The following is a 56,149-nucleotide window of genomic DNA, read 5'->3' as shown; positions in this document are numbered from 1 at the left end:
AACCTCGCCGCGGCGCTGGCCCAAGACGGCCTTGCGAGCGAGGTGGTCCTGGTGGGCAGGCAGGTCTCCGGGTCATTGCGCTCGCGTGCGTCCCGGGCGGGCATCGACCGGGTCATCGACCTGGACGAGCTTGGCACGTCGTCTGGCCGTCCCGGGGGCTCATCAACGTCCAGCGCGAGGGGTCGCGCGGCGGGGTCCCTGGGGCGGCAGGCAGAGGGAGGCCATCCGCTCGGCGCTGGGGATGCGTGCACGTGCGACAACCGTCCTGCGCATGGAGACGCAACGGGCCTTGGCGGGCCCATGGGAGGCTCCGTCCCCGAGTCGGGGCGCGCCGGCGGCGTGCCGTCGGGACGCTCGCCCGCGCATCGGGAGGGGGTCGGCGCAGCTGGCGGCCGGGGGCAGGGCGAGACGGGCCTGCCTGCCCGTGGCGTGCCCGCGGAGGGAGGCGTTGGGCTACCGGCCGGGGAGCGCGCGCCGGTCCTCGCCTTCGCCTCGGGCAGGGGTGGCGTGGGGAAGACCTCGCTCGTCGCCTCCGCCGCGGCGGTCATGTCGTCCTGGGGGCTGCGTGTCGCCCTGGTCGACCTCGACCTCGGCTGCGGTGACCTGCACACGCGCTTCGGCGTGGGACATCCCGTGGACCTCGTCCGGTTGGCGGGGGAGGTCCCGCCCACGCCCGAGCAGATGGGCCGCGGCTGCGCCCGCTGCATGGACGAGGTGTACCTCTGGGGCCCCTGCGAGCGCCCCGAGACGGCGGAGCTCGTGTCGCCTCTGGTGAGGCCCCTGATCTCGTACCTGAGCTCACGCTTCGACGTGGTGCTGGTGGATGGCCCCGCGGGCTTGAGCGACGCTGCGGCCCAGGCGGCGCAGCTTGCCGACCGCCTGGTCTTGGTGCACGACGACCGGCAGGGCGGCCTTGCGGCACTGGGCAGGACGAGCGCCTTGGCCGTGAGGCTGGGCGTCGCCCGCACCCGCATCGTGCGCGTCAGGAACATGGACGACCTGCGAGGGGACGAGGAGGTCGACTTCGCGCGGATCGAGCCCGGGCTCGAGGGCGCACGGCTCTTCAGGGTGCCTGACGGCGGGGAGGAGGCCGAGGAGCTCTTTGCCGCCGGGGAGACCGAGAGGCTCCTCTCGTCCCGCTCGGAGTTCTCTGAGGCGGTCTCGTACCTCATGGCCCAGCTGCTGGCCGAGCTGGGGGCGCTTCCCGACGGGGAGGAGACCAGGCATGCCCTGGAGCTCAAGCCGGGAAGGAGGCGTCGCGGCCTCTTCGGGCTCAGGAGGGAGGTGGGCTGATGTCCGTCCTGCAGATGGTGCGCGAGCAGGAGGCCGCACTCGTCTCGCCCGCCTCCGTACGGGAGGAGCCGCCGCAAGGGGGACTTCGTGGCACTCGCGAGCTCATGGACCTGAAGGAGCGCCTCAAGCGGGAGCTGGTCCGCAGGCTGGGACTCGAGGTGGTGGCGTCCATGGCATCGTCCGCGGACTCCACGCGTGCCAGGGGCGAGCTTTCCGTGGCGTGCCAGGCGATCCTGCGCTCGGGCGACTTCTCCACCCTGGGTCCCCACGAGCGGGGCGAGCTCGAGGGCTGGGTCCTGGACGACATATGCGGGCTGGGTCCCCTCCAGCCGCTCCTCGACGATGACAGCGTGACGGAGGTGATGGTGAACGGCAGGGAGGGCCTCTTCTTCGAGCGGGAGGGGAGGATCCATCCCGCGCGTGCCGTGTTCGACTCGGACGAGCAGATTCTCATGGTGGTGGACCGCATACTGGCTCCCCTGGGCAGACGCTTCGACCGCAACTGTCCCATCGTGAACGCGCGACTCGCCAACGGGGACCGCGTGAACGCCGTGTCGCCCCCCATCGCGATCGACGGGCCCATGGTGACCATCAGGAAGTTCTCCAACCGGATCAGCACGCTTGGGCGCCTCGTCGAGCTGGGGTCGCTGCCCGACTGGTATGCCCAGCTCCTCAGCTGGGCGGTGAGGTTGCGCCAGGACGTCGCCGTGGCGGGAGGAACCGGATCGGGCAAGACGACCCTCCTCAACGCCCTCTCGTGCGAGATACCGCCATCCGAGAGGATCGTGACCATCGAGGACTCCGCAGAGCTCAAGTTCGACTCCCATCCCAACGTGGTCAGGCTCGAGGCGCGCACCGCATCCATCGAGGGCTCGGGCGAGATAAGCATCCGCGACCTGGTGAAGAACGCCCTGCGCATGAGGCCCGACCGCATCGTGGTGGGCGAGGTGCGCGGCGAGGAGGCCATCGACATGCTCCAGGCCATGAACACGGGGCACGACGGGTCTCTGACGACCCTGCATGCGGGCACGGCGCAGGAGGCGGTGTTGCGCCTGGTGCTCATGGCGCGCTTCGGGATGGACCTGCCCACCGACATCATCGAGGAGCAGATAGCGACTGCCCTTGACTTCCTGGTCATGTCGCAGAGGCTGCCGGACGGCAGGCGCGTCATCGCCTCGCTCAACGCGGTCACGCGGGAGGGGTCCGGCGGCGTGTGCCTGGAGGAGGCGGTCCGCTTCGACGAGGCGTCGCGCTGCTGGAGCCTTGGCTTCGAGCCTGCGTTCGTGGGCCGGGGCCTGGAGGAGGGGGTCTTGGACGAGGGGGAGGTGGCGCTTTGGAGGCGGCGTATGTCCTTGGCCTAGGTGGCTGCGCGTGGCTTGGGAGCTTCGCTCTCGTGGGAGGCGGGCTGCCTCGTGCGCGTGCGGAGGGCTGGAGGACCCGACGGCTCAGGCGCCTTGCCGGAGTCGCGGCCGAGCGCCTGGCCACCCTCCCCCTGGTCCACCTCCTGGCCGGGAGGGATGACTGGGGCCTTGCCGCAGACGAGTTTGGCGGCCTCGTGGCCCAAGTCGGTCTTGCGACCTCTCGCGAGGGGTCCTGCGCGCTGCTTCTCGCGGGCGGCTTCCTGGCAGGCGTCGTCCTCGCCCTCCTCTTTGGCACCTGGCTGGCGCTGCCCCTGGCTGCGCTCTTGCTTGCCGTGGGCGTCCCCCTCTTGGCGCAGTCGACGCGGAGGAGGAGGGAGAGGGAGCTCGCGCAGGCCATGCCGGGGGTGTTCCGCACCCTCGCCATGGCCCTGGCTTCGGGCGAGACGCTCTCCCAGGCCATTGACTACCTGGGGTCGAACAGCCCCGACGTCGTGGCACCGGCCTTCGCTCGCGTCTCGCTGAGGCTGCGCTGCGGCATCTCGGTCGAGGGGTCGATGAACGCGCTCCGCGAGGAGCTCGAGGCTCCCGGCGTGGGCCTTCTCGCCACGGCCCTCACCATCTCGCAACGCACGGGCAGCCCGCTGAGGGAGCTCTTCGAGCATGCGGCGCAGATGGTCGAGCGCCAAGGGGAGTTCCAGAGGCTGCTCGCGGTCAAGACCGCCCAGGTAAGGCTCTCCGCCCGCGTGGTGTGCGCGTTGCCGGCGATTCTCATCGGGGTGCTCTCGCTCGTGTCTCCCGACTTCCGGTCGGGGCTCGCCACGCTCTTCGGGGCAGGCTGCGTGCTGGTCGCCGCAGGGATGGACGCCCTCGCGCTGCTCATCATCCGACGCCTGATGAGAGGGGTGCTCTGATGGCTGGGATCGCCCTGCACGGCGCGGTGGCACTCCTCGCCTTCGTGGCCTGCCTTCTGCTCCTGGGGCCACCGCATGCCGGTCGCAGGGGGAGGGGGGCGGCCCGTGCACCCTCTGCCCGCGGGCTGGCGCTCGTTGCGGGCCGGCTGCTGGAAGTTGTGGAGGGCTATGGACCCGTGGCGAGGGCGAGGGTACAGGTGGGCAGCTCGAGGGTGCGGATGGGCTGCCTCCGCGAGATGCCCTCGATGCTCGATGTGGTGACCCTGGGACTGCTCTCCGGACTCTCGTTCGATGCGTCGCTCGAGCTCTACTGCCAACGTTACGAGGGCCGGCTTGCGGGCGCGCTCTCGTCCGCCCTCACCTCCTGGCGCATGGGCGTCAGCTCGCGCGAGGCGGCCCTGAGGGCGATGGCAGACGAGCTGGGGGTCGATGCTCTGGGGAGCTTTGCCCAGACGGTCGCCCAGGCCCTCGCCTTCGGCTCGCCTTTGGCCGACGCCCTCGAGGGGCAGGCTCAGGCGATCAGGGACGAGCAGCGCTCGCAGGTGGAGGAGGAGATCGAGCGGGTCCCGGTGAAGATGCTCGTCCCCTTGGGGACCCTCATCGTCCCGGCGATGCTCCTGGCGATACTGGGGCCGCTCCTCGGCTCCTCGCTCGTGTTGGGTCATTAGCTGCGCCCCAGTCGGGGGCAGGGAAGAAAGGTGGAAGAGATGCAGGGACTTGGCGTGTGGGTTGCTGGCTTGGCGGTTCGGGCCCGCGAGCTCGTCGCAAGCGAGGATGGGCAGGGGACGACCGAATACGCGATCCTCGTCGGCGTCCTGGTGGTCATAGCCATTGTGGCCATCGTCGCTTTTCGCGGGAAGGTACAGGAGCTCTGGACGGCCATCTCGGACGGCATCAACTCGCTGTGACGAGGAAGTCCCACCTGCGCCGCACGGGCAGGACGGTCCTGGTGGCGTCCTGCCTCCTCGCGGCAGCCGTCATCGTGGGGGTCCCACGGCTCTTGGAAAGGGGAGGTGTCCCGGGCGACGCCGTCCTGCGACAGGTGGGAGGGCACGGTGAGGGTGATGCCGAGGGCACTCGTCGTGGCGGTGACGGGTCGCCCGCGCCTCCGGGTGGCATGTGGCCGGATGGCAAGGCCGAACCAGGTATGTCCGTCGGGAGCGGGGGCGGCGACGGGGGCCAAGTGGGCCAGGGGAATGCCGACGTCCCTCGGGAGGGAGGGAGCCATGTCCTGGTCCATGGCTCCCGTGACGTGCCCGACTTGGCCGGGGAGCTGCTCGGGAGGTATCGCGAAGGGGGTGGTTGCGTGCTCGTCAGCGCGGGTTATGCCGACCTTTTGGGAAGGGTCTGGGTTTGCGTCGTGCAGGGCGATGGTTGGGTGGACGTGTGCGAGGTCTCTGCGGCGCCTGGCGGTGGGTGCAGGGAGGCGGTCACACGGCTGAGGGCGGACGAGTGGGGGGAGGGGGTCGATGCGTTGTGAGGCTCGGCTTTTCGGGGGCCGTGTTCGTTCTGCCCGGTCCGCCCGCTCGACGTTCAGGGGGACGGGGGCTTGCGCCAAGGCTCTTCTGTTGGGCACGTGTGGCCAGTCGACGGTGGAATACCTGCTCGTCACCCTGGCGTTCCTTGTCCCCACGCTCGTCCTCGCGGCCGTCTGGAGACAAGCGAGCGGCGGCGGGCTCATGCGCGGAGCCCTCGACGCGGCCTCCCACGGCTTCGGCGCGGGAGGGCTCGTCGCGGCACTCCAGGACGTCCTCCTCTATTGAGGAGCCGGGAGGGAGGGGCGCCTTGGATGGTGTCACGGCCGGCTTCGTCCCCGTCGTCCCGTACTCGGCCTCTGGGCAGGCGACCGTCGAGGCGGCGGTCCTGCTGCCCTCCCTGATGCTCATCCTGGCCATCCTGCTGGAGCCCGCCTGCCTTGGCTACTCGCTGGTGGTCATGCGGTCGGCGGCCGCGGAGACGGCCCGCGTGGCGCTCACCAACCATGGGTCCGACCTCGACGGGTGCAAGGCCTTCGCGCTGCGCAGGCTCGCCGCGGTGCCCGACGTTCCCCTCTTTCACGTGGGAGGGGAGGAGGGCTGGGAGGTTAGCGTGTCGAGCTCCGGCGGCCGGGTCGAGGTGGGCCTGCGCGGCCATGCGAGGCCGCTCCCCCTCCTCGGGGCGGCGATGGCGCTTGCGGGCAGGAGCGACGGACGGGGAGTGGTGCTCGAGGCAAGGGCAAGCGAGGGGCTGAGGCCATCGTGGTTGGGAGGGAGCTATGCGAGTTGGCAGACCATCTGGGACTAGGGGAGAGGAGCTGCCGAGCCCTCTCGCCATCTTCGTGCGGGACGACGGCGGCTATACCACGGTGGCGGTGGCCGTTGCGCTCCTCGTGAGCCTCTCCCTCGTGTTCTCCCTCGCCACCCTCGAGTGGGCCTCCTCCCGCTCTGCCGACGTGCAGGCGGTGGCCGACGCCTCGGCGCTCGCCGGGTCAAACGTGGTGGCGGCGTATTCGACCGTCGCCCAGGTGGTGGACGCCTGCGTCCTGAGCATGGGGCTCCTGGGCTCCGTCATCTGCGCCTCCGCGCTCGTCATAGCCGCCATACCTCCGCTCCAGGCGATGTCGACGGGGGTGTTTGCTGCGGGAAGGAAGGTGCTCGACGCGAGGCGCGGCTTTGCGCGCAGCGCCTCGGAGGGCCTCTCTCGCCTGGAGGCGGCCCTCCCCGCCCTGGTCATGGCGAACTCCGCGTCCTGCGTGTCCGCCAACTCCAAGGGTGACGTGCGCTACGTGGGGCTCGCCGTCCCCTTTCCCCAAAAGAGCGAATCCGACTTCTCCGGGCTCGACGATGGGCTGGACGCCGAGGAGATGGAGGAGGATGCCAGGAGGCTCGCCGAGGCGTCCGCTCGGAAACAGGCCGCTCACGAGCGTGCCGAGGCGGCAAAGGAGAGGGCCTGGCGGGCGGACAACGTGGACGATCCCTATTGCCTGAGAAGTCGGGCCGAGCGGCTTGCGGGCCTGTCCGGAGGGCAGAACCCGTCCTATCCGGAGCCCTCGTCATGGCGCTTCGACTTCGCGCGGCTCCGCAGCGCTAACTACTACTTGACCCGTTGGTCGGCAGAGGGCGAGACGGGCTCGGACGCGGACGAGCTCCAGAGGTCCTGTGCGCGCAAGGCCTTCTTTCGCTACGCCTACGAGCGGACATCGGAGGCGCATTGTGACGAGTCGGAGGAGGGCTGCTCGATCGACCTGCCCGAACTCCCCCATACCACGGCGGGGGTCAGGGAGACGACCCTGTACACCGACGTCGTCTGGCCGTGCACCATCGAGGATGGCGTGAGGACGCTGCACTGCTCGCTCGACTGCCCCGGTGCCCGGGGTCCCTATGCGGGCCTTGCGAGCCTCGCGGACATCGACGCGGGGTCTGTCGCCGTCTGCCCCGACTGTCGCATGGACGCGGTGGCCATGGGCAACGTGGCGGACGCGTCCACCAACATATCGAACGGCTACGAGCACTACTGGAGGATCGTCGTGGAGGCCTCGCGCGAGTACCAGGTGGCAAGGGACGAGGAGATCCAGGCAGAACGGGAGATGCAAGAGATTGCGGAGCGTGCGGACGGCGCGTTCGAGCGCGCCATGAAGCTGCTCTCGGTGGGGAGGCCAAGGCTCTGCCCTCCCGGCGCCTACGGATGCATGGCCGTGGTGTCTCGCCCGGACCTCACCCCCGTGCCGGCGGGGATCTCGCACTTCTCCTCCGAGGGAGAGCTCCCCCGTGGCGCCGCCGTCTCTGCCGCCACCCTTGCCCCGGACGAGGGGACCGACGGGCACAACGTCCTCTCGAGCGTGTTCGAGGGCGTCACCCGTTCGGACGGGGGCCTGGTGCTCGACCTCGTGGGTGGCATCACGGGTATCTGGGGAAGGCTGCTCGTCTCGTATGGCTCGTCCTACGAGAGCGTCTCGGGGGTCACGGATGACGTGCTGGACGGCATAGGGGGCGTGTTCGGCGAGAGGGTCGCGTCGTGGCTGCGCAAGAAGATCTCTGCGACGGTGACGTCTGCGGGCTTCGAGCCAGCGGACATGAGGCTGCGAAAGCCCGTCTTGGTGAACAGCCAGCAGGTCTTGGACCGGGCAGGGCTCGAGAGGGTCGGCAAGGTGAGGGAGCTGGTGCAGGCCCTGCCGATGGAACCCAGGGAGCTCTTGGGCCGCTGTGCGCAGATGGTCTCCGACGAGCTTGGGGACAAGACCTTCACGGTTGCCGAACTGCCCGTTCCCGGCATGGAGGGCACCACCATCCCCCTGACCATAGACCTGGCCACGATTTTGGGGGCGCTGACATGAGGGTGGCATGGACATGGGCCGGGGCGAGCGACGCCGGAGTGTCGCGAGGCGAGGCGGGGCAGATGGTCGTCGAGCTCGCGGTGCTGCTTCCCATCGTGATCGCGGTGGCCCTCGTCGCATTCAACATGGTCCGCTTCCTGCAAGCCTGTGCGGCCTTCGACAGGGTCGCGCCCGACTGCGTCATCGCGCACGGGGTGAGTCCCGCGGGGGAGCAGGACGTAGCGTCTGCCTGCGCGCAGGTGAGGGCGGCGATCGAGGACGGGCTCCCGGTATCTGGCTGTGAGGTGGCGGTCAGCTCGGGGGACCTAGGTCCTGCGCCAAGGGGGAAGGGGGTGTCGTTTCCCGTCTCGCCCCTCCTCACCACGTTCACCTGCACCCTCTCGTACCGTCCCTGGCCGAGCTCCTTCTCGATGGCCGGGATCGACCTGAGGGTCCCTGCGTTCCTGCGGCACGAACGCTCCATCACCGTCGACCGCTTCAGGCCTGGGGTGGTGGTGTAGGTGAGGGGGATGGTAGGGCGCATGGTAGGGGCACGACTCGCGGATGGGACGACACTGGGCCGATTCGAGCTCAGGGAGCGCTTCTGTGAACGGGCACGGGGGCTCTTGGGAACGGGGCCTGACGCCATGCCCATCGTGATCATGCCCTGCCACTCGATCCACTGCGTGGGCATGCGCTACGCGATAGACGTCGCGTTCTTGGACGGGGGAGGGAGGGTCCTCCTCGTCCGGAGGGCCCTGCGCGTTGGGATGATTCTGGGCTGCCACGGTGCGGCGGCCGTGCTGGAGAGGCCTGCGGGCTCGGGGCCATGGCCTCGCGAGGGCAGTCATGTCGAGCTGTTGGATCCGTCGGGAGGGGGAATCCCGACCCAAGAGGAAGGTGTCTGAGCATGGATGAGTACGGAACCGCTTCCCTGACGCCGAATCAACCTGTCCCACTCGAGGACCAGGGCGCGACGATCAAGCGCTGTCCCCGCTGTGGCATGGAGCTCTTCTCGGACATGAGCGTCTGCTACGGTTGCCTCTTCGACTTCTCCCGTGCGGGCTCGCCAGGTCCGGGCTTGCCTCCACAGGACGACCTGGACGAGCCTCGGGGCTGGGACGAGGGGATACCGCCCTTCGAGCTCGAGGAGGATGGCAGGACGCTCGAGCTGTCCGGCATGCCCCTGGGCGCCAGGACCAGCGGGGTCCCGTCGGTGTGGGTCAGGGGCAGCGAGCTCGAGGTCGTGGTGCCCATCCCCAAGGATGGCCTCAACGTGGGGCGCTTGCCCTCGAACGACGTGGTGCTGCATTCTGCCGCGGCCTCGCGTCGCCATCTGCGGGTGTCCCTCGTGTCGGGGGGCGCCGTGGTCGAGGACCAGGGTTCGACGAACCCCGCCATGTTGCGGGGGCGCGCGGTGGACGACCTCGCCCGCATGCAGGTTGGCGACACCTTGGACGTGTGTGGGACGCTCTTCACGCTCGTTGGACCCGTCCCCTCATGAGCGGCGGCGGAAGATGGCGCATTCCTCTTTGGTATCCTCTTACGGAGAGGGCTTCCAGGGCCCTCTCCCGAGACGGATCGGAGGGAACCATGTCTCTTCCCCGCAGCCATGTCCGCAAAATGCGGGCCCATGTCGTATTGCTTGCCGCGATTGCCCTGGTCGTTGCCGCGGCATTCCTGCCCCTGCGCGCATTGGCAAAGGACTACGCCATCACGAGCGTGGACATAGACGCCACCGTGGCGACGGACGGCAGCCTCTCGGTCACCGAGGACCGCATCTACGACTTCGATGGCTCGTTCCATGGGGTGTACTGGAAGATTCCCAAAGGGGAGTACGAGGGCAGGGAAGTGCAGGTGACCATCGGCGAGGTGGGCCTCGTGACCGACGGCTCCTTCGAGTCCTTCACCATGTCGAGCTCGGGCGACGACGGCACCTACACGGTGACCGACTACGGCAGCTACCTCCAGGTGAAGCTCTATTCGGCGCACGAGGACGAGTCGGCCACCTTCCGCATCAACTATGTCGACTCCCAGCTCGCACGTCGCTACGCCGACACCTCCGAGCTCTACTGGAAGTTCGTCTCGGATGGCTGGGATGTCGAGTCCCAGAACGTTCGCTGCGTGGTGCACCTACCCGTGCCTTCTGGCCAGACGGTGAGCGCGGGCGATAACGTGAGGGTCTGGGGGCACGGCCCCCTCGATGCCAGCGTGTACGTCGTGGACGGCAACGTCGTCTACAGCGTGCCAGGCGTGGGAAGCTCCGAGTACGCCGAGGCGCGCGTCGCCTTCCCGTCCGAATGGCTCTCTGACGCGACTGCCTCGAGCGAGGCGAGGCTCGACTACATCACCTCGCAGGAGCAGGGCTGGGCAGACGAGGCCAACGCTAAGCGTGCGAAGGCCCGGGCGATCTCGTATGGGCTTTCGGGCTTCGGGGGCCTTGCCGCCATCGCGTCCTGCGCCTATGCGATATCCAGGCGCCTGAGGTACAAGGAGACGCACAAGCCCCAGTTCGACGACAAGTACTTCCGCGACGTCCCCTCCGCAGACCACCCCGCGGTTCTGGGGGCCCTCATCAAGGGCGGCACTCCGCAGCAGGAGGACCTCACTGCGTCACTCATGCGTCTCACTGACCTTGGGATGGCAAAGCTCAGCATGGTGAAGACGAGCCGCAAGGGCCTCTTTGGCCGGATCTACCAGGACAGCGAGTACCGGCTCGAGCTCACTCCCAACAACGTGGGCCGTTCCATCGCCCGTACCAAGGGGCCAGGCGAGGCACAGGCGCGACGCATCGACGAGGACACCATAAAGTTCCTCTTCCGCAAGATTGCCCCAAAGGGCACGCGCAGCGACTCGACTACCCTCTACTTCTCCGAGATTGGTGACGTTGCAAAGTCAGATGCCGAGACATACAGGGACGCATACGAGGACTGGGAGACGACCGTGGAGGCCTGCCTCACGGAGCGCCGCTTCTCCGAGGACGAGCATTCGAACGGTCGTGTGGGCCTGGCGCTCTTTGGCGGCATTGACGTCATCCTTGCCGTGGGCCTGGCGTTTCTCATGCTGATCGGAGAGGTCGCGGGGACGTGGGGGCTGCCCGCGGCCGTCCTCCTTGCCGTCGCAGGAGTCTTCTCGATCTGGAGCGCCCGCGGCATGGAGAGCCTCTCTTCCGAGGCGATCGAGCTCAAGGCGAAGCTGGAGGCACTCAGGCGCTGGCTCCTCGACTTCACCCGCCTTGAGGAGGCCATTCCCCAGGACGTGGTCCTCTGGAACCAGCTCCTGGTCCTGGCTGTCGTCCTCGGTGTCTCCGAGGAGGTCATCAAGCAGCTCAAGATCGCCGCACCACAGATTCTCGAGGATCCCCAGATCATGCCTGTGTACGGTTGGTATCACACCGAGCCCGGCCTGGGCAGGCCCGTCGCGGACTTTGGCGAGAGTCTCTCTCGGGCACACCAGGTCAGCACCGCCGAGCTCGCCAGCTCGTCCTTCAGCGACGGCGGTGGAGGTGGTGGCGGGTTCTCCGGTGGTGGCGGAGGCGGCTTCGGCGGAGGCGGCGGAGGCGGCGCCTTCTAGTCGGGAACCTTCACGAGAAGGAGATTCGAGAAATCCGTTGACGGCTTGGGATTCTTTGCTATATTAAACAGGCTTGCAAGCGCAAGCGCTTCGGCTGGGTAGCTCAGTTGGTAGAGCAGGGGACTGAAAATCCCCGTGTCAGGGGTTCGATTCCCTTCCCCGCCACCATAAAAAAGGCCCGTCTACCTGCGTGAAGGTAGGCGGGCTTTCCTGTTGGGTGGGTATCTGTTCCTTGCGGTGTCCCATGCAAGCGCGTACACCTTCGCGCGCCTCCCGCATGCCAAATCGCGCGGGGTGCGCTAAGGCGACGTGACCGAATGGTTTCCCGACTGTGACTTTGCCAAGGCGCGCTTCTCGAGGGTGCTAGCCTTTGCCCGCGGGAGCGGTTTGTCGGTGATGCGCAAGGGGGCGCAATGGCTTCAAAAGAGGGGGGCAATGGCACCGTGGGTCGACGGCTTGCGCACGTGTTTCCCCATGCGCTGCCCGTCGTTCTCGCCTACCTGGTCATTGGGATCCCTTGCGGCGTGCTCGAGGCGCAGATTGGCTTCGGTCCCCTCCTCGCCCTCGCCTTCTCGTCCACCTTCTATACCGGCGCAGGCCAGTTCGTGCTGCCCCAGATGGTCCTTGCTGGGATGCCGCTTCCCACGACCATTGCGAGCATCGTGCTGGTGAGCTCGCGACAGCTTCTCTACTCGGCGGGGCTCGCCCCCTACCTGGGCAAGGGTTCGCGCCTTGACGCGTTTGCGCTTGCCGCCACCGTCACGGACGAGTCCTTCGGCGTCAACCTCGACCGCTTTGCGGGAGATGCCGGCTGGGACGTTCGCGACGGCCTCCTCCTCAACCTCCTCTGTATGTTCTCGTGGGCGCTTGCCAATGCCGCAGGCGTGCTCGTAGGTGGTATGGTGAGCCTCCCTACCGCGCTCATGTCCTTTGGCATGACCTCGATCTTCGTGTGCCTGCTCCTGGGGCAGCTGCGTGACGGGTCGACCTACGTCGCAGCCCTTGTCTCGGCGCTCCTCGTCCTCGCCTGCAAGCTCGTGGGCCTCCAGGGCGCAGCCGTGCTCCTCGGCGCCGCCGGTGGTGTTGTCTGCGGGCTTGCCTGGCAGGTCTGGGCCCGGAGTGGGGGTATCCGATCATGAGCGTCTCCCAGCTCGCCCTCACCTGGGCCGTGACCTTTGCCGCCATCTTTGCCTTCAGGACGCTTCCCCTGCTACTCCTGAGGGGGAGGAGCCTCTCTCCCCGCGTCGGGGAGGCGCTCGGGCTCATACCAGCCGCCGCCTTCGCCGGCTTGGTGGCAAACGACCTCCTCGACCCCTCGACCATCGCGCGCGACCCGCTGGGCGCGGCGTCTGGGCTGGTCGCCGCCGCCATCGTCGCAATCGTGGCGCGTAGGACAAAGTCCCTGGTCCTCTGTGCCGCAGTGGGCATGTTGGCGTATGCGTTGTTGGGCCTTCTCGCCTAGCCCTTCGAGACGGGCGAGAGGATCCCCTGCCGCCTGCCGGGCACGCCGTTGTGCACATGCAAATTAACCAGCACGCTGTTACGCACATTGGCGGCGTCTGCCAACTGCGGAAACGTTAGGCTGAATGTGCGCAACTGCGTGCGCGATGCGGCGAATGTGCGCAATTGCGTGCGCGGCGCTGCGACCATGCGCGATGGAGTGCTAGGCGTCCGGGGGTGCGCAACCGCGTGCGTAGTGCCGTGGTGAAGAACACGCAAGCGTGCGCAACGGCGTGCAGGATGTCGCAGCTCGCACGCTCGAACGCGCCTGCCTGTCTCGTCGGCGTCGCGGCGCGCCGTCTCCAGCTAGTAGCGCACGCGGAAGCCGGCCTCCCCGGGCACGGGCTCGAGCTCGACCCTCGAGTCGATGCGATAGTCGATTGGGTAGCGGGCGTATGCGTTCGAGAAGCGCCCGAAGAACTCAGATATGGCGTCGTCCGTCCCCTGGAGCTCCATGCTCACGCTGCCGTCGTCCTCGTTCCTGACCCAGCCCGTGCAGCCCGACTCGCCGGCCACGTGCTGGGAGGTCCAGCGGAAGCCGACGCCCTGGACCTCTCCGCGAAACACCAGGCCCAGCCGTCTCGTCCCCTCGGGCAGGGGACCCTTCTCCCTGCCGTTCCGCCTCCGCAGACCAAAGCCAAGCATGAGGCAGCCCCCCGTTCGGACGTCCAAAACCCTTGGGCGTACAATACCATCAGTAGGTTCCGCCGTGTCCGCTCGACGCCGGGCGCGGCCCCAGGCCCACCCGCGCCGAGGAGGATGCATGCCAGCGAAGTTCAACCTGATGACGGATTCGCCCTGCGACTTCACGCAGCAGATGGTGGAGGACTCCGGCATACGCTGCCTGCACTTCAGTTACACCGAGGCCGGCCGTGAGGGCGGGCTCAGCGGCGAGGACGACCTCTTCCAAAGCCGTGACCCCCACAGCTTCTACGAGGAGATTCGCAAGGGCGCCTGCCCCATGACCTCCCAACCCTCCCAGCTGGAGTTCGAGCGCGCCTTCCGCGAGGCGGCGGAACTCGAGCTCCCTACCGTCTACCTCTGCTTCTCGAGCGGCATCTCGGGCTGCTACGAGGGGGCCCAGACGGCGCTCGCGCGTCTGGAGGAGGAGGTGGGCCACAGCCTGCCCATCAGCATCGTCGACCTCAAGCTGGGATCGACGGCGCAGTACCTCTTCGTGGTCGAGGCGATCCGCCAGCGTGACAAGGGCCTCACGGCAGACCAGATGGTCCGCTGGGCGGAGGAGGCGCGCTACTTCGTGCAGACCATCTTCATGGTGGACGACCTGGACGCCCTGCATCGCGGCGGGCGCGTTCCCAAGTCGGTCGCCGTCTTGGGCGGGGCCCTGGACGTGAAGCCCCTTCTCACCTTTGACCTCGACGGGGCGCTCAGCGTCATCGGCATCTCGCGTGGGCGCAAGAAGGGTCTGCGCAAGCTGGCCTCCTTCTACGAGCGGAACCACAACGACGACCTCTTCTCCAACGTGGTGGCCATCGGCAATGCCGACTGCCCCCGCGACGCCGACCGCCTCGCGGACATCATCCACAAGGGCAACGACTCGGCCGTCACCATGATCTCGACCATAGGGCCGACCATCGGCTGCCACGTCGGCCCCGGCATGGTCTCGTGCTGCTTCTGGGGAGAGGACCGCCGCCACGGGGCGTCGGTGGCAGACCAGATCTCACGGAGCGTCCGAGACCAGTAGCGCGGACGCCGGGCGACCGCGCCACCACGTCATGGGGCGCGCCGTCCGGCACGAACGTCAGATACGGCGCGCAGGGGAGCGCACGCAACTAGGAGGACAAATGAACGCCAGCAGAAGAGACTTCCTCGCCCTCTCGGCCGTAACCGCGGGCCTGGGCCTCGCCGCCTGCGCGCGCCCCGGCGGGCAGACGGGCGACCAGGCCACTGACCAGCAGCAGGAGCAGCCTTCCGTCGACCTCGAGGAGTTCGAGGGCCTGGCGCTCAAGGAGGACGCCTGGAAGTACGACGCCGCCAACGACTGCTACTACCAGCTGGGCGTCAAGTACTGCCTGAAGCCCGGCAGCGAGCCCTATGAGTCCCTGGCCATCTTCGTGCCGGGCGCCTACTTCGACGCGCAGAAGTCGGGCGAGAGCTACAAGTGCACGGTGAAGTCGGACGCCACCCTGGCCGGACTCACCCCCAAGACGGCGCCCGTCGTCATGCCTGTGAACTCCGCCCGCCTCAACGCCCAGGCCTGCCCCACTTCCTACTCCTACGACGGCCTGAGCCGCTACCTCTCTGCCGGCATGGTGTACGTCTATGCGGGCTTCCGCGGTCGCTCCGCAGGAATCGCGAGCGACTCCCAGGACCTCTATCCGGGCGGTGCGCCCTGGCCGGTCGTCGACCTCAAGGCGGCCGTGCGCTACCTGCGCTACAACGCCTCCAAGCTCCCCGCCAACCTGGACCGCATCTTCGTCGCGGGCTACGGCGCGGGCGGCGGCGTCTCGGCGGTCCTCGGTGCGGGCGGGGACTCCGCGCTCTACCAGAAGTACCTGGAGGCCATCGGCGCCGTGACGCACGACCACGAGGGCAACGCGGTGTCCGACGCCATCTGCGGCTCCGCCTCCTGGTGTCCCGTCACCTCCTTCGACACCGCTGACGGGGCGTACGAATGGATGATGGGCCAGTTCTCCACCACGGGGACGCGCAAGGAGGGCAGCTGGACCGCCCAGCTCTCGCACGACCTCGCCGACTCCTACGGCGACTACGTGAACCAGCTTGGCCTGACGGACAACGAGGGCAACGCCCTCGGGCTCGAGGAGACCTCGGACGGGAGCTACCTTGCGGGCGAGTACTACGACCAGCTGCTAGGCTGCATCGAGGACGGTGCGAGCAGCTTCCTCTCCAGCACTGAGTTCCCCTACACCTACACGCCCGCCCGCATGTCCGACTCCTGCTTCCCGGGCGACCCCAACCTCGCCGCCTCGGGTGCGGACGAGATCGACGCCCTGAGCTCCGCCAGCTCCACGTCCACGACCTCTGGTGCGGGCACGTCCGGGACGGGCGGAGATGGTACGGGGGCGGAGTCGTCTTCGGCCGGATCCGCGTCGGCCACCGGCGTCTCCCAGGTGCAGTCCACGGTCTATGAGTCTCTGGGTAGCTACCTCTCTGCCCTCAACTCGGACTCGCGTTGGATCACCTACAGCAGCTCGCGCCAGACCGCGCGCATCACGGAGCTTTGGGACTTCGTCGCGAAGTGCCGCCCGGCACAGAAGGAGGTCTGCGCCTTCGACGCGCTGGACCGCTCTACCATGGCGAACCAGCTCTTTGGCATCGACGCCGAGTCCACCCTTCACTTCGACCGCACGGTGTCGGACCTCCTGGCCAATAACCAGGTGAGCTACGCGACCTTCGAGGGCTGGGACGGCAGCTACGTGAGCTCCTGGAGCGCGGACGTCGTGAAGAAGGACGCCTTGGGCGTGAGCATGGCCGACCGAGTCCAGTCCATGAACCCGCTGTACCACATCTGTGGCAGCTACGAGGGCTTCGGACAGGCTAAGGTCGCCCCACACTGGCGCATCAACACGGGGCTCTTCCAGACCGAGTCCGCGCTCTGTGGGGAGCTCAACCTCGCGCGCGCCCTCTCGGCCTACGACGGCGTCAGGGACGTCGCCTTCACCCCGGTGTGGGGGAGGGGCTACGAGCTCGCCGAGGCCTCGGGAGACCCGCAGGACAGGCTTGTCGCCTGGGTCCTCTCCTGCCTGGAGTCCGAGGCTGCCGCCGTTCAGGCAAGTTAGGCTATCGCCGAGAAGGAAACAAATAAAGATACGGCTACCCTTACCTGAGTGCAAGAGTAAACAGAGCAGAATTTGAGATTTTCTCCCCTTCCGTGATAGACTCGAAGAAGCCGAACACGGAAGGGGTGCCATCTGCATGTATGAGGTAGGGGAGTACATCGTTCATCCGGGCCAGGGCGTCTGCAGGGTGGATGAGGTGGTCGATGACCCCCAGCCCAGCTATCAGCTCATGCCCGTGGGCGTGAGGCATCCCATGCGCATCAGCTTCCCCATTGCGAGCGAGTCGCGCCTGCGCCCCATCCTCACCCACGACGAGGCGATGACCCTCATCGGCGAGTATCCCGACCTGGACGTCGTGGAGCTCGGTCCCAACAACAACGCCATGGAGGAGCACTTCAAGAACAAGATCCGCCGCGGCAGCTGTCGTGACTCCGTGCGCGTGGCGAAGACCTTCCGCCGCCGCATCGCGCAGGTTAGGGCCAACAACAAGAAGCCGCCCGTGGCGTACGAGCGCATCCTCAAGCAGGCGCGCGAGCGCTCCCTGCAGGAGCTTGCGGTGGCCTTGGACTCCACCAAGGAGGACGTGCAGCAGCTCTTCGCCCAGCGCGAGGAGGCCGCCACGGCCTAGGTTACGCTTGTGCACCCGCTTGGCCCGTCCGGCCGGGACGGGGGCGGGACTGCCATACAATGGTATGACGCAGAACCAGCGTGGGCGCCGATGCGGTGCCCACGCGCTCTTTGAGGGGAGAAACGCCACATGGCGGTAGCAGACGAAGCCTCCAAGTCCCGTGCCATCATCACCGTCTTGGGCAGTGACCGCCCGGGCATCGTGGCCGCGGTCACGGCGGCGCTCGCGCATCACGGCGCAAACATCCTGGACATCTCCCAGACGATCCTGCAGGGTACCTTCACCATGACCATGCTGGTCGACCTGGCCGACTCCAAGGTCGACTTCTCCGCGCTCCAGGACGAGCTGAGCGGCCTCTCGGGTGAGCTGGGCGTGCAGACCAACATGCAGCGCGAGGAAGTCTTCAACTTCATGTACCGCCTCTAGCGCGGCCAGCCGCAGCGGCGCCCCCGCGCGCAATGGCGGCAGACGAGAGGAGCGTGGAAAGAGACATGCCCAAGAGCCCCCTGACGCATCGGGCTAGGAGCTTCCTCACCTCGAAGGACACCTCCGCCCTGAGCCACATAGCCGACGCCTACCCCATGCCCTCCGAGGGGCTGGGGCGTCCCGCCGCGTCCGATGGCCTCTACGAAGGCATGCAGCGTGCGGACAGGCTCCCGGACGAGCTCTACGAGCGCTACGACGTGAAGCGCGGCCTGCGCAACGCCGACGGCTCCGGGGTGCTTGTGGGCCTCACCACCATCTCGAACGTGCACGGCTATAACAAGGTGGACGGGCGCCTCGTCCCCGACCGCGGGGACCTCAGGTACCGTGGCTACTCCATCTCGGACCTTGTGGAGGGAAGCCACGCCGACGACCGCTTCGGCTACGAGGAGGTGGCCTACCTCCTCCTCTCCGGTGCCCTGCCCATCCAGGCGGAGCTCGACGACTTCCGTGCGCGCATCGACTCCCGCCGACAGCTGCCCGAGGGCTACCTGGACATCTTCCCGCGCGTCACCTACAGCCACTCCATCATGAACGTGCTGCAGCGCGCGACCCTCCTGCTCTACGCCTTCGACCGCAACCCGGACGACACCTCGCCCGAGCACGAGATAGACGTGGCGCTCTCGCTTCTGGGCCGCTGGCCCCGCGTGGCGAGCGTTGCGCACCAGGCCTACGTCGCCTCGAACGAGGGGGTGCGCCTGCGCGTGCCTCCCGCCCGAGAGGGCTACTCCATGGCCGAGACCATCCTGGACGTGCTGCGGGGGGACGAGGGCTTCAGCAGGAGCGAGGCCATGCTCCTCGACGCCATGCTCATGCTGCACGCGGAGCATGGCGGCGGCAACAACTCGAGCTTCACCTGCCGCGTGCTGAGCTCTTCGGGCACGGACGCCTACAGCGCCTACGCCGCCGCGCTGGGCTCCCTCAAGGGCCCCAAGCATGGGGGAGCCAACTACAAGGCAGGGGAGATGATCGAGGACATAGCCGCTCACGTGGGCGACTGGTCGAGCGACACGCAGGTGGCGGACTACCTCACGCGCATCCTGGGGCGCGAGGCCTTCGACGGGACCGGCCTCATATACGGCCTGGGGCATGCCGTATACACCGTGAGCGACCCGCGCGCCGAGGTCGTGCGCGAGCAGGCGAGGAAGCTTGCGGAGGAGAAGGGGGAGCTGGACAAGCTCGAGCTCATTGGCCGCGTGGAGAGGCTTGGCCCCGAGCTCATGCGCGAGGTGCGCGGCATCACCAAGCCCATCAGCACCAACATCGACCTCTACACCGGCTTCGTGTACTCCATGCTAGGCATCCCCAAGGACCTCTACACGCCCATCTTCGCCATGGCCCGCTGCGCCGGTTGGGCGGCCCATCGCATGGAGGAGCTCTATGGCGCCGCGCGCATCATACGTCCCGCCTACCGTTCGGTCATGGGGGACTCCGCCTACGTCCCCATAGGCAGGAGGGGCTAGGCTCGCTCCTAGAGGGGGTCCATCTGGCCCGAGTAGTCTGCCTTCGTGGTCGCAATCGCCCGGCGCATCTTGTGCAGGGTCTCTGATACCTGGGGCATCCTGAACATCACTGCCGTGTAGAGCGTGTCGATGAGGACGAGCTGGGAGATGCGGCTGGAGAGCGACTCGGAGCGATAGCCCGTCTCGTCCGAGATGGAGACGAGGACCACGTCCGCATTCTCCAACAGCTTGCTCGAGGGGTAGCTCGTGATGACGATGGTGCGCGCGCCCGCATCCTTTGCTATGGCGGAGAGGTGGATCATCTCCTTGGTGAGCCCGGTGTGGCTGATGATGATGGCGCAGTCTTCCGGCCCCATGACGGATGCCTGCATGAGCTGCAGGTGGTAGTCTTGGGCGAACTGGGAGCGCAGGGGAGAGCGAAGGAACTTCTGGTATGAGTCATAGGCGACTGCGTTCGACTCTCCACAGCCGTGGAATGACACTCGCGTCGACCCCAGGAGTATGTCGACGGCGTTCGATATCGCTTCGGGGTCCTGCAGGCGCAACGTGTCTTCGAGAGACTTGATGCTTGACTGGAACACGTGCTGGGTTACGGTCGGGATGTCGTCGTCCGGGCAAATGTTCTCGTGGATGGACGTCTGCGGGTCGTAGGCATCTGCGAGAAGGTCGTCACGGAATTCCCTGAATCCCTGGTAGCCTAACCGCTTCGCGAACTTGAAGATGGTCGAGTCCGCAAGTCGGAGCTTCGAGGCCATCTCGCTGATCGTCATTCGGGAGGCCTCGACGGGATTGGCAAGGATGAACTGAGCAATTTTCTGCTCCTTCGGCGTGAAGGTCGAAGAAGAGGACTTGATTCTGAGCAGCACGGCAGGGGTTGCGCTCATTGCGCTCGTCCAATCTCAAGAGTAGAACGTCGCTTTTAATAAAAGCAATTATAAAAAATACCTGCAATATTATCGCCTGAATGACCTGCCACCGCAAATCGCGACAAAAAACAAAAAAATTTCGACACCAAATACTAAATTGGAAAAAACTAGTCTAGAATATGACGAGTCTCAGGAGTTCATGTGTGGTTTGCGTTGTCCAGAAGGATCTCTTTGAAAGGGGAGCGCCATGGGCAGTTACGTGGGAATCATCGGAATGGGAGTGATGGGCCAGAGTCTTGCCCTCAACATCGCCAATCATGGCTATACCGTCTCGGTCTACAACCGTCACGGCGAGGCGACCAAGGACTTCATGGAGAGTCGCGTGAAGGCCCAGAAGGACAAGGTCACCGCAACATACGAGCTCAAGGACTTCGTGGACTCGCTTGAGGCTCCCCGCAAGATCATCCTCATGGTGAAGGCCGGTCCCGTGGTCGATGCGGTCACCGACAGCCTCCTTCCCTTCCTCAGCGAGGGCGACATCGTCGTCGACGCCGGGAACTCCTATTACAAGGACACGAGTCGCCGCATGGCGGACTATGCCGAGAAGGGAATCAGCTTCTTTGGCATGGGCGTATCCGGAGGCGAGAAGGGCGCTCTCGTCGGTCCGTCCATCATGCCCAGCGGTGACAAGAATCTCTATGACAACTACCTTGGCAAGCTGCTGACCGACATTTCGGCCCATACCGAGGACGGCAGCCCCTGCTGCGACTACATCGGTCCGGAGGGCTCCGGCCAGTACGTCAAGATGGTGCACAACGGCATCGAGTACGGTGACATCCAGATCATCGACGAGGCCTACTTCATCATGAAGAACGTGCTCGGCATGAGCAACGCCGAGATGGCAGACACCTTCGAGAGCTGGAACAACGGCCGCTTGGATTCCTTCCTGATAGAGATAACCTACAAGATCCTACGCGAGAGGGACCCCGACACGGGTGACGACCTCATTGACCACATCCTGGACGAGGCCGCCCAAAAGGGCACGGGCATGTGGACGGCAATCGAGGGCCTCGAGATGCACATGGCGATTCCCACCATGGCGGAGGCCGTATTCGCACGTAACCTCTCTGCCGTGAAGGACGAGCGCGTCATCGCCTCCAAGGTATTTGCCGACAAGCCTGCCGTGAACGTCGAGGACAGGGGGGCGTTGCTCGCGGACCTCGAGCAGGCGGTGTACGCGAGCAAGATCATGTCCTACGCGCAGGGGTTCCAGCTCCTTGACAAGGCGTCCCGCGAGCATGACTGGAACCTCAAGCTTGGAGACATCGCCCTACTCTGGCGCGAGGGCTGCATCATTCGCGCGAAGTTCCTCGGCCGCATCAAGGCGGCATATGACCAGAGTGACGGCAAGGTTCAGAACCTCATGCTCACCGACGAGTTTCGCGACGAGATAAAGGCTGCCGTGCCTGGTTGGCGACGTGTGGTCGTCAAGGCCATCGAGGCCGGCGTCTATGTCCCGACCCTTGCCAACTCCCTTATGTACTTCGATGGCTATACGAGTGAGTTTCTCTCTGCAAATCTCTGCCAGGCACAGCGAGATTGGTTCGGAGCCCACACCTACCACCGCGATGACCAGCCTCACGAGCTTTCCTTCCACCACAAGTGGGAGGAGCTGGACTAGCGGCGAGCGCAGGATGCTCTCGTACGAGGGGAGGCGAGGGACAAGGAAGAAGTGCCTCAGCTTCGGAGTTCCATTCGCCGTTGAGGCGAATGAGCAAGGAACCTAATCGAAAGGAAGCAACATGAGTGTTATCCAAGCGCTGCTTATTGCTTTGTTCGTGGCGGCAGTCGAGTCGCGTGCTTTGGGCTACGCTACGCTCACCATGCGTTTCTCCCCCCTCATGACGGGCATGTGGGTCGGTCTGGTGCTGGGCAACATGCCCCTTGCGATGGTCACCACCGCTGCAATTCAGCTCATCTACATGGGCGTCGTCGCACCTGGCGGTCCCCTCCCCTCCGAGCCCTCGATCTCTGCCGCAGTTGCCGTCTCCGCAGCCGTCATCGGCAATCTTGACGCCAACGCAGCGGTTGCCATCGCCGTCCCCGTCGGACTGCTTGGTAGCTATCTGTACCAGTTCCGCTTCTTCCTGAACACCTTTGCCATTCGCAAGATGGACCAGTACGCCATCGAGGGCGACAGCGCCAAGCTCGGCTTCTGGATTGGTGCGGTCCCGACGCTCATCTCCTTTGCACTGTTCGTGCCCCTCATGTTCATCGCCTTGTACCTTGGCGCTCCCGTCATCTCTGACTTCATGAGCTCCATCAGCAACGGTCCCGTGCTCCACGTGCTCAGCACCGTCGGCGGTGGCCTCGCCGCCCTTGGCATCGCCGTGACCATGCATGTCATCGGCAACCGCTCGCTGCTGCCCTTCTTCTTCCTGGCGTACTTCCTGGTGGTTACCTCCAACACCTTCATCAGCGCCCTCTCGAAGGCGGAGATCACCGTTCCTGCGATCACCACAGTCACTTGGGCCGTCTTTGGCGTGATCATCGCAATTCTCTACTCACTGTTCACTGCCAAGAAGTCAAACGACTAGTCCATCCGACAAAGAAAGGAGCATGAGCCATGAGCGAAGAGAAGACCATCCTGTCCAATGACTACAAGGACTATCTGAACGAAGAGGGCGTCATCGAAGGCGACCCGGCTCTGATGCTTGGCGAAGAGAACGCTCCGGAGGAAATCACCAAGAAGGACCTCCTCAAGGCGTGGTTCCGCGGTTGGTGGGCAAACGAGGTTCCCCACTCCTTCGACCGCATGATTGCACCCGCCTTCCTCTTCGGCCTCATGCCAATTCTCAAGAAGCTCTACAAGAACAAGGTCATGCTGGGTGAGGCCTACCAGCGGCATATGGTGTTCTTCAACACCCAGGCCATTTGGGGTCAGGGCCTCATCACTGGCATCACCGCCTCCCTTGAGGAGGAACGCGCGAAGGCCCTCCACGAGGGCAGGGTCGACGAGGCGATCTCGCCAGAAATCATAAACAGCACCAAGGTCGGCCTCATGGGACCCCTCGCTGGCATCGGTGACTCCATTGACTCTGGTACCGTGCAGTACATCTTCATCGCGATGTTCCTGCCCCTTGCCCAGCAGGGCAGCGCTGCCGGCGCACTTCTGCCCTGGCTCTGCTTCACCACCGCGACGTTCCTCTACGGCTTCGCGTTCGTCCAGCTCGGTCACAGGCTCGGTCGCCGTGCTGCTCTCGAGGTCATGAAGGGCGAGCGCATACGCACCATCATTGATGGCCTGGGCGTCCTTGGCCTGTTCATGATGGGCATCCTCGCCGCAAGCTACGTCAAGCTCTCTTCCCCTCTGGCGTTCGAGCTGAGTGGCAAGACCTTTGCCATCCAGTCGATCCTCGATGGAATCCTTCCTGGTGCGATTCCCCTGGCGGCAGTGGTCGCCCTGTACTTCTACTTCAAGAAGAACGGCCTGAAGATTACCAAGGCCATGCTGATCTACACGGCGGTCCTGATCGTGCTCGGCATTCTGAACGTCCTTTAGGAGGTTGGCGTGAAGGCTAGAAAGGTCCTCGTCATCACCCACGGCCACTTCGGCATCGAGCTCGTCAAGAGCGTCGAGATAATCATGGGCAAGCAGGACTTCATTGATGCCATGGGCCTGGTCCCTGGACAGTCGGTTGACGATTTGCGTCAGCAGGCCTTCGACGTTCTTGCCAAGAACGACGCCGAGGGAGCGGAGACGATCGTCGCATGTGACCTCTTCGGGGGAAGCCCCGGCAACGTCGCTCTCTCCTGTTTGGGCAAAAGCGATTGTAAGGTTGTCCTGGGCGTGAACATGCCTTTCCTGATCGAGCTGATTCAGGACGTGAATGACATCGAGAGCATCGACGAGCTCATTGACACGGCTATGGAGGCGGGGCGCGCTGGACTCATCAAAAAGGACAGAGCAACTCTACTGGAGGGATAGTGACAATGGCTGTTATCAATCTCGCCCGCATCGACGATCGACTGATTCATGGTCAGGTCATGCAGGTCTGGTCCAAGGGACATGGCACCAATGCGATTTTCGTCGTAGATGACGCTACGGCGAGCGACGAGTTCATGAAGGAGATCTACGAGTCGACGCAGTCTACGGGGAACATGAAGATCAAGGTCTTCTCCTCTGATGGAATCGTCGACGAGTGGAACAAGAACCAGTTCGGCGACTACAAGCTCATGCTGGTCTACAAGAGCGCTGCCTACGTCAAGAAGTCCGTCGACGGTGGCATACCTCTGCCCTTCGTAGACGTGGGAGGCATCGCCATCAGGCCCGGTTCCACGCGCATCATACCCTCCGTGGGTCTGAACGAGAAAGATGCAGAGCTGCTCAAGGCTGTTCAGGACAAGGGCGTCGAGGTGTTCTTCCAGAACATCCCCTCGAGCGAGAAGGTCAGCCTGGACGACGCAATCAAGAGGATGGGGAAGTAGCTCCATGGACTATCGCATTGCAATCGTCAACTCTTCATCCTTCGGCCAGTACTTTCCGGAGCATCTGAATCGTCTGAAGGCCATAGGCGAAGTTGTTCGGGTCCGCGTTTCTGGCGATGCTCATGGGCGCGAGCTCGCCGAGGCGCTCAAGGGCTTCAACGTCGTCATTGCGTCGGTCACTCCGTTCTTCGACGCTGAGTTCTTCGAGGCAAAGAGGGATCTGCTCCTGCTGAGCAGACATGGGATAGGGTTCAACAACGTCGACGTCGTCGCAGCGTGCGCGGCGGGGACGCTCGTGACAACCGTCCCACCCAAGGTCGAGCGTGACGCCGTGGCAGAGGGCGCGGTCGCGACCCTGATGGACATCATGCGCAGGGTCAGTGACTCCCACGTTGCAGCAAACGAGGGCCGTTGGGCTGACAGGGCCTCCTTCATCGGGTCCGGCCTGTCGGGAAAGACGCTGGGTATCGTGGGTTGCGGAAACATAGGGTCCCGCATCGTCGAGATTCTGAGCCGTGGCTTCGACATGCGCGTGCTCGCCTGCGATCCTGTGCAACACGAGATGTGGGCAGACGTCCTTGGCGTGGAGTACGTCGACATCGACACGGTAGTGTCCCAGTGCGACGTCCTGACTCTCAACGCGGACCTGAATCCCAGCTCCTTCCACATAATCGGGGAGCGAGAGCTTTCGCTGATGAAGAAGGGTGTCTACGTCGTCGACAACGCTCGAGCGGACCTCATCGACCAACAGGCGATGCTCAGGGCCTTGGACGACGGGACGGTTGCCGGCCTTGCGATCGACGTCATGCACGACGAGCCTCCGGCGTTGGATGACCCCTATTTCAACCATCCCAAGGTTCTCGTTACCACGCACATCTCGGCATATACCGCCGAATGCCTGCATGGCATGGGTGAGAAGTGCGTTGGCGACGTGGAACGCTACGTCAGGGGAGAAGCTCCGGTCAATGCAAAGGACTAGGATGCGGAACCAGTAGGCATACATCTCACAGGAACCGTTCCGGCCAGCTTTTGCCGGAACGGTTCCCTGCGTTTTGAGGAGGGCCGATGAGCCTAATCGAAGGCGTTATCTTTGACATGGACGGGCTCGTGCTGGACACGGAGCGGCTGGGTTACGAGGCGTACCTGCGTTCGGCAAGGAAGTTCGGCTTCCAGGTGAACGATCGGGTCCACATGTATCTTGCCGGTCGCACCGAACCGACGGTCGTGGCAGGGCTCCATGAGCTCTATGGCGACGAGCACGATGTCCAGACGTGGAGGAAGGACATTCTCGCTGAAAAGCGCAAGGTTTTGGAAGAGCATGGGGGCAGGCCGGGAAAGAAGCCTGGCCTTCTAGAGCTGCTCAATTACCTGGCCGAGCGTGGTTTGCCCCATGCCTTGGCCAGCTCTTCCTCAAGGGACCAGGTGAAGAGCCTTCTCTCGAGCGAACATCTCTGTCATGCCTTTCCCCAGATGGTGACGGGCGATATGGTGACTCGCAGCAAGCCTGACCCCGAGATCTTTCTTGATGCTGCGGCACTCCTGGAGGCATCCCCGAATCGTTGCCTCGTGCTCGAGGACAGTGCTGTTGGCATCAAGGCTGCAGTGGCGGGTGGCTTCATTCCCGTGTTCGTCTTCGATGACATCTCCGCCGAAGGACGCGTGGACGGAGACATCAGGGTTCGCATTCCATTGGACAATCCTCATTCTGCCGGATCCCTTGCAAGATATGCTCCCAGAGACCTTTCGGGCGTGATGGGCATCATCGAGGCGTTGGAGTCATAGATTGGATGGTGCGGGTATGGACAAGGTCATCGTCTCGACCGATGTGCGCAAGCTCACTTCGGTCTCCATTTCATATCTTGCGATCGCCTTCGTCGTTCTATGGCTGGGGTTCTTTGCGACGGATTCTCTGGTGATGCGAGTGCTTTGCGCATTCGTGGCGCTCCTCCTCGGTGCCGGAGTCATTCACAACCTGCGACAGATTTCCAAGAGGCGTGTACTGTTCGTCGCAGACGAGCGAGGTGTGACAGACTACACCAAGGAAGACGACGCGCTGTTCATGCCTTGGGAAAGAATCGAGCGCGTGGAGCTCAAGTCCTCCAACTCCAATGAGCTCATGCTCGACGTCGTGGGCTTCAAGCCTTCGGACGAGGTGGAGGGGCTGATCGACGAGCAGCGGCAGGCCCTCGATGATGCCGGAGGAAAGGCGTTCTTCCTCCTGGAGCTTTCTGGGCTCTGGGTGTCACGCTCAAGATTAAGGAATGCCTTCGCCGAGATGAGGACGCTGGGGGAGAGGTATGGGGGGAACGTCCTGTTCCAGGACTTTAAGGACCCGCTTGCATTAGCTGCGGAGAAGAGGTCCCAATCGAAGAAGGACGCTTCGCGCGATAGATAACTACCACCTTACGTAGATCTACGAAGAAAAACGAAAAAAATTTCCTATTCTTTCGAATTAGAAAAATAATTTCGTTATACTGAAGATAGCAGAGGGAAAGTTTCGATTTCCGGGGAGGCCTTCATGGCTGACGGCGCATTCATGAAAGAGAACGGCTTCTACGAAGACGTTGCCCGTTGTGGTGTGGTTCCTGTCGTGGTGCTAGACGATCCGGCTGATGCCGTTCCCCTGGCACGTGCGCTCGAGGAGGGTGGACTTCCTGCGGCGGAGGTGACGTTCAGGACCGCCGCGGCGGCAGAGTGCATCTCGCTGATTTCCCGCGAGTGCCCGGGCGTCCTGGTTGGCGCTGGAACCGTCCTTGACCTGGAGCAGGCAAAGCGTGCCGTCGACGCGGGTGCAAGGTACCTCGTCTCTCCAGGCACGGATCGCGATGTCGTCGAGTGGGCCCTCTCCGAGCATGTGAACGTCATCCCCGCCGGCGTCACGTCCACCGAGATCACCTGGCTGAGGAACCAGGGAATCGATGTGACGAAGTTCTTCCCGGCGAACCTTTTTGGGGGTGCGAAGGCGATTTCGGCACTCGCCTCGGTCTTCGTTGGGCACAAGTTCATGCCCACGGGCGGAGTGAGCCTGGACAACCTCGAGGAGTACCTCTCCAATCCTGCGGTGATTGCGGCAGGGGGAACGTGGATGGTGAAGCCCGCCCTGTTCGCGGACGGCGACTTCTCCGAGGTGACGCGCATCGCGCGAGAGGCGTCGGAACGCGTGTCAGGGATTCGCTCCTAAGGACGCGAGGGCTTTCGCAGTATTCACGCCGTGTGGATGGAGATGAGTGACATGGCAAGCAGCACGACAGAGCTGGACACCGCAATCAAATTCGGAGCAGGAAGGTATCGCCAGGAACGGGGCTTGCTGGCGGAATGTGGCCCCGAGATCGGTCGTTTTGGCAGGCGTCCCCTCGTGGTCGCCGGCCCCAACTCCTGGGAGGCGATGGGAGACGCCCTGATGCGCAGCATGGAGGCGGATGGGCTCAGACCCCAGGTGGAGGTCTACGGGGGATGGTGCTCCTTCGAGGGTGCCGAGGAGCTCGCCGAGAAGGCAAGGAAGTACGGTGCCGACGAGGTCGTCGGCGTTGGCGGGGGCAGGATCATGGACCTCGCCAAGGCAGTCGGCGAGACGGCGGGCCTGGGCACGGTGAACATTCCCACCGCGGCATCGAGCTGTGCCCCCTTCACCTGCATGAGCGTCATGTACACCGCAGAGGGCGGCAAGAAGCTCAGCTGGCGCTTCGACCACGAGATCGACGCATGTCTGATGGACATGGACGTCATCGCGAACTGTCCCATCCGATTTACCGCGGCTGGCATCGTCGACGCCATGGCCAAGCGCATCGAGATGCTGAACGGAAAGCCCGCCCTCAGCCTGGCAGACACCCCCGTCGACATCTTCAGCGCCTACAGCATCGCCGAGTACACCTACAGGGTCCTCAAGGACAACGCCCTCACGGCCATCGAAGACAACCGCAGGCACGAGGCCACCAAGGCACTCAACGACGTGGCGTTCATGAACGTTCCCATCACGGGCGTCATCGCCAACACGACGAAGAGCTTCAAGCAGTCCGAGCTCGCGCACGTGATCTACGACGGCGTGAGGACCATCTTCACCAAAGAGGGCCAGAAGGCCGTCCACGGCGAGATCGTCGGCGTCGGGCTCTTCTGCCAGCTCTACTTCAACGGCCAGCAGGACCAGGTGCAGGAGCTTCGGGAGTTCATGCGTGCCATGGACATGCCGCTCAGCTTCGAGGACCTGGGCATCGAGTCGAGCGACAAGAACCTTGACGCCATCGAGGAGTACATTGTCAACTCGAGGCACTACAACAGCGACGACCCTGATGACCGTCGTCGCCTTCACGAGGCCGTCCATCAGATGGCATAGGTTCGATAGCCAAGGGACTTTGGCTGGCGAGAGGGGAATGCGATGACCGGGATGCCGCGGATGGTCTTCTGTGACTTGGACGGGACCCTTCTCGACGGCAAGAAGCAGATGAGCGACCGCACCCGGAGGGCCCTGCAGAGGCTCGCCGGGTGCGGCATTGGCTTCGTTCCCAGCACGGGTCGTTCCGTGGTGGGCATTCCGCAGGAGGTCATCAATCTCTCTGGCGCTCGTTACGCGATCACGGCCGATGGTGCCACGGTCTGCCAGCTTTCCCACGGCGGGCACACGGACCTTCGCGCCAGCACGATCCCGCGGGACGCGGTCGTCGGCCTCCTGGACCTCGTCGGTCACTCGGCTTCGTACATCGACCTCTTCAGCGAGGGAGAGGCGTATGTCGAGCGGGGGGAGATGCGAAAGCTCGATGGCTTCGGGCTTCTGCCTGGCGACGTGGCATACATCCGCTCCGTCCGCAACGAGATCGACACCACGCTGGTGGACTTCGTTGCCCAGGGACATCCCGTCGAGCGACTCACGGTCTTCTTTGCGGACGAGGGAATGCGTGACGCCGTCTATGGCTTCTCACAAGAAAGAGGGGACCTGGCCTGCTACACCTCCCAGCGGGCGAACATCGAGGTCACGAGTGCCGGGGCGAGCAAGGGCAGTGCCCTGCTCTGGCTTTGCGACCGACTCGGCATACCTGCGGAGGAGACCATCGCGTTCGGGGACTCCCTGAACGACGTCTCGATGCTCAGGGAGGCCGGAGTCGGCGTCGCCATGGTCAACGCCGACGAGGGGGTCAGGGTCCAGGCGGACGACGTCACCCGACTCGCCAACGATGAATCCGGCGTTGCCGAATATCTCGAGGGGCTCCTTCCTGCCTGATTCAAGTCATGCCAGTCGTTCTGGTTCCGTCGCGTCAAGGGGAGGTCAATCGTGCCCTGCAAAGCCCTCTGCCTGCATGCCGACGACGATGTCGCCACCGTGCTGTCGGACGTCGCCATGGGCGACCGCGTCGTGGTGACCGACAGGGCCGGCAATTGCGTGTGCGACCTCGTCTCTCGGGACTCGATCGGTATTTTCCACAAGATCGCCCTGCATCACATTGACGTGGGAGCGGTGGTCCACAAGTACGGAGATGCAATAGGTAGGGCGACCGAGGACATCCTTCCGGGTGGCCACGTTCACGTGCACAACCTGGAGAGCATAAGGACGAGGAAGCATGATTAGCGGATACGTCCGCCCCGGCGGCAAGATGGGCATCCGGAACCACGTGCTCGTCCTCTCGAGCGTGGGCTGCGCCAACAATGTGGTGCGACGCATCGCCCAGCAGGTCGAAGGCTCCGTTGGCGTGGAGAACACCAAGGGGTGCGGCCAGGTGGGAAACGGCATTGAGATCATGCGACGCTGCCTTGCCAACCTGACCCAGAACCCCAACGTCTTCGGGACCCTGCTCGTCGGCTTGGGCTGCGAGAGCACAAAGCCCATGGAACTTGCCGAACAGATCTCTCGGATGAGCGATAAGCCCGTCACGGCCATCACCATCCAGGATTGCGGTGGTTCCCTGAAGGCCGTCGAGGAGGGCGTGCGCATCGCCCGCGGGATGGTGGCTCGAGCCGCCCTTGTCCGGCGCGTCCCGATGCCGTTGAGCAAGCTTGTCTTGGGAACGAACTGCGGCGGCTCGGATGCCACGAGCGGCCTGGCGGCAAACCCCACCATCGGTCTCGTGAGCGATTGGGTCATTGACGGCGGTGGTACCGTCCTCATGGGAGAGACGACCGAGCTCATCGGCGCGGAACACATCCTCTCGCGCCGTGCGGCCTCCAAGGAGGTCTCGGAGGACATCCTGAGGATGGTGGGGCGCCTTGAGGCTGACTTCCTGGCCAATGACATAGACGTGCGTGGTGCGAACCCCTCGCCCGGAAACATGCGCGGCGGCCTGTCGACGCTCGAGGAGAAGTCGCTGGGAGGCATCTCCAAGGGTGGCTCCCATCCCGTCTCGCAGGTGGTCCGGTACGGAGAGGTGCCCTCAAAGGGTGGCTTCGTCCTCATGGACACCCCGGGCTACGACATCGAGTCCGTCTCGGGCATGTCCGCCGGGGGAGCGCAGGTCATGCTCTTCTCCACGGGCAGGGGCACCCCGATAGGGAACCCCCTCATGCCGGTCATAAAGGTGACGGGGAACGCCCGGACCTACCAACGCATGAGGGACAACATCGACTTCGACGCCTCAGGGGCCATAGCGGGTCGATCTACGATGGGGGAGCAGGCGGACGCCCTCAAGAGCATGCTCTGCGACGTCTGCAACGGCACCCCATCCAAGGCGGAGCTCCTGGGATTCGACGACTTTGCCATCTATCACGGGCAGGAGTACTGGTGCGGCTGCGAGTTCGCATCGTAGCCCTGGCATGGCAGCCGGACCCCTGAGGTAGACATAAGGGTCTTCGACAAGACGAGAGGCACCGGACTGCGTCCTCGGTGCCTCTCGTCACTGAATCGCGCATGTGAAGGCTGGTCCTACTCCTCGCCCTCCTCGTCGAAGTAGCCCGCGTCCCCCGAGCCCTCCTCGTCCTCGTCGTCGATCACGAGGGGCCTGAAGCTCGCGGTGTCGCCACCGACGATCTCTTGCTCGACCTCCTCGGCGGCGATGGCGATCTGGCTCTTCATGGTGTCGGTGAAGATGTCGCCCTCCTCCTCGACGGCCTCCTCGGCCGTGACGGGTCGCATGCTGCCGGTGCTGCTCACGCCGGCGATGCGGGTGAGCTTGTGCTGGCGCTTGGACTTGCCGAACAGGGGGACGTGCTCGAAGATCAGGCTCGAGTTCTCGAGGCCGTACCAGCGTGCGGGAGAGCCGCAGATGCGGCGAATCAGGTACTTCAGGGCGATCACGTTGGCGTTCAGGCCCGAGATGTCGGACTCGGGCGAGAGGACCTTGCGGATCAGGCAGAAGCGGAAGTCGCCCACCTGGCTGTGGTCGCGGTAGATCGAGTACTTGTGGTCCTGCGGCGGCAGCTGGCCCGACGACATGAGGTCGGCCACGATCTGGTAGAGGTAGGTGTTGATGCGCTGGTTGACCCTGAAGCCCAGGCGCAGCTGCACCTTGAAGGCGAAGTCGGTGCCGAAGTCGTTCACGATGTACTCGTGGGTGTAGGGCTCGTTGGTGACCTGCACGTTGAGGAAGTAGTACGCCTTGGCGCGCTTGGGCCGCTTGTCCAGGATGGAATAGAGGATGTCGCGGTCCAGCTTGTCGGTCGAGGAGTCGTTGGTCAGGAAGATCAGGTTGTCGGCCACGTAGGGGTAGTCATCGTCGTTGCGCAGGGCGTCCAGCTGGCCGATGTACTTGTTCACGGGCAGGTAGACGGTCTGGGTGTGCTCGACCGCCGTGCCGCGCCTCCACACGTACATGACCACGAAGATCGCCGCCGCCATGAGCACGGTGAAGTAGCCGCCGTGGAAGAACTTGGTCAGGCTCGAGAAGAAGAACATGAACTCGATGGCGCCGAAGAAGACCAGGAAGACCACGGCCAGGGCGCGCCGGCGCCTCACCTGCGAGAGGTAGGTGTAGAGCAGGACGGTGGTCATGAGCATGGTCACCGTGATGGCCAGGCCGTAGGCGGCCTCCATGTGGCTCGAGCGCTGGAAGAGCAGCACGACGAAGATGCAGGCCACCCACATGATGGAGTTGACCAGCGGGATGTAGATCTGGCCGCGGGTCTCGGAGGGGTAGTTGATCTTCATGTGGGGCATGAGGTCCAGGCGGATGGCCTCCGAGACGATGGAGTACGAGCCGGTGATGAGCGCCTGCGAGGCGATGATGGCCGCCAGCGTCGAGAGGATGACGGCGAAGACGCGCAGGTCCTCGGGGACCATCTGGAAGAAGGGGTTGAGGTCCGTGACCCCGGCGAGGTGCTCGTTGCCACGCTGCGAGAGGATCCAGGCGCCCTGGCCCAGGTAGTTGAGGATGAGGCAGACCTTCACGAAGGGCCAGGTCACGTAGATGTTGGGCTTGCCCACGTGCCCCATGTCGGAGTAGAGGGCCTCGGCGCCGGTGGTGCAGAGGAAGACGTTGCCCAAGACCATGAGCCCCACGGCGTTGATGCTGCCGTCAAAGAGGAAGGTGATGCCGCGCAGGGGGTTGAGCGCGCGCAGCACGCCGAAGTCGGCGCCCATGTTGAGCAGGCCGGTGATTCCCAGGAAGAGGAACCACAGCGTCATGGCGGGGCCGAAGATCTTGCCGATGGTGGAGGTGCCGGCACGCTGCAGGGCGAAGAGGGCGCAGAGGATCGCGATGGTGATGGCGATCACGACGTGCTGGTTCTCTCCGATGATGCCATAGAAGAAGTCGATGGTGCGCAGGCCCTCGATGGCGGTGGTCACCGTGACGGCGGGGGTCAGGATGCCGTCGGCGAGAAGGGCCGCCCCGCCGATCATGGCGGGGATGATGAGCCACTTGGCGCAGCGCTTGACCAGGCTGTAGAGGGCGAAGATGCCGCCCTCGTTGTGGTTGTCGGCCTTCATGGCCACCAGGACGTACTTGACGGTGGTGATGAGGGTCAGGGTCCAGATGATGAGCGAGAGCGCACCCAGCACCGTGTCGGTCTGCATGCTCGCGAGGCCGCCGTTGTCGGCCATGATGGCCTTGAGGGTGTACATGGGGCTGGTGCCGATGTCTCCGTACACCACGCCCAGGGTCACCAGGACCATTCCGGCGGAGAGGGGAATCCCGGCGCCCCTCGACCTCGGTCGCCTCTTGGGGGTGGTGGCCGAAAGCTTGTCTTGAATCATGACGCTCCATCCGACGAGGACACGCTGCCCGTGGCGCGTCGCGTCCCGGGCAGGGTTGCCACGCACAAGGCGCAGGCAGCCTACCAGATAAGGATAGTTCAAACCGAGGAACTCTAGCACGACCTGGACCGTCGTTGGACGTCGGGGCCCCTGCTGTGAAGATGTCGTCTTGAGGTCCGGGTTTGCCCAGGTGAGAGGCTGACTTGCGCAACTCGCCCGCCCCGTGGCCGAGCCGACGCATACAATGGCCGGGAATGAGTGTGAGGCCCCTCTCGCCCGTTGGTGCGAGGCGAGGGGAGCCAGGCATCGGCCCTCGGGCCAGTGAGGAGAAACGATGGCAGAGCAGGACGCCACCAACGCCGCGACCGCGCCGCAGGCGGCCACAAGGATTCCCAAGGACAGCTTCATGACCGTGCCGGCGGACCCCCGCCTGGAGACCCCCCAGTCCGCGACGGCCCGCCTCGCGTGGGACGGCTCGGGCGCGAGCGCCGGCGAGCACATCGACTACGACTGCACGGCCGCCCACCTGGACGTGCGCGCGGACACCGGCGCCCTCATCGGGCGCATGTTCTCGATGACCTACGTGGCGGTGGACGACGAGGGCAGGGCGGACGCCGCCCGTCCCGTGACCTTCGCCTACAACGGCGGTCCCGGCTGCGCGAGCGTGCCCATCAACTTTGGCGGCATCGGGCCCCGCCGCGTGCGCACCGACGGCGTCAGCCACCTTGCCCATCCCATCGTGGTCGAGGACAACCCCTGCACTCTGCTGTGCCAGACCGACCTCGTCTTCCTGGACGCCCTGGGCACAGGCTGGTCGAGCGTGGCGGAGGGCGCCGACACCTCCAAGATCTTCGGCGTGGACGGCGACGCGGACGCCTTCGCGCGCGCCATCAGCCAGTGGCTGGAGGAGAACGGCCGCTGGACCAGCCCCGTCTACCTCTTCGGTGAGTCCTACGGCACCGTGCGCAACGCCGTCCTGATGCGCCTCCTGGGCGAGCGCGACGTCAAGCTGGCCGGCGTCACCATGCTCTCGGCCATCTTCGACTGGGTCCAGGTCCAGGAGGGGGAGGACCTCTACCACCTGGGCATGATGCCCACCATGGCCGCGGCAGCGCAGTTCTTCGGCAAGGCGGGGCAGGGCGTGGGTGAGGACGAGTGGTTCCAGCGCGCCATGGACTGGAACGAGGACGTGCTGGCTCCGGCGCTCCTGCGCGGCGACCGGCTTGACCCTGCACGCGAGGACGAGGTCGCGCGCCAGATGGGCGAGTTCATCGGACTTCCCGCCGAGCACATCCGCCGCGCGCGCCTGAGGATCACCCTGGACGACTTCCGCCGCAACATCCTGGCCGACGAGGGGAAGGTCTGCGGCCGGCTCGACATGCGCTTCAGTGCGGACGCGCCGGTGGCCGTCCAGTCGAGCAACGCCTGGTTCGCGGGTGAGGACGCGGCCGACGACGCCGTGGAGTCCAGCTGGACCAGCGCCTTCAGGCGCTTCCTCCACGACGAGCTGGGGTATCGCGGCCCGGCGCGCTACCTCTCGAGCAACTACGAGCGCGTGGGAGTCAACTGGAAGTGGACGCACGAGGAGCCCGGCAAGGACGGAGAGAGCTTCGCGCCCAACGTCGCCTACGACATCGCGGTCGCGATGAGGCGCAACCCCCACATGAAGTTGGCGATCTTGGGAGGGCGCTACGACGCGGCGACCACCTACTGGAACGTGGTCCACGACATGAGCTGCCAGTTCCTCTCGTCCGAGCTCAAGGGACAGGTCGAATGGCACCTCTATGGCTGCGGGCACATGGCCTACGTGGACGTGCCCACGCTCGAGGCCATGTCGCGCGACATGGAGGCCTTCTACAAGAGGGCATAGGCGCGCGCGACCCTACGGAGCTCGCGGCGAAGCATGCGGGGGACAGGCCGTTGGCTTGCCCCCCGCATGCAGCTGGCGTGAACCCGAAGAGGCAGGGGCTAGGCCAGGGCGGCCCGCTGCCGTCCGGAGGGCCGCCCTGGCCGGCTTCCCTCTGCGAGCCTGCGCTCGATGCTGGCGACGGTCACGAAGGTGTGCCTGCCGATTCGGAACCCATCCAATATCCCGGAGGCGATCATCTGGGTGACCCTGCCCGCCGAGACACCAAGCCTCCTGGCGGCTTCGGCGGCGCTGACGCGCTCGCCGGGCAGGACGTAGGAACCGTCTGTCTGGAAATACACGGCGACAGCCTCGCGTCCGTCGTCAGGGGAGACCTGCCGGGGCTCGGGGACGGGCTCGCCGCGGACAAGCAGGGACGCGATGTAGGTGGCCATGGCGTCAGCGGCGCTTGCGAGCGCCCTCATGCGCGTGTCGCCATGGCTGAAGCAGCCGGGGAGGTCGGGGACGCTGACGTCATAGCCCCCCTCCTCGTCCTTTTCGAGCACGGTCATGAAGACATAGTCCCTCATCGAACCAACCCCTTCGCTCCCTAGATCCAGCCTGCCGCCTTGGCGATGTTTCGGTACGTGCCGACGGGAATCTCGCGCTTCGCCGTGGGGACGGTGATCATTCATCCTGACCTGCGAAAGACGATGTGACTGCCACGACCCGGCTCGTCGTCCCAACCTTCGCGCCTCAGACGTCTGATCACCTCTCGGACCTCTTGCTCTTTCGGCATTCCCTCTCCCTAACTATAAAGACTTTATAGTTATAGTCAATGGGATCCTAGTTATGTAACACGATATTACATAGCTGAAATCAGCATGGAGTCCAGGGAATGGGCGAGAGGGGCGCGCCGGCTCGATCGAGGGCCTAGTACATAGCTCCGAGGGGGCGGGCACGGAGCCCACCACTCTCGTTATGCGAGGGATGCCAGCTCGCGCCTAGTCACATGGTCGCTATCGGTGCCCTGGCCATGCCGCATGGGCGACGTCCTGACTGGTCGCCATGCGCGGGATCCCTCGCGTCAGGTCGCTCCTATGGGCCGACGGCCCTACGCGCGCGACTCCGTGGCGACGCGCCGCAGAACGTAGCAGTGGTGCACCTTCTGGTTGCGCGAGAAGTCCTCGGGGATGGTCTGCGCGGTCACGTCCTCGAGCTCCACGCCATAGCGGCGGAGCTTCTCCACGTCGGGCCTGAAGTCGCGCAGGTTGCAGCAGAAGACGGCACGGCCGTTCCTGGTCAGGATGCGGCTCAGGCCTATGAGCAGCTCGGCATGGTCGCGCTGCACGTCCCAGCTCCCGCGCATGCGGTTGGAGTTCGAGAAGGTGGGCACGTCGCAGAAGACGAGGTCCCAGCGGTTCGCGGTGCGTCTCTGCTCGCTCACCCACCCTATGACGTCCGCCTGGACGAACTCGTGCTCCGGTCCGTCGAAGCCGTTGCGCTCCATGTTGCGGCGGGCCCAGTCAAGCGAGGGGCGGCTCATGTCCACGGTCGTGGTGTGCTTGGCGCCCCCGTCCGCCGCGTAGCAGGTGGCGGACCCGGTGTAGGCGAAGAGGTTGAGGAAGCGCTTCGAGCCCTCGGTCTTCTTGGCCATCTCGCGCACCATGGCACGGGTCTCGCGGTTGTCGAGGAAGAGTCCGCAGTCCAGGCGGGTGGAGAAGCTGACCTCGAAGGTGAGCCCACCCTCGTCCACAAGGTGCGCGCCCTTGGGGAGCGTCGGCCGGCGGGGGTGGTCCTGTCGAGCGTGCGCGTCCCTCTCCCTCCCATAGACGCGCTCGCGGCGAGCGTCCTGGCCCGCAGACGCCTCGTCGGCGTACTGCGAGCCGCCACGGGCGCGGGTGCGCACGCGGACGAAGCAGTCCTCGTGGCGGACGTCCAGGACGCGCGGCGCGATGGCCAACACGTCGAGGAGCCTCATGCGCGCGAGAGCGGGGTCGACGGACTTCGGTGGGGCGTACTCGAAGACCTGCAGCCAGCGCCCCCTGCCCTTGCGCGCGGGCATGAGCTCGGAGCCCTGGAAGAGGTCGATGGTGACGGCGTAGTCGGGCAGGTCTGCGTCATAGACGCGGTAGCAGCTCACGTCCTCGCGCCGCGCCCACTTGCGCCGGAGCCGGGCGACCTTCGCAAGGCGCGCGGCGAACTGGTCGCTGGCGGGCACCAGCACGGGGACCCTCTGACCGTCGGGAAGGGTCAGCTGGGGGCGCTCCCGGGCCGCCCCTCCCAGCGCCTCGGCGGCAAAGACGCGCACGCTCGCCCTGTCCTGACCCACGTAGACCTCGCTCGTGCTGGCAGGGCTAGCGCCTAGGACGGCGTCGACCGTGGCGTCCTTCGCCAGCACGACGAGCCGCGACCGGTCGTCAGCGAGCGCCGACAGCGAGACGACGTCCGCCAGCGATGACGCCTGCACGGCGACCTCGTCCTCGGCAAGCCATGACAGGTCGGCCACGAGCAGGGGAGAGAATCCGCCCTTCCGCTCGGAGCGGTGGCCCTCGAGGAGCTCCTGCAGCCATGACAGGCTGCCCATGCGGAGCTCGACGTCCATTCCGGCCGCGCGGAGCGCCTGGCGGGCGGAGTCGAGTGCGCCCCTACGGGACTCGGAGGCGAGAAGGACGAGCTGCGTCCGCCCCGAGCTCACGCGCTCTTGGCCGAGCTCCGCCCGCTCCTGGGCCTCGGCGAGGAGGCGCTGCCATGTCTCTTCGTCGTGCCCAAGCCAGCCCTGGAAGCCCCAGCGTCGCCTGAGCAGCCCCGGGGCGCGGTCAAGTGCCTGCGCGGCCGCCTCGACCACCAGGGTGCCCGCCCCGGAGTGCGCGACGGCGAGCGTGGGGTCGTCGCGGCGGCAGCTGCGGAACCAGCCGCCCGCCGCGAGGAGGGCGGCCGCGTAGTCGGGCCTGAGGGGCGCGATGCTCGCGCGCGGCGAACGCGCGGCCTCGTACCCGCGGCGGAAGAGCGCCTCTCCGCTGAGGTCTATGCCCACGGTCGCGCGCTCACGTGAGACGCGCACCACCACGCGCAGGTCTGGGTGCGAGGTGTCGACGTCAGGTCGCGCCCCGGCGCGCGCGAGCATGCGGTCGACGATGGCGTCCTTTGCCCTGACCGCCACGAACTGGGTGTTCCTGAGCTGGGAGTTGGTGCCGTGGGCGTCCACGGCCACGGTCGAGCTGGGGAGGAGCTGCTCCTCCCAGGGAATCTCGGAGATACCCTGATAGAGCGCGTCGGCATCGCGCGCGCTCGCACGGGCGAGGACCAGCACGACGCGGGAGGCGATGCGGGACCAGAGGCAGGCGCGGTAGGCGTCCTCGAGGCCGCCCACGAAGCCGACCTGGCCCCTGAGGGGGCGCAGCTGCTGGATTTGCAGGCCAGAGAGCTCGTCGGCGAGCAGCCGCTCGAAGCCGGAGGGGCAGCTCGCGAAGAACTCGAGGCCTCCGGTTGTCTCGCGGCGCACGTCGCCTTCGTCGGGGACTTCTGTGGCTGTCTGGGTGGTGGGGCCTGGCTCGGCGTTCATCGGGTCACCTTTCGCCCGTGGAATGTAGGTGCGAACCATGATAGCTGGGCTCCTCTCGCCGTTCTGGGAATCGTCGGGTGCTCCCCAAAGCCACATGCCCCGCCACGCCGGGAGGCTGGCGCGCAGGCTGGGGCCAGGTTGCGCACGAAATTCTCCCGAGCTGGGAAAACGTGAGATTGCGCGCAGACTGTCCGTGGCTTGCGCGCCGCAGACGAGACTCCGGGGCCATTGCCGCGCAGGTCGCTTGCGGTTTGCGCGCGAATCTCTGCTGGGCTGGGGAAAGGCCGAGACCCGCGCAGTCTGTCCGCGGTTTGCGCGGCACGCACCTGCCATCTCTCGCTCCGCTCCCCGCCCGCGGCATGCGCCGCCCCTCTGGCGCGGCCGCGACCCCGGAGGTGCCCCCCAACGACTACCATGATGGGCAAGGTACATATTGGGCGCGAGAGCGCAGCAGGTCGACCCAAAGGAGAAGCACATGGACAAGGACACGCAGGCCAAGGTCCAGCTTTGGAGGGAGAAGGTCAGCGAGCCTGACCTCAAGGCCGAGCTCGAGGGGCTGGCATCCGACGACGAGGCCCTGAACGACGCCTTCTACCGCGACCTTGCCTTTGGCACCGCGGGTCTGCGCGGCGTCCTGGGCGTGGGCACCAACCGAATGAACGTCTACGTCGTTGCCCAGGCGACCCAGGGCGTGGCGGACTACCTCAACGCCCACTACGACAAGCCCACGCTCGCGCTCGCCCGCGACTCCCGCCTCAAGGGGGAGGACTTCCAGAAGGTCGCGGCGGGCGTCCTTGCCGCCAATGGCATCCACGTGTACGTCTACCCCCGCATCGAGCCCGTCCCCACGCTCTCGTTCGCGGTGCGCTACCTGCACACCTCTGCCGGCATTGTGCTCACGGCCTCCCACAACCCCGCGCAGTACAACGGCTACAAGGTCTACAACGACAACGGTGGCCAGATCACCGACGAGGCAGCGGACGAAATCAGCGCCAACATCGCCAAGGTCGACCCCTTCGAGGACGTCAAGCGCATGGACTTCGAGGAGGGCCTGGCCAAGGGTCTGATCGAGTGGACCCCCGAGGAGGTCCTGGACTCCTTCATCCAGAGCATCAAGAAGGTCTCGGTCCCCGGTTTCAAGGCGGACGAGAGCTACTCCGTGGTCTACACTCCGCTCAACGGCACGGGCATGGAGTGTGTCACGCGCATTCTCAAGGAGATCGGCGTCGAGAACGTGACCGTCGTCCCGGAGCAGGCTGAGCCAGACGGGAACTTCCCCACCTGCAAGTACCCCAACCCCGAGTTCCGCGAGGCGCTCGAGCTCGGCCTGAAGCTCGCCGACGAGGTCAAGCCCAACCTCCTGGTCGCCACCGACCCCGACGCCGACCGCATGGGCACCGCCATCCCGCACGACGGCGAGTACAAGTTGCTCTCGGGCAACGAGATGGGCGTCCTGCTCATGGACTGGCTCGCCAACATGGCCGAGGCCAACGGCGAGGACGTCGCGCGCAAGGTCGCGGTCACCACCATCGTCTCGTCCGCGATGCCCGACGCCCTCGCACGTGACAAGGGCTTCGAGCTCAGACGCGTGCTCACCGGCTTCAAGTACATCGGTGACCAGATCGACCAGCTCAAGGACGAGGGCGAGGAGGACCGCTACCTCATGGGCTTCGAGGAGTCCTACGGCTACCTCGTGGGCACCCATGCCCGCGACAAGGACGCCATCGTCGCGGTCGAGATGTGCGTCGAGATGGCGTCCGACTACGCGTCCCGCGGCATGGACCTCTACGAGGCCATGGAGGCCCTGTACCAGAGGTATGGCTACTACCTCAACGGCACGGTCAACGCCGCCTTCCCCGGTGCCGCCGGGGCGCAGAAGATGGCGGGCATCATGCAGGGCCTGCGTGACAACCCACCGGCGGAGATCGGCGGCCTCAAGGTCGTGGGCATGACCGACTACGCCACCGGCGCCCAGATGCCGCGCGTCTCTGGCCTGCAGAAGGAGGAGGCGCAGGTGCTGCCTCCCGCCAACGTGATCGAGTTCCGCTTGGAGGACGACAACAAGGTCATCTTCCGTCCCTCGGGGACCGAGCCCAAGGTCAAGGCCTACCTCTTCTCCAAGGGTGCCACGCGCGCCGAGTCCGAGGCCGTGAGGGACAAGCTCCAGGCGGCCTCCGAGGCGCTCCTCTCGTAGGGTGCGGGAAGACATCGTCTGACCTGCCTGACGGATGGCGTCGGGCAGCTTGTGGGGCCGGGTCGCCTGGTTGGCGGCCCGGCCCTTCGTTGGTTGGGGCCAGGGTGCCTTCGGGCACGGTCCCTCTGGCGTGGGTCCCCGTTGCCGCCACGCATGGAGATGCCCCGGGCGAGAGGTGAGTCCCCCTCGCCCGGGGCATGGGCCAGAACGTTCGTGGGACTACTCGCCGGAGGAGTTGCCCTCCGTCGCGGACGACCCGCCGTCGTAGCTGAGGGCGTAGAAGACCGAGGAGTTGGAGCCGATGGTCCCGGCCGCCCAGCCGTGCGAGGAGGCCTGCTTGGAGCTGGGGTCGCGCAGGATGACCGAGCCGTCCTGGTTGATGCCTACGACGACGGCCCAGTGGACGTAGGGGCTGTCGAAGTTCGCCGCGAGCTGGACGATGACCGCGACCTCCTGGCCGTCCGCGAGGATGGTGGAGAGGTTCTCTCCCGAGGCCGTGTACTCGTGCAGGGTGAGCCCCAGCTTCTGGGCCTCGCTCGCGAAGAAGTCGGTCTTGGTCGCGATGTCCTCGTTGGTGGCGTAGCTGCCGCTCGTCGCGTCGGCAGCGAGGTCGGCGGGGGTCTTGTCGGACTTGCCCGTGAGGCCCATGTAGGCTATGGCGAGGGAGGTCGGTCCCGAGCCGTTGACGCCGATGTTGCTGCCTGCGTAGTCCACGAAGCCCCAGCGGATGTCCCAGTCGTAGAGCTCGGGGAACGTGCCCTGGGTGACGCTGTCCTGGTAGGCCTGGGCGCTCTTCTCGGCCGTGGGGACCGCCGTCACGAAGTCGATGGCGTCGGGCTCGAGGAGGGCCAGCTCGCAGAGCCGCTCGTCCGGGTACTTGTTGGCGTTGGCCGCTATCTGGGCGATTTTCTCGCCGTGGTCGAGGGCGGTCGAGAACTTGGCCGTGAGGTCGTCACTTGCGCCGGCGGCCACGCGCGAGTCGAGGGAGTTGCCCCCCTCCGCCTGTGAGGTCTGGTCGCCCTGGTTGGGCTGTGCGGGGGAGGAGCAGCTCCTGACGCAGCTCGAGACCCCCGCCACGAGGGCGAGGATGACGACGAGCCCGGCGAGGAGCAGGAGGAGCGAGCGATTGTTGAGGCCGTGGCGGCCCAGCAGCCCTCCCGAGCCGCGCTCGAAGCCTATGCGGTGCGACTTGAGCGAGTAGCCCGTGTCATGGCCCGCGATGGAGCGGTAGTTGCGCTCGCTGCGGTAGCGGCCCTGGTTCCTCTGGCTGGGGTGGGACGTGCCCTTGAGGGTGCGCCCCTGCCTGGAGCGCGAGTAGTCCCTGCTGTTGGTTGACCCGTAGCGCTGCTCGCTCTGCCGCTGGGCGGCGGACCTGGCCGAGCGGCCCGAGGAGCCGCGGCGTCGTCTTGGGTCTGGGGAGTTGGCCATTTCGATTCCTCCGTAGCACTCTGGCGGACGCGCCCGGAACGTGCGCAATCGCACCACGTGCATCACATATTACGGCAGGCTGTCAGAACGGGTGCCAGGGGAGCGGCTAACGGAGGCCTGGCCAGGCAAGGTGCTAGTATCCTGGTCCCATGGGTCGGCGGCGCTGCGGCTGACGGTGCTGCCTGGGTCGCGTTGGGAAGGGCGTCGCGTGGCCACCGCGCCGGTAAGGAGATGGCCTGCGCATATCGAAGCACCTTGTGCGTTTAGCCAATACTTCTTGACTTTTATTTACATGCTGGAGCAAAGTAAACATGTTTGTGAGAAAACCTTATCGCATATGCGTAAAGGGTGAGAATCGCGTCGCTCGTCGACGCATGCATATTGGGAGGACGAGTAGTGGTCAAGAGGCGCAACAACAGGCAGGATGCCATCAGGGACATCGTGAGGGGCAAGTCGATCCGCACCCAACGGGCGCTGGTGGATGAGCTTCAGTCCATCGGCTACAACTGCACTCAGGCGACGGTCTCGCGCGACATCGCGGACATGGGGTTGCGCAAGCTCGCGGAGGGCATCTACGTGCTGGCCGAGGACCTTCACCTGCAGCGCATGGTCTCCGAGTTCGTGAGCGACGTGGAGAGGGCTGGCAACCTCGTGGTCATCAAGTCGCAGCCCGGCACCGCCCCTGGTGTCGCCGCCGCAGTCGACGCCGCCGCGCTTCCCGAGGTCAAGGGCTCCGTTGCCGGCAATGACACCGTCTTGGTCGTCTCGGGCAGCGAGGATGCCGCGAAGGACCTGGTCAACCTGGTCAGCAAGCTGAGGGACACGCACAACAAGTAGGAAAGGACGCACCTCTCGCTCGCATCTTTTGCCATAGAAAGCGGCTTGCCCCCGGCACGCGCACTTCCGGCGCCGGGGGCAAGCGTGTCTTGCGGCAATGTGCGTGGGGAAGGTGCCTACTCAGTCGTCGATCCGCCTCCGCCCGCCGTCTCGGCCGGGGGCGTGGACTCGCCCGTGCCGGACGTCCCGCCCGTCGACGCGCCGGGCGTAGCCTGTGTGCCACCTCCGGACTCGGACTCGTCACGGGTGCGTTCGCGAGTCTGCCTCTGGGTCTCCTCGTCGACCTGGGTCTCCTCCTCGTCGTCCTCGACGGTCTCGTAGTAGTAATAGTTGCTGTTCGTGTACTCGTTGGTCTTGCTGAACTTCCAGGAGCTGTTCTCCTTGTAGGTGGGGCTGGTCGTGACGCTGGGGAACTCCGCCCGGTCGACGCCGTCGAGGGCCTGGTTCACGAAGCTCACGAAGATGGGCACGGCGGTGTTGTAGGGGTGGCCGTAGGAGCCGCCCACGATGACGGGGGCCTCTTCCTGGTAGCCGCACCACACGGCGACGGAGAGCTGCGGGGTGATGCCGCAGAACCAGAGGTCGCGGTAGTTCTCGGAAGTGCCGGTCTTGCCGCCCACGGGCTGGTTGGCACTCATGGTGTAGCCCACCACGCTCGCCGTGCCGCCGCTGCGCGTGACGCCCTGGGTCACCTTGCGGATGTCCTGGGCCACGGAGGGCTCGATGACCTGCGTGGGGCTGTCCTGGTGCTCGTAGACTGTGTTGCCGTTGCGGTCCTCTATCTTGGTGATGGCGATGGCGTCGCGATGCACGCCGCCGGAGGCGATGGTCGCGTAGGCCTCGGCCATCTGCACGGGGGGCACGCCCTCGGTGCCCAGGGTGATCGACTCGTAGGCGGGAAGGTCGACGTCAATGCCCATGGCCTTGGCCATGCTGACCACCTTGTCCGCGCCGACGGCTTCGATGACCTGCACGAAGCCCGTGTTGGACGAGATGGCGAATGCGTTGGCGAGGCTCAGGGTGCCGTAGCTCTCGTTGCCGAAGTTCTGGACCTTCCAGGTGGGGGTGAACTGCATGGGGGAGTTGCAGTTGATGAGCACGCTGGGGTTCATGCCCGCGTTGAGCGCCGCTGCTAGCGTGAAGATCTTGAAGCTGGAGCCCGGCTGCCTGCGAGCCTGCGTGGCCAGGTTGAACTGGTTCTCCGAGTAGTCCCGGCCGCCCACCATGGCGACGATGTAGCCGGTGCTGGGGTCTACGGCACAGAGCGCGGCGTCGAGGCGGTCGTTCCCGATGGATTCGAGACGGCTCTGGACGGCATCCTCGGCCGCCGCCTGCTTGCTGGGGTCGAGGGTGGTGTAGACCTTGAGGCCGCCCTGCATGACGGTGTCCTGGTCGAAGTCCTCGAGGAGCAGCTGCTTCACGTAGTCGGTGAAGTAGGGGTAGTTCGCCGCGGCCTCGGAGAAGCTGCCCTCGTTGAGGGTGAGCTCCTCGGAAACGGCGGCGTCGTGGTCTTCCTGGCTGATGTCGCCTTCGTTGAGCATGTGGTCCAGGACCGTGTTGCGCCGGGCCGTCGCCGCCTCGGGGTTCGAGAAGGGGTCGTAGGCGGAGGGGGACTGGGGGAGGCCGGCCAGCGTTGCCGCCTCGGCCAGGGTCAGGTCGCTCGCGTGCTTGTTGAAGTAGGTGGTGGATGCCGCCTCGATGCCGTACGCGCTGTGGCCGTAGTAGATCGTGTTGAGGTACATGTTCAGGATCTGGTCCTTGCTGTACATCTTCTCCATCTGGATGGCGATGTACGCCTCGCGGACCTTGCGCTTGATCGTCTGCTCGAACTGCTCGTCAGAGAGGACGGTGTTGCGGACGAGCTGCTGGGTAATGGTGGAGGCGCCCTCGGAGCCACCGCCGAGCTGGGCCACGACTGCGCGCAGGATGCCCTGGGGGTCCACGCCGTTGTGCTGGTAGAAGCGGCGGTCCTCGGTGTCGACCGTGGCCTGGAGGACGTACTTCGAGATTTGGTCGAGGTCGACGCTCCTACGGTTCTGCAGGTAGTACTCGGCGATGGTGGAGCCGTCCGCGGCGTAGACCGTGGTGGGCTCGGCGACCAGGTAGGCGTTGGCCGAGGAGTAGTCGGGCAGGCTCTGGAGCCAGTTGCTCACCATGGCGCCGAGAGAGATCGCCAGCGTCACGAACAGCAGGGCGATGAAGCCGAAGACCCCGGCGATGCCAAACCCCACCACGTGGGTGCGGGAGTGCATGTGGGCCCTGCGGGTGCGAATTCCCATGTATTCCTCCTCCAAGGAAACAGTCACTCCCAAATTATATGCCGAGTTGACAAAGCGTTTTGGGATGGGTCCCACCCTCGACCCGGACACCATGGGGCAGACCGAGGCCTGACTGGACGCGATGTCCCGAGAGTGCCCACGGGCGAGAGGAGCCCCAGACATGCCCCGACCAGCCTCCATAGCGCTCGCCCTCGTCCTCCTTGCCGTGCTTGCGGTGTGCGGCTTCGCGCTCTACATTGCCTCGACCATCGCACGTCCCCACGGGAACAGCCTGACAGAGGAGCGCCGATGGGAGCAGGACCACGGGCTCTGGGGAGACTTCGAATCGCTGGAGAGGACGGCGTGCGTCGCGCCCGGCAAGGACGGCTACGAGCTCCACTGCGAGCTCGTGAGCGCGCCCGAGCCCAGCGACCGCTACGTGATCGTCTCGCATGGGTTCAGGGCCAATCGCTACGGTGCCGCGAAGTGCGTCGGTGCCTGGGAGAGCCTCGGCTACAACTGCATCGTCTATGACCTACGCGCCCACGGAGAGAACGCACCTGCCACCTGCACCCTGGGCAAGGTCGAGTCGGAGGACCTCCTGACGCTCGTGGCGGACGCCCGCGAGCGCTTCGGCGAGGACATCACCCTGGGGCTCATGGGGGAGTCTATGGGGAGCGCCACCACGCTCTGTGCCCTGGGGTCGAGGCCGAAGGTCGACTTCGCCGTGGCGGACTGCCCCTTCGCCAACCTGCGCGAACTCCTCCGATCCGGCTACGACCAGGCGCGCGTGGGTCCGCTCCTGCCCGTGGTGGACGCAGCCTGTCGCCTGCGCTATGGCTTCGAGCTCGCCGAGACGAGCCCCGTCTCGGCGCTCGCGGGCAACCGCGTCCCCCTCTGCCTCATCCACGGGGAGGACGACGCCCTCATCCCACCCTCCAGCAGCGAACGCTTGCGCGACGCGACCGCGGGTTACGTCGAGCTGCACCTGGTCCCGGGAGCGGGCCATGCCGAGTCGCGCGAGGTGCTGGGCCAGGAGGGATACGCCCAGATCCTCTCCGCATTCCTCTCCCGCGCAGGCGTCTAGGACTTCCGCCGACTACGTCGAACGCGCCGCACTTACATCCGACTACGTCGAATGCGCGGCACTTATACCCGACTACGTCCAACGCGTGGCCCTTACGCCCGACTACGTCCAACGCGCCGCACTTACGTCCGACTACGTCGAATACGCGGCCTTTAAGCCCGACTACGTCGAACGCGTCTAATACCGTCGCGTTTGCCCAGTTGTCGGAGGGCGGAGAGACGTATCGGACGTATTCGCGCAGAATCGAGACGTATCGGACGTAGTCGGGCAGAATCGAGGCGCGTCGGACGTAGTCGGGCGGAATCGAGGCGCGTCGGACGTAGTCACGCGTGAGAAAGACGCGTCGGACGTAGTCACGCGTGAGAAAGTCGCGCAGGACGTTGCCGCGGGCGGGCGACGTGCGATGGGCACGTGCGCGGGCGATGCGACTAGAACGCGGAGAGGTAGATCGCCCGGGCGTCGTCCATGTCGAGGGGCCTGACCTCTCCGAAGACCGGGCCCTTATTCTGGGCCAGGGTGCGAACCCAGGTGTCGACGTCGGAAGGCGAGAGGCCCAGCTCGCCCAAGGTGCGCGGCATTCCCAGCTGGGCGAGGAAGTCCTCGAGCGCGTCGATGCCCGCCAGGACGGCGCGCTCCCGTGCCGCATCGCTGTCGTCGTCCGGCTCGATTCCGAAGACCCCTCGGGCGAAGGAGAGGAAGGGCTGCGGGTTGGAGCGCCAGGCAAAGCGCATCCAGGTGGGGAGGATGACCGCCAGGCCGGCGCCGTGGGCCACCTCGGGGTGATGGGCCGATATCTCGTGCTCGAGGCCGTGGCTCTCCCAGCCGCCCGCACGTCTGCCGGCGGCAGGCCCCCTTCCGCAGCCGCAGAGGTCGTTGTGCGCCAGGCTGCCCGCCCACATGAGCGTGGCGCGGGCGTCGTAGTCGTCGGGCCGCCCGTGCACCACGCGCGCCGCGCCCATGATCGCGCGGATGATGCCGTGGGCGACGTTGTCGGTCACGGGGACGGGTCCGGCGTTGCTGAAGAGCCGTTCGCAGACGTGGCAGATCATGTCGGTCACGCCCGCAGCGGTCTGGTAGGGAGGGAGCCCGAAGGTCAGCTCGGGGTCCATGACCGCCACGCGCGGACGTAGGGCATCGGAGCTCGTGCCCTTCTTGACCTGCAGCTCGTCGTTGCTGATGACGCAGGAGGGGGAACCCTCGGACCCGGCGGCGGGGATGGTGAGCGCCACGGCGACGGGGAGGCAGGCGCCGACCTTCGCCTTCCCGCAGAAGAAGTCCCACACGTCGCCCTGGTAGGGTACGCCGAAGGCTATGGCCTTGGAGCTGTCGATTACCGACCCGCCGCCCAGGGCGAACACCAGGTCAACGCCCTGGGCGCGGGCGAGCTCGATGCCTTCGCGCACGAGGGAGACCTCGGGGTTGGGACGCACGCCTCCCAGCTCGTCGAAGTTGACGCCTGCCGCGGCGAGGGAGGCTCGGACGCGGTCGAGCGCGCCGGAGCGCGCGGCGGATCCGCCACCATACACCAGGAGCGCGTGTCTTGCGCCAAGCCCCCTGACCTCCTCGCCCACGCGGTCGACGAAGCCGCGGCCAAAGACGAAGCGGGTGGGTGACTGGAAGATGAAGTCGTTCATGCTACCCTCCTGGCGATTGACTGACCTCAGGCTACTCCTCGTGACGCGGAGCGTGGTCGAAGGACGGGCACAAGGGAGAAGTTCCTCTCACCTAGGAATAGAATGCAGGCAAGGGCGCGCGCCGGGGAGTGCCGCGCCAGGGGAAGAGGGGATGGCCATGGCAGGGCTCCACTGCAGCGACTGCGTCTTTGCCGAGTTCTCGCTCAACGAGAGGACCGGGATGTACCAGGGGACCTGCAGCCGGGGCTTCACCCTGGCCGACCCCCGCGTCCATCACGAGCCCGAGATGTACTTCGCCGTGCGCGAGGACGGCCTGGTCCCGGTACGCGACCCCTTTGGCAGGGAGTACCTCCGGACCAAGAACATCTGTGACCGCTTCCAGCCTCGCAAGAAGGAATAGCCGCGCGGCATCCGCCCGAGGGTGCTTACCTGCTTCGGTGGCGTCCGCCTGCGCCTGGCGTCCGCCTGTCGTCGCTGGGAATCCGCCCCGAGGCACTCGCCTCCCATGATGGCGGGACACAAGAAAGGGGGACGCGCCCGAGCACGTCCCCCTTGACCTTGCCATGTCCCGGCTGAGTGCCGGTAGCGCGGTGCCTATGCCGCGTGGGCGCCGCCCTCGATCTCTCCGCCGCAGTGGGGGCAGCGCGTGGCGCCCTCCTTGACCTCCTCGAGACAGTGGGGGCACACGGGCGCGGCCGCGGCCTCCTCGACGGCCTCCTTGTGACGGAGCTTGTCGGCCTGCTCCTGCATCTTGTTCAGGGCCTTGACCATGCAGAAGACAACGAAGGCGATGATCAGAAAGTTGATGATTGCCGAGATGAACGCGCCGAAGTCGATCACGGTGTCGGCGTTGACGGGAATCTGCAGGCCCGAGACGCCGGTGCCGCCGCCCGTGACGAGGGTGATGAGGGGGTTGATGATGTTGGACACCAGCGACGTCACGATGGCGGTGAAGGCGCCGCCGATGATGATGCCGACGGCCATGTCCATCACGTTGCCCTTGGCGATGAACTCCTTGAACTCGCTCATGAACTTCTTCATTTGATAGAACCTCTCCTTGGTTGACGCCAAATGTGCCCAATAGTCTAGCCACTTTTCGGCGAACGGTTTCGCAGCGTTTGCAAAGCAGGAAAAAAGCCCCGCTACCTCCTTGGGCCGGCGAGCTCGTCGGTGTCGAGCCAGATCGTCACGGGGCCGTCGTTCACGAGCGAGACCTGCATGTCGGCCCCGAAGACGCCACGGCCCACGTGGGGGCAGTCCCCCTCGGCCAGCTCGCAGAAGCGCTCGTAGAGGGGGACAGCGACGTCGGGCCGGGCAGCGCCCGTGAAGCCCGGGCGGTTCCCGTGGCGCGTCTGGGCATAGAGGGTGAACTGGCTCACCACCAGGACCTCGCCTCCCACGTCGGCAAGCGAGAGGTTCATCCTGCCGTCCTCGTCGTCGAACACCCTGAGGCGGCGGACCTTGTCCCAAAGCCTCTGGGCGGTGGCCTCGTCATCGTCGGGGCCCACGCCGAGGAGCACGAGGTAGCCCCTGCCGCAGCGTCCCTTGAGCTCCCCCTCGACGCGCACCTCCGCGCCCGTGACCCTCTGAAGCAGCGCCCTCATGCGCCCTCCCCACAAGAAGGCCCCGGACGGCTGTGCGTCCGGGGCGCGTGCCCGGTCCTGGCCCCTGCCCTACAGGCCGTAGATGGCCGAGAACTTCTCGACCAGGTAGTCGCAGTAGTGGCGCGCGTCGAAGGGCTCTCCGCAGGCGTCCTCGACGATCTGCGCGGGGTCCTTGGAGCGGCCGAAGCGCCACACGCGGTCACGCAGCCAGGCGCGGATGGGGGCGAGGTCGCCCGACGAGAGCACGCCCTCCCAGTCCATGCCCTCCTCGATCATGCGGTGGCGGAACTGGGCCCCGTAGGCGCCTCCCAGCGCGTAGGTGGGGAAGTAGCCGAAGAGCCCGTCGGCCCAGTGGGTGTCCTGCAGGGCGCCGTGGGTGTCGTCGGTCACCTTGACTCCCAGGTAGTCCTTGTAGCGCTGCCTCCAGAGCCCCGGGACGTCCGCCGCCTTCGCCTCGCCTGAGAAGAGCAGCTGCTCGATCTCGTAGCGGATCAGGATGTGCAGGGGGTAGGTGAGCTCGTCGGCCTCGGTGCGGACGAGCGAGCCCTCCGCGCGGTTTGTCGCCAGGTAGAACTGGTTGGGCGTAACGCGGCCCAGCTGGCCCCTGAAGTGGCGGGACATGGTCCCGAGCAGCGTGGGGGCGAAGGCGCGGTCGCGGCCGACGTAGTTCTCGAAGAAGCGCGACTGGCTCTCGTGGATGCCCGAGGAGGTGCCGCCCTTGAGCGAGGTGTAGTTGAGGCTGGGGTCGACGCCCGTCTCGTACAGGGCATGACCGCCCTCGTGGAGCATGGTGTACACGTTGCTCACCACGTCATCGGGGTGGACGTGCGCGGCGATGACGGCGTAGTTGGTGGTGAGCGCGTCCGAGTAGGGATGCTCTGTCTTGGTCAGGAACATGACCTTGGGGTCGAGGCCCTCGAGCGCCATGAGGTCGCTCGCGAGCTCCCACTGGCGCCTCTCGTCGAACTTGCCCTCCACGCAGCTGCGGCTGGGCTGCCACCGCTTTGCCTGGATCTGCGCCAGCAGGGGGACGACGGTCTCCTTCACCTGCGAGAAGAAGGCGTCATAGAAGGCGCGGTCGCTGCCGTGCTCGAAGTCGTCGAGCCAGACGTCGTAGGGGTCCGCCTCGGGCCTGCGAAGCTTGGCGATGCGGCGCATGGAGTCGACCACGCGGTCCAGGTAGGGCTCGAAGGAGGCCCAGTCGTTGGCGTCCTTGGCCTTGCGCCAGACGGCGTCGGACTCGGTGGTGAGGCGCGTGAAGGCGGACGCCTCGACGGCCGGGACGTCTACGAGCCTCGAGCGGTCGCGCGTCAGGACGCGCACCTGGGCGCGCTGGGTGGGCGAGAGGAGCTCGCCCACGGAGCCGAGGCGCTCGAGGAGGGCGCCCGTCTCGGCCGAGCAGAGCAGCGCCTGGTCCTCCTCCTGGAGGATGGTGAGGGCCTCGCCGCGGTCTCCCGTCGCCGCCTCGGGGTCGATCGAGGGGCCGTAGCACTCGATGCCGATGGAGGCATAGCGGTGTGCGAAGAGGTGCCGCTCGAGGTCGTTCAGGGCCGCGATGTCGGCCTTTGGGTTGGCCAGGGCGGCGGGGTTGGGGCTGGCGGGCATGCCGGGGATGCTGGTCTGCCCCGCGGCCGTCGTCGTCGCGGTGGCGGCGACGGGCTCGTCGAGGTCGTCGAAGCTGGGGATGCCGTCGGTGGTCTCGGCCATGTGAGCTCCTCTTCTCTGCCCGCTCGCGCGGGCGCGTCTTGTCTGCCTGTCCAGAGTCTAACCCCGAAGCGCCGGGACCCGTCACGATTCCGCGGCCGCCCACACCGTCTGCGTGCGCCCCGGTCCCGCGGGCGGCGTCTTGTTGGATACTCGTTGCAGACGGGCCGGGGCCCGGTTCTAGTAGTTCGTGTAAATATCGACTGTTCCGCTGCCACTTGTTGGATACTCGTTGCAGACGGACCGGGGCCCGGGGGCCTCGGGTCGGGCGGCCCGCCCGGCAACGACGACGGAAGGAGAGGGACATGTCCAACGAGCTTGGCGGTCGCACCGACGACGGCAGGTCCTGCGTGCTGGGAATCGACGTGGGCGGAACCTCCATCAAGGCGGGGCTCATGAGCTGCGAGGGCGAGCTCTTGGGCACGACCAAGATCCCCACGGGCTCCATCGCCGGGCAGGAGGCGTTCCGGCGCATCGTCGAGGGGTTGGACGCGCTCGTGGCCGGCCAGGGCAGGGTTGCGGACGACCTCCTGGCGGTGGGGCTGGACGTTCCCGGGCCCGTGGACGACGAGGGCCACGTGGGTCTGCTCGCCAACATCGACCTCGACGCGGACGGCCTACGCGCCGCGCTCAGGGAGGCGTACCCCGGGGCCACCCTCGCCTTCGTGAACGACGCGAACGCCGCGGCCCTGGGCGAGCTCTGGAAGGGCTCGGGCAAGGGCATGGGGAGCTTCGTCATGATCACGCTGGGCACGGGCGTCGGGGCGGGCGTGGTGGTGGACGGCAGGCTCGTCGCCGGCGCCTTCGGGGCCGCCGGCGAGGTGGGGCACCTCACGGTGGAGCCCGGCGAGGAGCGCGTCTGCGGCTGTGGCAGGAGGGGCTGCCTGGAGCAGTACGCCTCGGCCAAGGGCCTGGTCTGGCTGTATCGCGACCGCTGCGCCCGGACGGGCGCCAGGCCCGTTCCCATAGCGCATGCCACCGACGCCGTCGCCGTCTTCGACGCATACCGCGAGGGGGACGAGGCGGCGGCATGGGCCGTGGGCCAGATGTGCCAGAAGCTGGGCTTCGCCCTGGCGCAGGTCTCCGCCGTGGTGGACCCGGCAGTCTTCCTCATCGGCGGCGGCGTCGCGGGCGCCTTCGACCTCTTCGGAGAGGAGCTCGCCCGATCCTTCCGCTCCCACTGCCTGGCGCCCTCCGCCGCCGCGCGCATCCTGCCCTGCGTCCTGGGCAACGACGCGGGCATGTACGGAGTCGCCTACGAGGCGCTGCTCCAGCGCGGCTAGGCGGCCTCGCGGGGTCCGCATGGCTCCAATGGTGGTATCCTGACCTTGTCTTTCTGGCACCTGCCAGGGCCCGGTGCGCAGGCATGCCAGCCTGCCTGCCAGGCACGAAACAGAGCGCGGTTCTCGCCCTCGTCCCGAAGGAGCAGCCAATGAGTGACTTTGTCCAGGCATCGCACGTATTTCTCGACAACCCCGCGAAGAACGTGGACGAGGCCCTCGAGTTCCTCTCCAGGAAGGCGGTCGAGCTGGGCGTCGCCGACGACGAGCGGGCCGTCCTCGACGCCTTCAAGGCGCGCGAGGCGGAGGGCACCACGGGCATGATGTCCGGCTTCGCCATCCCTCACGCCAAGTCCGCCGCCGTCAAGGAGGCCACCGTCATGGTGGTCAAGTTCGCGGGCGACGTCGAGTGGGAGTCCATGGACGACAAGCCCATCGTCGTGGCCATCGCCCTGCTCGTCCCCGGGGCAGAGGCGGGCACCACCCACCTACAGCTCCTCTCGAAGGTCGCCGTCATGCTCATGGACGAGGGCTTCAGGAACGACGTCCTCGGCGCCACCGACGAGGCGAGCATCGCCGAGCGCATCAACTCGAAGCTCGACTAGGCGGCGCCCGGCCTCCTGGGGCCCGCCGCCACGCCGTACGAATGCGTCACGAGGGGAGGGGAGAGGATCCCCTCCCCTTTTTGCGCGTGGTGCCTCCGGTCGTGTCGCGCACGAGCATAATCCCAGCTCATCCGGCCGGCGGCCGGCCGAGGGGGCCATCCCTGCGCGCCATCGTCCGCCCTGGCGGGCCAAGGGGTCGCAATGCTCCCGGGGGCCTGACAAAGGAGGCTCCCGTGCCTGTCCGTTGCGCTATAGTGAGACGTGTCTGGGCCGTTGCCGCATGGAGAGGCGCGTGGCGGAGGTCCAAGCAGCGCTGGTCCCCGGGACCGAGGGTCCTGGGGCGTGATTCTGCAACAGCCACCGGTGTGGTGGACCGTATCGCTTCGAAGGAGAGGATATGGCAAGAAAATTCAAGTCTATGGACGGCAACGAGGCGGCAGCCTGGGTGTCTTACGCCTTCACCGAGGTCGCGGGCATCTACCCCATCACGCCGTCCAGCCCCATGGCCGACCATGTCGACCAGTGGGCGGCCAAGGGCCTGAAGAACGTCTTCGGCACGCCCGTGCGCGTCGTCGAGATGGAGTCCGAGGCCGGTGCCGCAGGCACCGTCCACGGCTCGCTGGGCGCTGGTGCCCTCACCACCACCTACACGGCCTCCCAGGGCCTGCTCCTCATGATTCCTAACATGTACAAGATTGCCGGCGAGGGCCTGCCCGGCGTCTTCCACGTGTCTGCGCGCACCGTCGCCTCCCACGCGCTGAACATCTTCGGCGACCACTCCGACGTCATGGCCTGCCGCCAGACCGGCTTCGCCATGCTGGCCGAGGGCAACGTCCAGGAGGTCATGGACCTCGCCCCCGTCGCCCACCTCGCCGCCATCGAGGGCAAGACGCCCTTCGTCAACTTCTTCGACGGCTTCCGCACCTCGCACGAGATCCAGAAGGTCGCCACCTGGGACTTCGAGGACCTCAAGGACATGCTCGACATGGACGCGGTCCAGGCCTTCCGCGACCACGCCCTGAACCCCGAGCACCCGCACGCCCGCGGCGCGCACGAGAACGGCGACATCTTCTTCCAGCACCGCGAGGCCTGCAACGCCACCTATGACGCGCTTCCCGCCGTCGTCGAGTCCTACATGGACAAGATCAACGAGAAGCTCGGCACCAGCTACCACCTCTTCGACTACTACGGCGCCGAGGACGCCGACCGCGTCGTGGTCTGCATGGGCTCCTTCTGCGACACCCTCGAGGAGGCCATCGACTACCTCAACGCGCACGGCGAGAAGGTCGGCCTGGTCAAGGTCCGCCTCTACCGTCCCTGGTCCATCGAGCACTTCGTCAAGGCGCTCCCCAAGAGCGTCAAGAAGATCGCCGTCCTCGACCGCACCAAGGAGCCCGGCTCCATCGGCGAGCCCCTGTACCAGGACGTCGTCACCGCCCTCTACGAGGCCGGCATGAGCGACCTCACCGTCGTGGGCGGTCGCTACGGCCTGGGCTCCAAGGACACCACCCCCGCAGACGCGTTCGCGGTGTACACCGAGCTCAAGAAGGACGAGCCCAAGCGCGAGTTCACCATCGGCATCGTCGACGACCTCACCAACCTCTCGCTCCCGCGCGAGGAGGACACCCCCAACACCGCGGCTCCCGGTACCATCGAGTGCAAGTTCTGGGGCCTCGGCGGCGACGGCACGGTCGGCGCGAACAAGAACTCGATCAAGATCATCGGCGACCACACCGACAAGTACGTCCAGGCGTACTTCCAGTACGACTCCAAGAAGACCGGCGGCGTGACCGTCAGTCACCTGCGCTTCGGCGACTCTCCCATCCGCTCGCCCTACTACGTGACCAAGGCCGACTTCGTGGCCTGCCACAACCCCTCCTACATCACCAAGGGCTTCAAGATGGTGCGCGACGTCAAGCCCGGCGGCACCTTCCTGATCAACTGCCAGTGGGACCTCGAGGAGCTCTCACAGCACCTCAACGCCGAGGCCAAGCGCTACATCGTGAAGAACGACATCCAGGTCTACACGATCGACGCCATCGACCTCGCCATCGAGGTCGGCATGGGCAAGCGCACCAACACCATCCTCCAGTCCGCGTTCTTCGCGCTGGCCAAGGTCCTGCCCGCCGAGGACGCCCTGAAGTACATGAAGGACGCTGCCACCAAGTCCTACTCCAAGAAGGGCGAGGCCGTCGTCGCCGCCAACCACAAGGCCATCGACGCCGGCGCCACCGCCTTCAAGAAGCTCGAGATCCCCGCTGACTGGGCGACCGCGACCGACGAGCACGTCGAGCTGTCCCTCGAGGGCCGCGAGGCCATCGTCAAGCAGGTCAAGGAGCTCCTCGGCCCCATCAACCTGATGGACGGCGACTCCCTG

General features: G+C 66.0%; 52 protein-coding genes and 1 tRNA gene (2 of these 53 running past the window's edge). 42 read left to right on the top strand and 11 right to left on the bottom strand.

The window, feature by feature from the left end; genetic code table 11:
• From HMPREF1008_RS10050 to HMPREF1008_RS09565, 16 genes are all read left to right on the top strand, one after another.
• A protein-coding gene (locus HMPREF1008_RS10050; RefSeq protein WP_009279676.1) for a P-loop NTPase crosses the window boundary here: on the top strand, positions 1-1,293 show its 3' portion. It extends 195 nt beyond the left edge of the window; only the last 1,293 of its 1,488 coding nucleotides appear in the window; the start codon falls outside the window, past its left edge; it ends in the stop codon at positions 1,291-1,293.
• Entirely contained in the window at positions 1,293-2,654 is a 1,362-nt protein-coding gene (locus HMPREF1008_RS09635) for a CpaF family protein (protein ID WP_009279675.1), read from the top strand. The genes HMPREF1008_RS10050 and HMPREF1008_RS09635 overlap by 1 nt, the downstream gene beginning before the upstream one ends.
• Before the next feature lie 32 nt (positions 2,655-2,686).
• Complete coding sequence (locus HMPREF1008_RS09630) at positions 2,687-3,565, top strand: type II secretion system F family protein (protein ID WP_198003175.1); 879 nt, start codon at positions 2,687-2,689, stop codon at positions 3,563-3,565.
• Positions 3,565-4,233, top strand: a complete 669-nt coding sequence (locus HMPREF1008_RS09625; RefSeq protein ID WP_009279673.1) for a type II secretion system F family protein — start codon at positions 3,565-3,567, stop codon at positions 4,231-4,233. The genes HMPREF1008_RS09630 and HMPREF1008_RS09625 overlap by 1 nt, the downstream gene beginning before the upstream one ends.
• 39 nt (positions 4,234-4,272) lie before the next feature.
• Positions 4,273-4,473 carry a Flp family type IVb pilin gene (locus HMPREF1008_RS09620; RefSeq protein ID WP_009279672.1) on the top strand — a complete coding sequence of 67 codons (201 nt, stop codon included), beginning with the start codon at positions 4,273-4,275 and terminating at the stop codon, positions 4,471-4,473.
• Positions 4,470-5,045: a hypothetical protein gene (locus tag HMPREF1008_RS09615; protein WP_040656790.1), complete on the top strand. Its 576-nt coding sequence runs from the start codon at positions 4,470-4,472 to the stop codon at positions 5,043-5,045. The genes HMPREF1008_RS09620 and HMPREF1008_RS09615 overlap by 4 nt, the downstream gene beginning before the upstream one ends.
• 112 nt (positions 5,046-5,157) lie before the next feature.
• Positions 5,158-5,328: a hypothetical protein gene (locus HMPREF1008_RS10520; RefSeq protein ID WP_156797643.1), complete on the top strand. Its 171-nt coding sequence runs from the start codon at positions 5,158-5,160 to the stop codon at positions 5,326-5,328.
• Positions 5,329-5,350: 22 nt separating this feature from the next.
• A complete protein-coding gene (locus HMPREF1008_RS09605; protein ID WP_009279670.1) occupies positions 5,351-5,848 on the top strand; it encodes a TadE family protein in 498 nt (165 codons plus the stop codon).
• Positions 5,820-7,877, top strand: coding sequence for a hypothetical protein (locus HMPREF1008_RS09600; RefSeq protein ID WP_009279669.1), 2,058 nt, complete (start codon positions 5,820-5,822; stop codon positions 7,875-7,877). Before HMPREF1008_RS09605 ends, HMPREF1008_RS09600 begins: the two co-directional genes overlap by 29 nt.
• Positions 7,874-8,377, top strand: coding sequence for a hypothetical protein (locus HMPREF1008_RS09595; protein WP_129583149.1), 504 nt, complete (start codon positions 7,874-7,876; stop codon positions 8,375-8,377). The genes HMPREF1008_RS09600 and HMPREF1008_RS09595 overlap by 4 nt, the downstream gene beginning before the upstream one ends.
• 21 nt (positions 8,378-8,398) lie before the next feature.
• Complete coding sequence (locus HMPREF1008_RS09590; protein WP_009279667.1) at positions 8,399-8,764, top strand: DUF192 domain-containing protein; 366 nt, start codon at positions 8,399-8,401, stop codon at positions 8,762-8,764.
• Between the two features lie 2 nt (positions 8,765-8,766).
• Positions 8,767-9,360, top strand: coding sequence for an FHA domain-containing protein (locus tag HMPREF1008_RS09585; RefSeq protein WP_009279666.1), 594 nt, complete (start codon positions 8,767-8,769; stop codon positions 9,358-9,360).
• 119 nt (positions 9,361-9,479) lie between these two features.
• The gene (locus HMPREF1008_RS09580) at positions 9,480-11,429 is read left to right on the top strand and encodes a DUF2207 domain-containing protein (RefSeq protein ID WP_232202861.1); all 1,950 of its coding nucleotides are present in this window, start codon (positions 9,480-9,482) and stop codon (positions 11,427-11,429) included.
• Between the two features lie 92 nt (positions 11,430-11,521).
• Positions 11,522-11,597 (top strand) — tRNA-Phe (locus HMPREF1008_RS09575).
• Between the two features lie 245 nt (positions 11,598-11,842).
• Positions 11,843-12,568 carry an AzlC family ABC transporter permease gene (locus tag HMPREF1008_RS09570; protein WP_009279664.1) on the top strand — a complete coding sequence of 242 codons (726 nt, stop codon included), beginning with the start codon at positions 11,843-11,845 and terminating at the stop codon, positions 12,566-12,568.
• The gene (locus HMPREF1008_RS09565) at positions 12,565-12,891 is read left to right on the top strand and encodes an AzlD domain-containing protein (protein WP_009279663.1); all 327 of its coding nucleotides are present in this window, start codon (positions 12,565-12,567) and stop codon (positions 12,889-12,891) included. Before HMPREF1008_RS09570 ends, HMPREF1008_RS09565 begins: the two co-directional genes overlap by 4 nt.
• 344 nt (positions 12,892-13,235) lie before the next feature.
• Here HMPREF1008_RS09565 and HMPREF1008_RS09560 read toward each other — a convergent pair whose 3' ends face one another.
• Complete coding sequence (locus tag HMPREF1008_RS09560; RefSeq protein ID WP_009279662.1) at positions 13,236-13,574, bottom strand: acylphosphatase; 339 nt, start codon at positions 13,572-13,574, stop codon at positions 13,236-13,238.
• A gap of 118 nt (positions 13,575-13,692) precedes the next feature.
• Here HMPREF1008_RS09560 and HMPREF1008_RS09555 point away from each other — a divergent pair, with 118 nt between their 5' ends.
• From HMPREF1008_RS09555 to HMPREF1008_RS09535, 5 genes are all read left to right on the top strand, one after another.
• Positions 13,693-14,634, top strand: coding sequence for a DegV family protein (locus HMPREF1008_RS09555; protein WP_009279661.1), 942 nt, complete (start codon positions 13,693-13,695; stop codon positions 14,632-14,634).
• A 100-nt stretch (positions 14,635-14,734) separates the two neighbouring features.
• On the top strand, positions 14,735-16,690 hold the full coding sequence (locus HMPREF1008_RS09550) for a subtype A tannase (protein ID WP_009279660.1): 1,956 nt from the start codon (positions 14,735-14,737) through the stop codon (positions 16,688-16,690).
• Positions 16,691-16,826: 136 nt separating this feature from the next.
• Positions 16,827-17,318 (top strand): CarD family transcriptional regulator, encoded by a 492-nt coding sequence (locus HMPREF1008_RS09545; protein ID WP_009279659.1) that lies wholly within the window; start codon positions 16,827-16,829, stop codon positions 17,316-17,318.
• Between the two features lie 129 nt (positions 17,319-17,447).
• Positions 17,448-17,744 (top strand): ACT domain-containing protein, encoded by a 297-nt coding sequence (locus HMPREF1008_RS09540; RefSeq protein ID WP_009279658.1) that lies wholly within the window; start codon positions 17,448-17,450, stop codon positions 17,742-17,744.
• A 65-nt stretch (positions 17,745-17,809) separates the two neighbouring features.
• Entirely contained in the window at positions 17,810-19,264 is a 1,455-nt protein-coding gene (locus HMPREF1008_RS09535; protein WP_009279657.1) for a citrate synthase, read from the top strand.
• Positions 19,265-19,272: 8 nt separating this feature from the next.
• Here the strand turns inward: HMPREF1008_RS09535 and HMPREF1008_RS09530 are convergent, their stop codons facing one another.
• Positions 19,273-20,148, bottom strand: a complete 876-nt coding sequence (locus HMPREF1008_RS09530; protein WP_009279656.1) for a MurR/RpiR family transcriptional regulator — start codon at positions 20,146-20,148, stop codon at positions 19,273-19,275.
• Positions 20,149-20,377: 229 nt separating this feature from the next.
• Between HMPREF1008_RS09530 and gndA the strand changes: the two genes are divergently transcribed.
• The 13 genes from gndA to HMPREF1008_RS09465 all read left to right on the top strand — a co-directional run bounded on the left by gndA (position 20,378) and on the right by HMPREF1008_RS09465 (position 31,346).
• A complete protein-coding gene (gene gndA / locus HMPREF1008_RS09525; protein ID WP_009279655.1) occupies positions 20,378-21,811 on the top strand; it encodes an NADP-dependent phosphogluconate dehydrogenase in 1,434 nt (477 codons plus the stop codon).
• 121 nt (positions 21,812-21,932) lie between these two features.
• Positions 21,933-22,727: a PTS sugar transporter subunit IIC gene (locus tag HMPREF1008_RS09520; RefSeq protein WP_009279654.1), complete on the top strand. Its 795-nt coding sequence runs from the start codon at positions 21,933-21,935 to the stop codon at positions 22,725-22,727.
• A 29-nt stretch (positions 22,728-22,756) separates the two neighbouring features.
• Positions 22,757-23,692, top strand: coding sequence for a PTS system mannose/fructose/sorbose family transporter subunit IID (locus HMPREF1008_RS09515; protein WP_009279653.1), 936 nt, complete (start codon positions 22,757-22,759; stop codon positions 23,690-23,692).
• A 9-nt stretch (positions 23,693-23,701) separates the two neighbouring features.
• Entirely contained in the window at positions 23,702-24,118 is a 417-nt protein-coding gene (locus HMPREF1008_RS09510) for a PTS sugar transporter subunit IIA (RefSeq protein WP_009279652.1), read from the top strand.
• A gap of 5 nt (positions 24,119-24,123) precedes the next feature.
• The gene (locus tag HMPREF1008_RS09505; RefSeq protein WP_009279651.1) at positions 24,124-24,618 is read left to right on the top strand and encodes a PTS sugar transporter subunit IIB; all 495 of its coding nucleotides are present in this window, start codon (positions 24,124-24,126) and stop codon (positions 24,616-24,618) included.
• A gap of 4 nt (positions 24,619-24,622) precedes the next feature.
• The gene (locus HMPREF1008_RS09500; RefSeq protein WP_009279650.1) at positions 24,623-25,597 is read left to right on the top strand and encodes a D-isomer specific 2-hydroxyacid dehydrogenase family protein; all 975 of its coding nucleotides are present in this window, start codon (positions 24,623-24,625) and stop codon (positions 25,595-25,597) included.
• Between the two features lie 86 nt (positions 25,598-25,683).
• Complete coding sequence (locus HMPREF1008_RS09495) at positions 25,684-26,400, top strand: HAD family phosphatase (protein WP_009279649.1); 717 nt, start codon at positions 25,684-25,686, stop codon at positions 26,398-26,400.
• 16 nt (positions 26,401-26,416) lie between these two features.
• The gene (locus HMPREF1008_RS09490) at positions 26,417-27,013 is read left to right on the top strand and encodes a hypothetical protein (protein ID WP_009279648.1); all 597 of its coding nucleotides are present in this window, start codon (positions 26,417-26,419) and stop codon (positions 27,011-27,013) included.
• 123 nt (positions 27,014-27,136) lie between these two features.
• Positions 27,137-27,799, top strand: coding sequence for a bifunctional 4-hydroxy-2-oxoglutarate aldolase/2-dehydro-3-deoxy-phosphogluconate aldolase (locus HMPREF1008_RS09485; RefSeq protein WP_009279647.1), 663 nt, complete (start codon positions 27,137-27,139; stop codon positions 27,797-27,799).
• A 51-nt stretch (positions 27,800-27,850) separates the two neighbouring features.
• Positions 27,851-28,948, top strand: a complete 1,098-nt coding sequence (locus HMPREF1008_RS09480) for an iron-containing alcohol dehydrogenase family protein (protein ID WP_009279646.1) — start codon at positions 27,851-27,853, stop codon at positions 28,946-28,948.
• Between the two features lie 42 nt (positions 28,949-28,990).
• The gene (locus HMPREF1008_RS09475) at positions 28,991-29,830 is read left to right on the top strand and encodes an HAD family hydrolase (RefSeq protein ID WP_009279645.1); all 840 of its coding nucleotides are present in this window, start codon (positions 28,991-28,993) and stop codon (positions 29,828-29,830) included.
• A gap of 51 nt (positions 29,831-29,881) precedes the next feature.
• Positions 29,882-30,175: a UxaA family hydrolase gene (locus HMPREF1008_RS09470; RefSeq protein ID WP_009279644.1), complete on the top strand. Its 294-nt coding sequence runs from the start codon at positions 29,882-29,884 to the stop codon at positions 30,173-30,175.
• Positions 30,168-31,346, top strand: coding sequence for a UxaA family hydrolase (locus tag HMPREF1008_RS09465; RefSeq protein WP_009279643.1), 1,179 nt, complete (start codon positions 30,168-30,170; stop codon positions 31,344-31,346). Before HMPREF1008_RS09470 ends, HMPREF1008_RS09465 begins: the two co-directional genes overlap by 8 nt.
• Positions 31,347-31,462: 116 nt before the next feature.
• On the opposite strand, the gene HMPREF1008_RS09460 is transcribed toward HMPREF1008_RS09465, so the two are convergent.
• A complete protein-coding gene (locus HMPREF1008_RS09460) occupies positions 31,463-33,730 on the bottom strand; it encodes a KUP/HAK/KT family potassium transporter (protein WP_009279642.1) in 2,268 nt (755 codons plus the stop codon).
• A 334-nt stretch (positions 33,731-34,064) separates the two neighbouring features.
• On the opposite strand from HMPREF1008_RS09460, the gene HMPREF1008_RS09455 reads away from it, so the two are divergent.
• Positions 34,065-35,600, top strand: a complete 1,536-nt coding sequence (locus tag HMPREF1008_RS09455; protein ID WP_009279641.1) for a S10 family peptidase — start codon at positions 34,065-34,067, stop codon at positions 35,598-35,600.
• Between the two features lie 98 nt (positions 35,601-35,698).
• On the opposite strand, the gene HMPREF1008_RS09450 is transcribed toward HMPREF1008_RS09455, so the two are convergent.
• The gene (locus HMPREF1008_RS09450) at positions 35,699-36,166 is read right to left on the bottom strand and encodes a type II toxin-antitoxin system HicB family antitoxin (RefSeq protein ID WP_009279640.1); all 468 of its coding nucleotides are present in this window, start codon (positions 36,164-36,166) and stop codon (positions 35,699-35,701) included.
• Positions 36,167-36,690: 524 nt separating this feature from the next.
• The gene (rlmKL, locus tag HMPREF1008_RS09440) at positions 36,691-39,180 is read right to left on the bottom strand and encodes a bifunctional 23S rRNA (guanine(2069)-N(7))-methyltransferase RlmK/23S rRNA (guanine(2445)-N(2))-methyltransferase RlmL (RefSeq protein WP_009279639.1); all 2,490 of its coding nucleotides are present in this window, start codon (positions 39,178-39,180) and stop codon (positions 36,691-36,693) included.
• A gap of 436 nt (positions 39,181-39,616) precedes the next feature.
• On the opposite strand from rlmKL, the gene HMPREF1008_RS09435 reads away from it, so the two are divergent.
• Positions 39,617-41,335, top strand: a complete 1,719-nt coding sequence (locus HMPREF1008_RS09435) for a phospho-sugar mutase (protein WP_009279638.1) — start codon at positions 39,617-39,619, stop codon at positions 41,333-41,335.
• 219 nt (positions 41,336-41,554) lie between these two features.
• Here HMPREF1008_RS09435 and HMPREF1008_RS09430 read toward each other — a convergent pair whose 3' ends face one another.
• Complete coding sequence (locus HMPREF1008_RS09430) at positions 41,555-42,763, bottom strand: hypothetical protein (protein WP_009279637.1); 1,209 nt, start codon at positions 42,761-42,763, stop codon at positions 41,555-41,557.
• A 396-nt stretch (positions 42,764-43,159) separates the two neighbouring features.
• Here HMPREF1008_RS09430 and HMPREF1008_RS09425 point away from each other — a divergent pair, with 396 nt between their 5' ends.
• A complete protein-coding gene (locus HMPREF1008_RS09425; protein WP_009279636.1) occupies positions 43,160-43,600 on the top strand; it encodes an arginine repressor in 441 nt (146 codons plus the stop codon).
• Between the two features lie 116 nt (positions 43,601-43,716).
• On the opposite strand, the gene HMPREF1008_RS09420 is transcribed toward HMPREF1008_RS09425, so the two are convergent.
• On the bottom strand, positions 43,717-45,879 hold the full coding sequence (locus HMPREF1008_RS09420; protein ID WP_009279635.1) for a transglycosylase domain-containing protein: 2,163 nt from the start codon (positions 45,877-45,879) through the stop codon (positions 43,717-43,719).
• Between the two features lie 160 nt (positions 45,880-46,039).
• Between HMPREF1008_RS09420 and HMPREF1008_RS09415 the strand changes: the two genes are divergently transcribed.
• On the top strand, positions 46,040-46,945 hold the full coding sequence (locus HMPREF1008_RS09415) for an alpha/beta hydrolase (protein ID WP_009279634.1): 906 nt from the start codon (positions 46,040-46,042) through the stop codon (positions 46,943-46,945).
• A 428-nt stretch (positions 46,946-47,373) separates the two neighbouring features.
• Here the strand turns inward: HMPREF1008_RS09415 and HMPREF1008_RS09410 are convergent, their stop codons facing one another.
• Positions 47,374-48,579, bottom strand: coding sequence for an iron-containing alcohol dehydrogenase (locus tag HMPREF1008_RS09410; RefSeq protein ID WP_009279633.1), 1,206 nt, complete (start codon positions 48,577-48,579; stop codon positions 47,374-47,376).
• 157 nt (positions 48,580-48,736) lie between these two features.
• On the opposite strand from HMPREF1008_RS09410, the gene HMPREF1008_RS09405 reads away from it, so the two are divergent.
• Positions 48,737-48,979, top strand: a complete 243-nt coding sequence (locus HMPREF1008_RS09405) for a hypothetical protein (RefSeq protein WP_009279632.1) — start codon at positions 48,737-48,739, stop codon at positions 48,977-48,979.
• Positions 48,980-49,173: 194 nt separating this feature from the next.
• Here the strand turns inward: HMPREF1008_RS09405 and mscL are convergent, their stop codons facing one another.
• The 3 genes from mscL to HMPREF1008_RS09390 all read right to left on the bottom strand — a co-directional run bounded on the left by mscL (position 49,174) and on the right by HMPREF1008_RS09390 (position 51,890).
• Positions 49,174-49,620: a large conductance mechanosensitive channel protein MscL gene (mscL, locus tag HMPREF1008_RS09400; protein ID WP_009279631.1), complete on the bottom strand. Its 447-nt coding sequence runs from the start codon at positions 49,618-49,620 to the stop codon at positions 49,174-49,176.
• A gap of 101 nt (positions 49,621-49,721) precedes the next feature.
• On the bottom strand, positions 49,722-50,183 hold the full coding sequence (dtd, locus tag HMPREF1008_RS09395) for a D-aminoacyl-tRNA deacylase (protein ID WP_009279630.1): 462 nt from the start codon (positions 50,181-50,183) through the stop codon (positions 49,722-49,724).
• A gap of 69 nt (positions 50,184-50,252) precedes the next feature.
• Positions 50,253-51,890 carry a carboxypeptidase M32 gene (locus HMPREF1008_RS09390; protein ID WP_009279629.1) on the bottom strand — a complete coding sequence of 546 codons (1,638 nt, stop codon included), beginning with the start codon at positions 51,888-51,890 and terminating at the stop codon, positions 50,253-50,255.
• Positions 51,891-52,192: 302 nt separating this feature from the next.
• Between HMPREF1008_RS09390 and HMPREF1008_RS09385 the strand changes: the two genes are divergently transcribed.
• The 3 genes from HMPREF1008_RS09385 to nifJ all read left to right on the top strand — a co-directional run.
• Positions 52,193-53,170 (top strand): ROK family protein, encoded by a 978-nt coding sequence (locus HMPREF1008_RS09385; RefSeq protein WP_009279628.1) that lies wholly within the window; start codon positions 52,193-52,195, stop codon positions 53,168-53,170.
• A gap of 149 nt (positions 53,171-53,319) precedes the next feature.
• Entirely contained in the window at positions 53,320-53,772 is a 453-nt protein-coding gene (locus tag HMPREF1008_RS09380; protein WP_009279627.1) for a PTS sugar transporter subunit IIA, read from the top strand.
• Between the two features lie 397 nt (positions 53,773-54,169).
• Positions 54,170-56,149: the 5' portion of a pyruvate:ferredoxin (flavodoxin) oxidoreductase gene (nifJ, locus tag HMPREF1008_RS09375; protein ID WP_009279626.1), read on the top strand. It continues 1,557 nt past the right edge of the window; only the first 1,980 of its 3,537 coding nucleotides appear in the window; the start codon lies at positions 54,170-54,172; the stop codon falls past the right edge of the window.

The sequence above is a fragment of the Olsenella sp. oral taxon 809 str. F0356 genome (assembly GCF_000233535.1).
GTDB classification, from domain to species: domain Bacteria; phylum Actinomycetota; class Coriobacteriia; order Coriobacteriales; family Atopobiaceae; genus Olsenella_I; species Olsenella_I phocaeensis.
The sequence above is the reverse complement of the archived record's forward strand: the minus strand, read 5'-3'. Positions and strand labels throughout refer to the sequence as shown.

Coding starts and splice junctions, on each gene's coding strand:
- HMPREF1008_RS09635 (WP_009279675.1), top strand. CDS start 1,293: ATGTCCGTCCTGCAGATGGTGCGCGAGCAGGAGGCCGCACTCGTCTCG.
- HMPREF1008_RS09625 (WP_009279673.1), top strand. CDS start 3,565: ATGGCTGGGATCGCCCTGCACGGCGCGGTGGCACTCCTCGCCTTCGTG.
- HMPREF1008_RS09620 (WP_009279672.1), top strand. CDS start 4,273: ATGCAGGGACTTGGCGTGTGGGTTGCTGGCTTGGCGGTTCGGGCCCGC.
- HMPREF1008_RS09600 (WP_009279669.1), top strand. CDS start 5,820: ATGCGAGTTGGCAGACCATCTGGGACTAGGGGAGAGGAGCTGCCGAGC.
- HMPREF1008_RS09595 (WP_129583149.1), top strand. CDS start 7,874: ATGAGGGTGGCATGGACATGGGCCGGGGCGAGCGACGCCGGAGTGTCG.
- HMPREF1008_RS09590 (WP_009279667.1), top strand. CDS start 8,399: ATGGTAGGGGCACGACTCGCGGATGGGACGACACTGGGCCGATTCGAG.
- HMPREF1008_RS09585 (WP_009279666.1), top strand. CDS start 8,767: ATGGATGAGTACGGAACCGCTTCCCTGACGCCGAATCAACCTGTCCCA.
- HMPREF1008_RS09580 (WP_232202861.1), top strand. CDS start 9,480: ATGCGGGCCCATGTCGTATTGCTTGCCGCGATTGCCCTGGTCGTTGCC.
- HMPREF1008_RS09570 (WP_009279664.1), top strand. CDS start 11,843: ATGGCTTCAAAAGAGGGGGGCAATGGCACCGTGGGTCGACGGCTTGCG.
- HMPREF1008_RS09565 (WP_009279663.1), top strand. CDS start 12,565: ATGAGCGTCTCCCAGCTCGCCCTCACCTGGGCCGTGACCTTTGCCGCC.
- HMPREF1008_RS09560 (WP_009279662.1), bottom strand. CDS start 13,574: ATGCTTGGCTTTGGTCTGCGGAGGCGGAACGGCAGGGAGAAGGGTCCC.
- HMPREF1008_RS09555 (WP_009279661.1), top strand. CDS start 13,693: ATGCCAGCGAAGTTCAACCTGATGACGGATTCGCCCTGCGACTTCACG.
- HMPREF1008_RS09550 (WP_009279660.1), top strand. CDS start 14,735: ATGAACGCCAGCAGAAGAGACTTCCTCGCCCTCTCGGCCGTAACCGCG.
- HMPREF1008_RS09545 (WP_009279659.1), top strand. CDS start 16,827: ATGTATGAGGTAGGGGAGTACATCGTTCATCCGGGCCAGGGCGTCTGC.
- HMPREF1008_RS09540 (WP_009279658.1), top strand. CDS start 17,448: ATGGCGGTAGCAGACGAAGCCTCCAAGTCCCGTGCCATCATCACCGTC.
- HMPREF1008_RS09535 (WP_009279657.1), top strand. CDS start 17,810: ATGCCCAAGAGCCCCCTGACGCATCGGGCTAGGAGCTTCCTCACCTCG.
- HMPREF1008_RS09530 (WP_009279656.1), bottom strand. CDS start 20,148: ATGAGCGCAACCCCTGCCGTGCTGCTCAGAATCAAGTCCTCTTCTTCG.
- gndA (WP_009279655.1), top strand. CDS start 20,378: ATGGGCAGTTACGTGGGAATCATCGGAATGGGAGTGATGGGCCAGAGT.
- HMPREF1008_RS09520 (WP_009279654.1), top strand. CDS start 21,933: ATGAGTGTTATCCAAGCGCTGCTTATTGCTTTGTTCGTGGCGGCAGTC.
- HMPREF1008_RS09515 (WP_009279653.1), top strand. CDS start 22,757: ATGAGCGAAGAGAAGACCATCCTGTCCAATGACTACAAGGACTATCTG.
- HMPREF1008_RS09505 (WP_009279651.1), top strand. CDS start 24,124: ATGGCTGTTATCAATCTCGCCCGCATCGACGATCGACTGATTCATGGT.
- HMPREF1008_RS09500 (WP_009279650.1), top strand. CDS start 24,623: ATGGACTATCGCATTGCAATCGTCAACTCTTCATCCTTCGGCCAGTAC.
- HMPREF1008_RS09495 (WP_009279649.1), top strand. CDS start 25,684: ATGAGCCTAATCGAAGGCGTTATCTTTGACATGGACGGGCTCGTGCTG.
- HMPREF1008_RS09490 (WP_009279648.1), top strand. CDS start 26,417: ATGGACAAGGTCATCGTCTCGACCGATGTGCGCAAGCTCACTTCGGTC.
- HMPREF1008_RS09485 (WP_009279647.1), top strand. CDS start 27,137: ATGGCTGACGGCGCATTCATGAAAGAGAACGGCTTCTACGAAGACGTT.
- HMPREF1008_RS09480 (WP_009279646.1), top strand. CDS start 27,851: ATGGCAAGCAGCACGACAGAGCTGGACACCGCAATCAAATTCGGAGCA.
- HMPREF1008_RS09475 (WP_009279645.1), top strand. CDS start 28,991: ATGACCGGGATGCCGCGGATGGTCTTCTGTGACTTGGACGGGACCCTT.
- HMPREF1008_RS09465 (WP_009279643.1), top strand. CDS start 30,168: ATGATTAGCGGATACGTCCGCCCCGGCGGCAAGATGGGCATCCGGAAC.
- HMPREF1008_RS09460 (WP_009279642.1), bottom strand. CDS start 33,730: ATGATTCAAGACAAGCTTTCGGCCACCACCCCCAAGAGGCGACCGAGG.
- HMPREF1008_RS09455 (WP_009279641.1), top strand. CDS start 34,065: ATGGCAGAGCAGGACGCCACCAACGCCGCGACCGCGCCGCAGGCGGCC.
- HMPREF1008_RS09450 (WP_009279640.1), bottom strand. CDS start 36,166: ATGAGGGACTATGTCTTCATGACCGTGCTCGAAAAGGACGAGGAGGGG.
- rlmKL (WP_009279639.1), bottom strand. CDS start 39,180: ATGGTTCGCACCTACATTCCACGGGCGAAAGGTGACCCGATGAACGCC.
- HMPREF1008_RS09435 (WP_009279638.1), top strand. CDS start 39,617: ATGGACAAGGACACGCAGGCCAAGGTCCAGCTTTGGAGGGAGAAGGTC.
- HMPREF1008_RS09430 (WP_009279637.1), bottom strand. CDS start 42,763: ATGGCCAACTCCCCAGACCCAAGACGACGCCGCGGCTCCTCGGGCCGC.
- HMPREF1008_RS09420 (WP_009279635.1), bottom strand. CDS start 45,879: ATGGGAATTCGCACCCGCAGGGCCCACATGCACTCCCGCACCCACGTG.
- HMPREF1008_RS09415 (WP_009279634.1), top strand. CDS start 46,040: ATGCCCCGACCAGCCTCCATAGCGCTCGCCCTCGTCCTCCTTGCCGTG.
- HMPREF1008_RS09410 (WP_009279633.1), bottom strand. CDS start 48,579: ATGAACGACTTCATCTTCCAGTCACCCACCCGCTTCGTCTTTGGCCGC.
- HMPREF1008_RS09405 (WP_009279632.1), top strand. CDS start 48,737: ATGGCAGGGCTCCACTGCAGCGACTGCGTCTTTGCCGAGTTCTCGCTC.
- mscL (WP_009279631.1), bottom strand. CDS start 49,620: ATGAAGAAGTTCATGAGCGAGTTCAAGGAGTTCATCGCCAAGGGCAAC.
- dtd (WP_009279630.1), bottom strand. CDS start 50,183: ATGAGGGCGCTGCTTCAGAGGGTCACGGGCGCGGAGGTGCGCGTCGAG.
- HMPREF1008_RS09390 (WP_009279629.1), bottom strand. CDS start 51,890: ATGGCCGAGACCACCGACGGCATCCCCAGCTTCGACGACCTCGACGAG.
- HMPREF1008_RS09385 (WP_009279628.1), top strand. CDS start 52,193: ATGTCCAACGAGCTTGGCGGTCGCACCGACGACGGCAGGTCCTGCGTG.
- HMPREF1008_RS09380 (WP_009279627.1), top strand. CDS start 53,320: ATGAGTGACTTTGTCCAGGCATCGCACGTATTTCTCGACAACCCCGCG.